The organism is Streptomyces sp. NPDC046925 (assembly GCF_040644915.1).
GTDB lineage: Bacteria > Actinomycetota > Actinomycetes > Streptomycetales > Streptomycetaceae > Streptomyces.
This window is the reverse complement of record NZ_JBEYWZ010000001.1, coordinates 798880-855821: the sequence shown is the minus strand read 5'-3', so window position 1 is coordinate 855821 and position 56942 is coordinate 798880. Positions and strand designations below refer to the sequence as shown.

Genomic DNA, 56942 nt, shown 5'->3' with positions numbered 1-56942 from the left:
CCCGCAAGGAGGCGGTCCTCAAGGGCACGGGCGAAGGCCTCGCCGGCGGCGGGATGGCGGCGCTGCTCGTGGGGACGGGGCCCACACCCCTCGGCGTCCGGGGCTGGACAGTGCGGGACGTGGCCGTCCCGGACGGTTACGCGGCGGCGGTCGCCACCGCGGACCGGTCGCCGAGCAGCCCGACGAGTCCGTCCGCGAGCTCGGTGCGCCAGCACAGGTAGTCGTGCCCGCCGTTGAACTCGCGGTACACGGCGTCGTCGTAGCCCTTCTCGCGCAGCGTGGCGCGCAACCTGCGCATGGCGGGCAGCGCGACCCACTCCTGCTCGCCGGCCGAGATCCAGAACCGCACGGGCAGCCTCTCGCTCGCGGCGATGTGCCCGGTCAGCCACTCGGAGCGTTCGAGGTCGGGCCCGTCGGGCCACCAGAAGGAACCCGACTGCGCGAGGACGCGGCCGAACCGGCCCGGCGCGATCACTCCGGCGTACGCGGCGGTGAGGCCGCCGAGGCTCTGGCCCGCGACGACCGTACGCGCCGGATCGCCGGTCAGGGAGAGCCGCTCGCCCGCCCAGGGCAGCAGTTCGGTCTCCAGGAATTGCACGAAGCGTTCGTTGCAGGCGAGTTCCTCCCAGCGCTGGTCGGCGCCGAGGGATTCGGGCAGCAGGGCGGCAAGGGGCGGGATACGGCCGTCGGCGATGAGGTTGTCGAGGAGAGCCGCGACATCCAGGCCCGGCTGCCACATCTCGCCGTCCATGAGCACCAGGACGGGCAGGTCGCGCCCGCCGCCCGCCGGCTCGTACAGATGCACCCGCCGTTCGTTGCCGAGCAGTTCGCTGCGGACGGTGTGCGTGCTGACCGTGCCGCGCGCGACTCCGTCACGGCGCCGCCAGTCGTCGCCGGCCGGCGCCTGCGGCAGCTCGACGTACGAGACCGGGTCGCCACCCCAACGTCGTGCCAGCGTGCGCGAGTTGAGAGGATCGGCGCGCTGTTGCTGCCGCAGCCAGGGCCAGTACGCGGCGTCGTCCGTCCGCGGCCCGTCCCCCTCGTCGACGCACAGGCCGTAGGTGGCACGCCAGTCGGCGCGCATCCGGACCGACCAGTGCCAGATGTCGGTGCCCGGCACCCGCTCCATCAGATTGCGGGCCAGATCACGCGGGTCGACGATCTTGTTGGGCATCACCAGGACGGCGCGCGTCGCATCCGTGCCGCGCCACAGGAAGGTGACCACCCGCTGCCCCTCGTCGCCCTGCGGGTCGGGCTCGACGACGGGCGCCCCGCCTGCCGCGCGCACGGCGTCCCAGAAGCCGCCGCGCTCCACGGCCCGCTTCACCCACGCGCTGTCCGCGCGCTCGACGGGCCGCGGCCGCGGGATGCGGGGCGGCCTGCGGGTCGCCCCGTCGGGAGGAGCGGTGTGCGGCATCGGGGAGCCTCCGGGAGTTCACTTCGTACGCAGAGCTAAGGGTGACCTTACTTGAGTCGGCCATCCCTGCGATGACCAGGGTTGGGCCGCCTCCTCACGCGCGGCGGCCACCGGTACATTGCCGCTTATGTCGATACCGAATCCCCAGCCCGGCCAGCCAGGCCAGCCCGGTGCGCCCAACCCGTACCAGCAGACCCCCAATCCCTATCAGCAGCCGCCGGGCACCCCGGCCCCACAGCCCTACGGCCAGCCGCCGGGCCCCTACGGCCAGCAGCCCGGGCCCTACGGCCAGCCGCCCGCCCCGCCCGCTCCCCCGGCGGGACCGCGCAAGCCCACGCCGGGCTGGGTGTGGGGCATCGGCGGTGCCGTCGTCGCCTCGGCCCTGTGGGCGGGCGGGCTCTTCGCCACCGGCAACCTCGGCGGGAGCGACGACGCGAAGGCGGACCTCGCCGGATACCAGTACAGGAAGAACCTCTGCGACGTCTCCCCGCTCGACGGCTTCAAGAAGAAGTACGAGATCGACTCGGACTCCACGTCGACCACGCACTACGGCTCGCGGCAGAAGGGGTTCGACATGAGCTACTGCAGCCGCAAGCTCAAGGACCCGGAGGCGGACACCGACTCCTACACGAGCATCTACGTCTACTCCACGGCCCGCTGGCACAAGGCGACCGACCCCGCGGGGGAGTTCGCCTCGGAGCAGAAGGCCTACGAGGACCAGTCCCAGAAGACGTACAGCTACAAGACCAAGGCCGTCAGCGGCATCGGCGACGAGGCGTACCTGGTCACCGATACGAGCGGCACGGACGAGAAGTCCCTGAACGGCATGACCCTCGCCGTGCGCGACGGCTGGTTCACGGTCGAGATGCGCTGGAGCTTCTACGGGGGCGGCCCGGACGACAAGGTCGAGCCGCCGACCGCGTCGGAGGTCGAGGAGATGCTCAAGACCGACGTGCGCGCGGAGATGGACGGCCTCAAGAAGGGCTGAGCCGGGGCCGGGGGCGCGGCGGGCGGTTCAGGGGCGCGGCAGACGGTTCAGGGGCGCGGCCACGGGCGCCCCTCCAGGATCTCGATGTCACCGTTGAAGCGCTGGAGGAAGCCGGCGAACGTCGCCACATCCTCCGCCGACCAGTTGTCCATGACCTTCTCCAGGCCCTGGACGTACTCGGAGCGGTCGGCGTCGAGCAGCCGCGCGCCCTCGGCGGAGATACGGAACTTGCGGGCCATGCCGCCGTCGGGGTCGGGGATGCGCTCGACGAGTCCGGAGCGCATCATCGCGGCGGTCTGCCGGTTGAGGGTGGAGGCGTCCAGGCCGAAGGCTTCGGTGAGCTGGCCGATGGACATCGGGCCGTCCATCTGGATGCGGCTGAGCAGGATGTACGCGCTGCGGTCGAGGCGCCCGCCGGAGGAACGCGTGCGGGGGTTGAAGAGATGCGAGTGCCGGTTGAGCAGCATCGTCTCGAATTCGACCTGGCCGACGGGCTTCTCCGTGCGGCCCATGGGCTTGTTATTGCGGCGACCGGGCTTGTCCATGACGCCATTCTACGCGGCATATGCATAATGCACTTAACGCGCATAGTGCACATCGTGGCCGGGTCTCTCACTCCCCGACGAGGTCGAGCGAGGCACTGTCCCGGACGAGGCGTGCGCCGAGGGCGCGGATGATCTCGGTGCCGAGCACGGCCTGGCCGCGGGCGTTGAGGTGCATGCCGTCGGTGCTCCAGATCGACTCCTCGCGGCCCGTCGGGTGGTGCTGCATGACGACGTGCACCGCGTCGAGGCGCCGGGCCACCGTCCGCATGCGCCGCCCCAGGACACCCAGGCGCTCACGGGCCACGTCCCGGTAGCGCGGGTCGAAGTGCGGGTTGCCGATGACGTCGAAGAATCCGGAGGTCACCAGCGTGCCGACCTCGCTCAACGGCGTGAAGAGCGCCTCGAATTCGCTCTGCGCGGCCTCGGGGTCGAAGGCCTTGCGCAGACCGTCGTTGGCCCCGCACAGCGCGATCACCAGGTCGGGCCGGAAGTCCAGCGCCGCCTCCAGCTGGCTCTCGCGCACCTGCGCGGTCATCAGATCGCGCCGCCCCAGGTTGAGGTGCACCAGGTCCGGCCGCACCTCGCGGAGGGCGTCGATGACCAGGCTCCACCAGGGCGCGTCGCGGTAGCCGGGGCGCGGCTCGCCGATGCCCTGCGCGACGCTGTCCCCCACGATCGCCAGCCGGGACCAGGGGGCGCCCCGGAGCAGCGCCGCCCCCTCGGCGGGTAACACCACGTAGGGGTCGTTCTGCTCCGTGTACGGGTCCTTGTACTCCGTCACGCCGGCCGTTTCCATGTCCGGGTCCTCTCGTGAGCCGCGGGTCGTGCCGACCGACACTGGCACCCGGCAGCCGGGCCGCGCTGGCGGGAAAACGACATCACCGCGAGGCCCCGTGCCGTGTGCCTGCCGGGGCCACTCGCGTCAGCCGCATCTCAGTGCCGTGCCAGCCGTGACGTGAACGATGAGCGCGAGTCAGTCCTCCCCTCGTCGAACCCTCATCGACCCCTCATCGAAGGAGCCCGGTGTGATCGTCCTCGGCTACAACGGCTTCACCCACGGCGCCGACACGTTCGGGCGGCTCTACGGAGCGACCGGGATCGACCGGCACAGCATCCTGGGCCATGACGCGGCCGCCGCCCTGCTGGTCGACGGGGAGTTGGTGGCCGCCGTCGAGGAGGAGCGGCTGAACCGCGAGAAGAAGACCTCCGCCTTCCCCGCCGGCTCCCTGCGGTGGTGCCTGGACACCGCGGGCGTACGCCTGGACGAGGTGGACGTCGTCGCGTTCCCCTGGTCGTTCTCGCCCGGCCTCGTGCACACGATGATCCAGGACATCGGCCGCAGCGAGCTGTCCGTCGAGGAGAAATTCGACCGGCTCAGGCGGTTCGGCGAGCTCTACGCGGGCCTGGTCGGCAAGGAGGCCATCCACGCCGACTTCAGGCGGCGTACCGGCCACGACCTGCCCGCAAAGAAGCTCGTCCCGGTGCCGCACCACATGGCCCATCTGATGTGCGGCTACCACCTGTCGGGCGAGCAGGACACGGCGTTCCTGGTGAGCGACGGCCGCGCCGAACGGCTCTCCTCCGTCATGGGCGAGGTGCGCGACGGGCGGGTACGGCTCTTCGAGAAGTCGGCGATCGGCGTCAACAACTCACTCGCCCTGCTCTTCGGGGAGATCACCCGCTACCTCGGCTTTATGCCCAACAACGACGAGTACAAGGTGATGGGCCTCGCGGCGTTCGCCCCGCCTCCGTCGGACAACCCCCTGCTGCGGCACGTGGTCGAGCTGCGCGAGGACGGCCGCTACCACCTCGCTCTCGCCAACGACCCGAGCGGCACGCGCGGTTACTATCCCCTCCTCGACCGGCTCTTCGGCGGCGACGAACGGCGCCGCGAGGAGACGGAGTTCCGTGCGACGGTCGCCGCGGCGGCACAGCAGATGGTCGAGGAGGTCACCGCGCACCAGCTGCGCGCCCTGGAGGCCGGCACCAACCTGACCCGGCTGGTCTACGAGGGCGGCCTCGCCCTCAACTGCGTCAACAACTCCAAGCTCCTGGAGAACTCCCGCTTCACCGACATCCACGTCAGCTTCGGCGCGAGCGACCCGGGCGTGGCCATCGGCGCCGCCGTCTACGCCGCCGGTCTCGCCCCGCGGCCCCGCCCGGTTCCCGCGACGCCCTATCTCGGCCCTTCGTACGACGACGGGCAGATGCTGCGGGCGCTGCACGCGCACGCCGACCGGGTGGAGTGGACCGAGCTCGACGAGGACGCGGTGGCAGGGCAGACGGCCAAGCTGCTCGGCGAGAAGACCGTCGTCGGCTGGTTCCAGGGGCGCGCCGAGTACGGCCCGCGCGCCCTGGGCAACCGCAGCATCCTGGCGAACCCCGGGTTCGCCGACATCAAGGACATCATCAACACACGGGTCAAGCACCGCGAGCCGTTCCGCCCCTTCGCGCCGGTCGTCCTGGAGTCCGAGGCGCACCGGGTCTTCGACATGGGCGAGAAGACGTCGTCCCCGTACATGACGTTCGTCTTTCCGGTGCGGCCCGAATTCCACGACGTCATCCCCGGCGCGATGCACGTCGACGGCACGTCCAGGGCGCAGACCGTCACCCCGGAATCGAACCCGAAGCTGGCCGAACTGCTCGTCCGCTTCACGGAGTTGACCGGTGTTCCGTGCCTGGTGAACACGTCGTTCAACATCGCCGGTGAGCCGATCGTCTGCTCGCCCGCCGACGCGCTCGCCTGCTTCCTGCACACCGAGATCGACGCCCTGGTCCTCGGGCGGTTCCTGGTCGTCAAGAAATGACGCACATCGACGTGGCAGACACGACAGACACGGCACAGCGGGAGCAGCGGGGCCGCCAGTCGGTGGGCGCGCTCCTCGAAGCGGCGCTGTCCTGTCTCACCCGTACGCCCGGCCGTGAGGCACCGCTGGCGGAGGCCTGCATCGCCTCCGTCGAGTGCGCGCTGCAACTCGCGGCGATCGCCGAGCGGGCGAGGCGGATGCCGGACGACGAGGCGCTGGGCCGCGGGGCGCGCGAGGCACTGGCCGCCGCCCGCGCCTCGGTCGTCGCCGCCACCTGCGCGGTCCGGTCCATCGAGGACAGGCGGCGCGGCCTGCCGGGGCGCGGGGCGTGAACGGGGCGGGCGCGGCGGACCACCGCCGGGACTGCGGCGTGTCCCTCACCCGGCGGCTCGCCGAGTGGGCCGCGGGTCTGCGATACCCGGACCTGCCCGAACGGATCGAGGCGTATGCGACCAGCGAGGTCATGTCGCATCTCGCGGTGCTGCGGGCGAGTCTGGGCCATCCCTTGGGGCGCAAGCTGGTCCGGGCGTTCGGCTCACCGCTCTCGCACGACCCCTGCCGGGCGGCGCAGGTGATGGCCGCGCTGTCCTCGTGCCTGTACTACGAGGACAGCATGTACGCGGGCCACGTCACGCACGCTTCCGTCGGGGTTCCGCTGGCCTTCAGGCGCTGTCAACGCCTGGACGGGCGGGCTCTGTTGACAGCGGTGGTCGCCGCGAACGAGTGCGCAGCCCGGGTCACCGCCGCGGGCGCGCTGGGTCCGCTGCGCGGGCAGGGCACCTCGTACACCCAGCTCATGGGCACCGTCGCGGCCCGCCTGCACGGTGCGGGGGCCCCGGCCGGGCTGTGGACGGACGCCTGGGGTCTCGCCCTGGCGATGCCTCCGTGGCCGCTGCGGCGGGCGCTGCTCGGCAGCGAGGCCAAGGTGCTGTCGGCGGCGGTCCCGGTGCGGACCGCGCTCGACGCCTGCGACGCGGCGGCCGCCGGGCTGCGGGGGGCCGAGGACATCCTGGAGCATCCCGGCGGGCTGCTCGCCAAGTTCTCCCACGTGCCGTCGCCCGAAACGGTCACGGCCGGGCTCGGCACCCGCTGGCACACCGAGACCCTGACCTTCAAGTTGCGCCCGGCAGGCGCGTACGTGGACGCGGCCGTCGACTGCGCGGCCCAACTGCACGCCCGGCTCTCCCGCGAGGACATCCGCGGCATCGCGGAGATCGTGGTCTCGGCGCCCCGGCTGACCATCGCCATGGACCAGGAGGGCGCCGCGTACGTCGACCGGGAGCGCTCGGCGATCATGGCGCTCAATGTCTGTGTCGCCTACAACGTGGCGACCGCCCTGATCTCCGGTTCCGTCGCTCCCCGCGACCTGGCCGAACCGGCGACCGCGGATCCCCTGCGCTGGTCCCTCGCCGACCGGGTCCGCCTCGAGTACGACGCCGGGCTCTCCCGCGAAGTGCTGCGTGCCACCGCCCCGTTGGGCGAGGCACTGCGGCAGGCCGGGGCGAGCGGCCGGCAGTGGCTCGCGGACTTCACGGGTGAGAGTACGGCCGCCGCCGGGGTCGCCGGACCGCCGAGCAGCACGTTCCGGGAGGCCGACAAGGCGGTGGGGGGGCGGCTCCGGGTCACCCTGCGCGACGGCCGGGCGGTCACCGCCTCGTGCGGGCGGCCGAAAGGGGCCGCCGGGCCCGGGACCCGGCGCACGCACCGCGAACTCGTCCGGGACAAGCTTGCCTCGTCCGGGACGTCGGCCGAGGTGATCGACGGCCTCGACCGTCTCGCCTCGCTGGACGCACGGCAGGTCGACGCCCTCGTGAACAGGGCGCTGTCCGAGCCGCTGCCCGCGACCGAACCGCCGCCCGGTTTCGGTCCCTTGCTCGAGTCCGGTCTGCCGCGCCCTTCCTGAGCGGCCCGGACGACACCCGATCCGACTGCCGCTGAGGACGCGGCAGCCGGCGGAAGGGGATACCTCACCATGTCCGATCACACGCCACGGTTCACCTATCCGGCCCGGCGGACCGACCCGCTCGTACCGCCCGACGAGTACGCGCGGGCGCTGCGCGAGGAACCGGTGTGTCCGATCACCCTCGCCACGGGCGATCCCGCCTGGTTCGTCGCCCGCCACGACGACGTACGGACCGCTCTCTCCGACCGGCGTTTCAGCAGGGAGGCGCTGTTCCGCCCCGGCGCCGCCCGCGCCCAGGTGGTCGAGCCCGACCCGGACAGCATGCTCACCATGGATCCGCCGCGCCACACCCGGCTGCGCAAACTCGCCAACCGGGCCTTCGGGCCGCAGCGCGTGGAGCGGCTGCGGCCCTGCATCGAGAAGGTCGCAGCGGAGTTGCTCGACGCCATGGAGGCCGGTCCGCCCGAGGGCGACCTCGCCGAGAGGTACGCGCGCCCGTTCGCGCTGCGCATCATCTGCCGCGCGCTCGGGGTGCCGTTCGAGGACTACGACAAGTTCGGCGCCTGGACGGACCGGTTCATGTCGCTCACCAAGTATCCGCCCGAGGAGATCAACCGGGCCAACGTGGACATGCGGGCCTACTTCGCCCGGCTGATCGGCCTGCGTCGCGAGGAACCCGGCGACGACCTGATGAGCGCTCTCGTCCGCATCCACGACGCGGAGGGCGAGCCGTCCGAGCCCGAAATCGTGGGCCTGGGGGCGCTGTTGCTGCTCGCGGGGCACGACACCACGGTGACGGTGCTCTGCGGCGGGACGGTGACCCTGCTCGGCCACCCCGACCAGCTCGCGCTCCTGCGCGAGGACCCGGGGCTCTACCCCGACGCCGTCGAGGAGGTGGTGCGTCTCGGCGGCCCCGGCGGCGGCACCTCCATCCGGATCACCACCAGCGACGTGGAGCTCGGCGGCACGGTCATTCCCGGGGGCTCGGCGGTGCTCGCCTCGGTGGGGACCGCGAGCCGTGACCCCGAGGTCTACCCCGATCCCGACCGCTTCGTGATACGGCGCGAGAACCGTACTCAGGTGGCCTTCGGGCAGGGCCCGCACTTCTGCATCGGCGCGAATCTCGCGCGGGCCGAACTGGCCATCGGGCTGCGTGCGTTGTTCGAGCGGTTCCCCCGGTTGCGGCTCGCGGTGCCTCCGCAGCAGCTGCGCTGGAAGGACTTCGCGGCTCTCGGGGGCTGGGAAGAACTGCCGGTCGCGTGGGGGTGAGTGCGCGTGACGCTCCCGCCACCGGACCCGTCACCGGGCCGGTCATCGGACCCGCTACCGGCGCCTCCCCCGCCCCCTCCCACGGATCCTTCCACGGCCCCTCCCCCGGTCGCGTTCTTCGACGTCGACGAGACGCTGATCTCGGTCAACAGCATGGCCCGGTTCCTGCGCCACCACCTGCGGGCCCGCGGCCGACCGCGCGCCGCCTTCGACGACGCGGTGCGCGGGCTGCGGGCGCTCGGGGCGGGCGGTGCGTCGCGGGCCGAGATGGCGCGCGCCTACTACCGCCTCTACGCGGGCTGCGACGAACGGGAGCTCGCCGCCGGGGGCCGGGACTGGTTCGCCGCCGAACTGCGCGCCGGGGGCCTGTTCCTGGCGGACAGCGTGGCGGCGCTGCGGGAGCACCGGCGCAGAGGCGAGGCGGTCGTTCTCGTCTCGGGGTCCTTCGCGCCCTGCCTGGACCCCGTCGCGAAACGGCTCGGCGTCAATGCCGACGCGGTGCTCTGCGCGCGGCCCGCGACGGTCGACGGCGTCCTGACCGGCATGGTCGACGGCACGATGACCGGCGAGGAGAAGGCCGTCGCGGTGCGCGCCCTGCTCCGGGAGCGCGGCATCTCCCCGGACCGCTGTCATGCGTACGGCGACCACGCTTCCGACCTGCCGATGCTGCGCGCCGTGGGCCACCCCGTGGTGGTGGGCGTGGACCCGGTACTGCTCCGGCATGCCGGGGCCGGAGGATGGCGGCGACTGCCCGGCGCGGTCGTCTCCGCGCGGCCTCGTCGCATTCCCGCCAGCACACGAACCCGGACCTCGCGAGAGTGAAGGGCGTCCCTCGCATGACGGCCGTCCATACGACAGCCGTCCCTCCTATGACAGCCGTCCCTGGGACGGCTGTCCCCGCAACGACCGTTTCTACGGCGAAGGATCGGTGGGCCGATGGTCCGGAACCCGGCGGATGGTGCCGAGCGGCCGAGCTATCCGGTGGTGGTGACGCTCGCCGCGGGCGCCATCTTCCTCTCGATCCTCGACGCCACGGTGGCGAACCTCGCGGTGACGGACATGCACGACAGCTTCCCCGGCGCCTCGGTGACCGATCTGACCTGGGTCATCTCGCTGTACGCCATCGTGTTCGCCTCGTTCCTCGCGCCCGCGGGACGCCTCGCGGACGTGGTGGGACGGCGCCGTCTCTACGCCGTCGGCATGGGCCTGTTCACCGCCGCCTCGCTGCTGTGTGCCGTGGCTCCCGGCCTCCCCGCTCTGCTGATCGCCCGTGGTGTGCAGGGGCTCGGTGCGGCGGCCATGATCCCGGCGTCGCTCGCCGTGCTCCTGGTCGATGTGACACCCCGGCGCAGAGGGGCGGCGATCGGGCTCTGGAGCGCCGCCGCGTCCGCCGCGGCGGCGGTCGGGCCGAGCCTCGGCGGCATCCTCATCGACGCGGTCGGTTGGCGTGCCGTGTTCTTCATCAACATCCCGCTCGGCGTCGCACTGCTCGTGGGGATCAGGGCGGTACGCGGCTCGGCCCGCGGCAACCAGGGCCTGCCCGATGTGCTCGGCACGCTCCTCCTCGCGGCGGGCACCGGGCTCGTCGTCCTCGGCATCACCCGGGGGCAGGAGTGGGGCTGGGGCGGCCCGCGGGTAGCGGGGTGTCTCGCCGCAGGCGCCGCCCTGCTCGCGTCGGCACTGGTACGGGCGGGCCGGCATCCGCGGCCCGCCCTGCGGACCGGGCTGTGGCGCAGCAGGGACTTCGCCCTGGCCAACCTCGTCTCGTTCTTCTTCGGCGCGGCGCTCTACGCCTGGCTCCTGGTCGGGGCGCTGTTCCTGGTGGAGGTCTGGCAGTACTCGCGGACGGCGGCCGGTGTGTCGATGATCCCCTCGGCGTTGCTCTCCGCGTCGGTCGCGGCGCTGGTCGGCAGGTCGCTGGGCAGGCGCAGGCCACACCTGGCGGTGTTCTGGGGTGCGACGGCCCTGGTGGTCGCCGAACTGTGGCTGGGTCTGACGCTCTCCTCGCAGCCCGCGCTGTGGAGCATGTGGATTCCGGTGGGGCTGCTCGGCGGTGCGGGGATCGGCGCGATCAGCACCGGGGTGAACAGCGCGGCGGCCCTGTCCGTGAAACCGGCGGACTTCGCCGGAGCCACGGGGCTCAACATGGCGGTACGGCAGATCGGCGGCGCCCTCGGTGTGGCGGCGCTGGCCGCGATCCTGCCCGCGCAGACCTCGCCCGAGCCGGGCCCCTACAGCCGCGTGGTGTTCTTCAGCTGCGCCGCGGCGGCCGTCGCCGGGCTGCTCGGGCTCGGCTTCTCGCAGCGCCGGCGCGGGAGGCGGGGCTCCTCGGGACCGCCGGGAACAGCCGCCCGCGGGGCTGCCGCGCCCGCGACCGCCGCCGACGCGTGCGGACCCGCCGCCGCACCTCTCGCCCCGCGCCGGTCGCCCTTGTTCCGGAGACCGTCGTGAGCGGCGCCGGCCCGCACGAACCGTACGAATGCCGTCGCGGCGCCGTGAACGACGACTGCCCCGCCCTGGTGCGCGTACCGTGGCGGCGGTTCGTCGTCCTGGGCGGCAGCGGCGCCAAGTGGTCGCAGCCGGGCGGCTGTTCGGGCTGCGGTACGCCGGGCGGCTGTCCCGGCTGCCGGCCCTGGGCGGATCACGTGGCCGATGTGCTGCGGGCCGTCCGCCCGGATCTCGCCTATCTCAACCTGGGCCGGCGTGATCACTCGACGGCGCAGGTCAGGGCCAGGCAGCTGGCCAAGGCGCTGGCCTTCAGAGGTGATCTGGCCGCGGTCGTCGCCGGGGGCCCAGAGGCTCTGCGCGAGCCCTTCGACGTCGACGCCACCGAGGCGGAGCTGAGCCGCATCGTGGGACCGCTGCGGGCTTCAGGCGCCGACGTGCTCGCCCTGGGCCCGTACGGCCCCGGCCTGCCGGCACCGGTGGCCGGGGAGCACCGGAGCGGACCGCGGCAGCGGCTGCGGCTCCTCTCCGAGCGCACCCGCGAACTGGCCGTGCGGCACGGCGCGTTGTACGTCGACGTGACGTCCCGGACCGTCGCCTCGGCCGTCATCCGCCGCCTCGCGGACCACCTCGCCGCGACGGAGTCCGCCGCGTAGCCGACCGTGTCCGGCCGCATCCGGTCCTATCCGGTCGTGTACGCCCGCTGAGAACCGCGTATCAGCGGGCCACCAGTGTGCCGTGGAAGGTTGCGGGCACTTGCTGCCGACGGCCGGACGGATTCACATGGCAATTCCAGACGTCCACGCGAAAGTGTCCGAGCTCCGGTGCGTGGTGGAGCGGTTGGAGTCGGGGCCCGGCGAGCGGGCGACCGGGGCGCAGCACGCCAAAGGGAAACTCACGGTGCGCGAGCGTATCGACGCGTTCCTCGACCCGGGGACGTTCACCGAGATCGAGGCGCTGCGGCGGCACCGCGCGACGGGTTTCGGAATGGAGGACAAACGGCCGCACACGGACGGCGTGGTCACCGGCTGGGGAAAGGTGTTCGGCCGGAAGGTCTTCGTGTACGCCCATGACTTCCGCATGTTCGGCGGCGCTCTCGGCGAGGCGCACGCCGAGAAGATCCACAAACTGATGGACCTGGCCGCGGCCACCGGAGCCCCGCTGGTGAGTCTCAACGACGGGGCCGGTGCGCGGATCCAGGAAGGCGTGTCGGCCCTTGCCGGGTACGGCGGGATCTTCCGGCGCATCACCCGCAACTCCGGTGTGATCCCGCAGATCAGCGTGGTGCTGGGCCCCTGCGCCGGTGGCGCCGCGTACTCCCCCGCGCTGACCGATTTCGTGCTGATGGTGCGCGGCACGTCGCAGATGTTCGTCACGGGCCCGGACGTCGTCCAGGCGGTCACCGGAGCCGAGGTCACGCACGACGCGCTCGGGGGCGCCGACGTGCACGCGACGGCCTCCGGGGTCGCGTCGCTCTCGTACGACGACGAGGAGACCTGTCTGGAGGATCTCCGCTTCCTCTTGACGCTGCTCCCCTCCAACAACCAGGAGCCGCCCCCGTGGGAGCCGCCGACCGACCGCGCCGATCGCGGGACGAACCGGCTCCTGGAACTGGTTCCGGCCCGTCCCGGCCGCTCGTACGACATGCGTGCCGTGCTCGGGGAAATCGTCGACGACGGCGAGTACTTCGAAATCCAGCCCTCATGGGCCGCCAATGTCGTCTGTGCGCTGAGCCGTCTCGACGGCCATGTCGTCGGCGTCGTCGGCAATCAGCCCGCGGTCATGGCGGGGGTGCTCGACATTCACGCGAGCGAGAAGGCAGGCCGCTTCGTGCAGTTCTGCGACGCCTTCAACATCCCTCTGGTCACCCTGGTCGATGTGCCGGGATTTCTGCCGGGCGTCGACCAGGAACACCGGGGAATCATCCGGCACGGCGCCAAACTCCTGTACGCCTATTGCAACGCCACTGTCCCCCGCGTCCAGGTGATTCTGCGCAAGGCTTACGGCGGCGCGTACATCGTGATGGACTCCCGCTCGATCGGCGCCGACGTGTCACTGGCCTGGCCGACCAATGAGATCGCGGTGATGGGCGCCGAGGGTGCCGCGAACGTGATCTATCGCCGGGAGATAGCCGCCGCGGCGGACCCCGAGGCTTTTCGCGCGCAGAAGATCAAGGAGTACGAGGGTGAACTGATGCACCCGTACTACGCCGCCGAGCGAGGTCTGGTCGACGAGGTGATCGACCCGGCGGACACGCGAGCGGCATTGATCCGCTCCCTGGAGATGCTCCGCACGAAGAACGCTTCGCTGCCTTCGCGCAAGCACGGAAACCCTCCGACCTGAACCGGGCTCGTGCGGACCAATCCGGATGGGTCCGGCTTACGAAGAACAGGCGGAAATCATCACGTCGGCTTCCGACACGTCGGAGAGACGGGGGACTCGCATGCAGATCAGGCTGCTCGGCCCGATTCAGCTGATCGAGGAGAATGTTCCCATCGTGCTGCCCGGGGAGAAACTCAGAACAATCATGGCGGCGCTGGCTCTCACGCCCGGCACTCCCGTACTCGCCGTCGACCTCCTCGACGAGCTCTGGGGCGACAAGCTCCCGAAGACCGCGGGGAACTCCCTGCAATCGCATGTCGCACGCCTTCGCCGCATCCTCGCCCAGCAGACCGGAAAGCCGAGCACCCGGGCTCTCGTGCGCACGTCGCATTCCGGGTACGTGCTGAACGTGGACCCGGCGGACGTCGACGCCCTCTGGTTCACCCGGGCCGTGGACCTGGCGAGCCGGCACATGGGCGTCGACCACGAACTGGCCGTCAAGCTGCTCGGCGACGCGTTTGCCGTCTGGCGCGGCCCCGCCCTGCTCGATGCCGGGGACGGCATGATCTGCCGTATCGCCTATGCGCGTCTCGAGGAAACCAGGCTCATCGGACGGGAGTTGTTCATCGAGGCGCATCTGCGCCTGGGCAGGCATCAGCAAGTCGTTCCCGAACTCGAACAGCTCCTCACTCAGCATCCCTTGCGCGAGCGTTTCTGCGAGCAATTGATGACCGCTCTGTACCGCTCGGGCCGGCAGGCGGACGCCATCAGCGCCTATCGCAGGGTGCAGCACAATCTCGCCACGGAACTGGGGATCGATCCGGGTCCCGGAATGCAGCGGAAGTTCCGGGAGGTACTGCAGCAGGAGGAGAATCTCCTGCGCGGTTCATCGGGCGGAGGAGCCGCCACCGCGGCCCCGAACACGGCAGCCCCGAAAACTCCGGTGCCGGACGCCTTGACGTCAAATGGATTTGGTCACCCGCAGGATATGCCACACAGCGCGTAGGCTGGCCGAACCCTCGAAGGCGAGATACTCGGGCAGCACCAGCTGCGGACCCCACTTCTCCTTGTACGCGAGCTGACCGGCGGCCGGATAGACGGATTCCCCCTTCTCCGCGAGGAACCGCAGGAGCTTTCCCGTCAGGGCACTTCTCGACGCCAGTTCATGGGAAGCGTCCAGGCCGGTGAACGGGGTGAATCCAAAGTGCAGCCACTCGGCCCGCTCCCGCGAAAAGGCCTGTATGGCAGAGGCGTTGACGGCCTCCATCACGCCGGGCCCGGCGTCCGGCACGCGCCTGCTGAGATCGTGCAGCCAGCCGGAGCGCGATCCGTACGCGGGAGAGTAGGAGATGTAGGCCACCGGCCGGCCGTGGAGCGTGCCCAGGAACAGGCGCCGATGCCGTTGGACGGGGCCGCCGACCTCTCCGACCAGGAACTCGATCTCCTTGACGTGCCTGCCCTTCGCGCGCAGCCAGGCCGCGTCGATCCCCTCGACGCCCGCCCGGTGATCGGCGAACGCGACCTCCCGGACGTCGAGTCCACTGCGTGTGGCCCGGGAGATCTTGTTGCGCAGCTTCATGAACCGTGAGCCGCGCAGGGTGAATTCGGGGAGGTGGACCGAGTAGGAGGAGCCCACCTGGTTGAGCACGAATCCCGCCGCCTCGTACAACTCGGCGTCGGCCCGCTGCAACTGGATTCCGGCGATCGTGCGCCTCCGGTCGCGCGCGTACTGCCGGAATTCGCGCAGAACCGCCTCCTGGCGGTTCGCGGGCCCGAAGACACCGCCGAACTGGATGAGGAAGCGGCCCGCTTCCCGGTAGGCGACCAGCTCACCGCCGCCTCCCAGAAACAGTTTGTTCCCGGCATTGAGGGCCAGAAAGGCACTGGGGTTTTCCGCGTACCTCTGCACGGCGGTCAGTGCGGCCTCCGCGTTCTTGTGCGACGTTTCCGGCACCCGGCTCATGCTGCGCACGCTCGCTCCCGTCGGCTGACCACAGTTTCGTGCAATGTGCCCCGAGCCCGCCGCATTCGGCTGAAGACGACATGTCAGTCGATTTTCAGTGGGCTTTCAGTCGGCGCTGTAACGATCGCCGACGTGAACCGCACCGGCCGTCCGGGTCCGGTCGCACTCTGAAGGAGTGAGCGTGGGAAGTACGCATGTGACCCGAGCGAATGCACGACGCCGGTTCCAGGACGGCACGCATCCGGATTCCCCGCGCCTACGTTCCTATCAGTCCTACGTCAACGCGCGACGGATACCCGGCGACGACTGGGTCTACGTCATCGACGCGGATTCCCTCCTTGACGACGTATTCGCGAACCTCACCCTGAAACGGAAACTGGAACAGGGCCGCACGCCGCCGGACGACCTGCCGGCGTGCGTCGTGGGCCGGGTCGTCAAGGCCGACCGCGCCACGGTCGAGCGGGCCGTCGAAGCCGCGGCCGCAGCGGCGCCCCTCTGGGGCGCCGTCCACCCGCGCACCCGCATCGACACCGTGGGGCGGCTCCTGCACGCGCGCCTCGCCGAACACGCCGAGGACATAGCCGCCATCCTCGTCGAGGAGGGCCACCCGCTGGCCCTGGCCCGCTGGCAGGTGTCCGGCATGCTGGAGTGCTTCGGCCCGGAGTCGATCAGCTTCTACCGCTCCCAGATGCTCCAGGAGTTCCACCGCGACGAGCGCCGCCTCCAGGTGCGCAGGCAGCCCGACGGCGTGGTCTGCCTCAACCCCCCGCAGAACGCGCCCCTCTCCAGCGCCCTTCTCGGCGTGACGGCCCTCATGGGCGGCAACGCCCTGGTGGTGCGGGCCCCGCGCAGCGCGCCGCTCGGCGTCATGTACGTCATGCAGGAGATCGTGGCGCCCGTCCTGGACCAGGTGGGCGCTCCGCCCGGCACCCTGAACGTCGTCTGCGGCGACCCCGCGCCGATACTGAACTGCTGGCTCGGGCATCCCGCGGTGGACGACATCATCTACTTCGGCGGCAGCGACAACGGCCGCAAGTTCGAGGCGCGCTGCATCGCCGCGGGCAAGAAACCGATCCTGGAACTCGCGGGGAACGACGTCGTCGTCGTGTGGAAGGACGCCGACATCGCCCTGGCGGCCGAAGCCCTCACGGAGAGCTTCTACGGCTCCGGGCAGCTGTGCATGATCCCCAACCAGGTGCTCGTGCACCCCGAAGCGGCGGACGCGCTGGTGGAGTCCCTGGTCCAGCAGATCGGCCACATCCGTCCGGGCCGCCCGTGGGAACCCGACGTGCTCCTGACGCCCGTACTGCGCAACGAGAAGTTCTTCGGCTGCCTCAAAGACGCCCGCGCCAAAGGCGCCGACGTGGTCTGCGGCGGACACGCCATGCGGCTCGACGAGACCCGCGACCCGAGCGGCATCTTCCTCGAACCGACCGTGATCAAGGTGCGCGGCGTCGAAGAGGCGCGCGAGCTGGAGGCCGTACGGCACGAGACGTTCTTCCCGCTGCTGCCCCTGATCGTCGCCGAACCCGGTACGGACGCCGCGCTGACGGCCCAGTTCATCGGGTTCGTGAATTCGAACCACTACGGCCTGCGCAACTCCCTGTGGGCCAAGGACCCGGAGGTCATCGACGCGTTCGTGGCCCGCGTCCGCACCGGCGGCCTGTTCAAGGTGAACGACTCGCACATCGGGTTCCTGCCCTATCTGCCCACGCACGGCGGGACCGGGCTCACCGGCGGCGTCTTCGGCGAGGCCAACTACCCCATCCTGCGGACCTCGCACCTCCAGGGCGTGAGCATCAGCCCCGGTTCGCGGCCCAGGGACGCGGTGTTCGGCGCCTGGCAGAACCTGAACGCGTACAAGGAGACGACGTCATGCGCTCGATGAACACGGCCCGGCGCACCTGCGAGGAGTTCCTGCCCGGATTGCTGGCCGAGCTGGAGAAGATCCCGCTGGCCGATCTGGAGAAGCCGGGCAGCCCGGCCGTCGGACTCTTCCGCGCGCACGGGGGCCCCGGCCTCGTCATCCCCGTGACCTACTCGGGCAGCGGCGCCACGCCCCTCCAGGCGGTGGCCGTCACCCGCGCCCTTGCCGCCGCCGCGCCGTCCCTCGCGGTGGCCACCACCATGCACCACTTCTCGGTGGCCACGCTGTTCTCGCTCGCCGACAGCCTGCAAAGCGGCGGAGTGGAGTGGGCGCTGCTCGAAGGGATCGTCGAACAGCGGCTCCTGGTGGCCTCCGGGTTCGCCGAAGGGCGCCCCGGCCGCGGCATCCTCAGCCCCACGGTCGAGGCCAGGCCGACGGAGAAGGGCTACCACGTCAGCGGCTCGAAGAAGCCGTGCAGCCTCGCGCGTTCCATGGACCTGCTCACCGCGAGCGCCGCCCTGCCCAACGCGGACGGCACGAGCGACATGGCGGTGCTCCTCGTGCCGCGCCAGGCGCAGGGCCTGACCGTGCGGCCGTTCTGGTCGAGCTGGGCGCTTGCGGGGGCCGAGAGCGACGAGGTGCGGCTCGACGACGTCTTCGTGGACGAGCAGCAGGTGATGCGCACGCAGCTCGGCGACGCGGGCGAACTGGACGAGCTCCAGACGGTCGGCCTGATCTGGTTCGAACTGCTCATCACCGCCTCCTACGTCGGCGTGGCGGGCGCCCTGGTCGAGCGTGTCCTGACCGCCGGTCGCGGCACGCGCACCGAACGGGCCGAACTGCTCGCCCGCTACGAGACCGCGACCCTCCTCACCGAGGGCACGGCCCGCATGATCATGGACGGGGCCGTGGGCAACGAAGGACTCGGGCGGGCCCTGGTCGCACGGTACGGGGCGCAGGACGCGATCCGTGACGCCGTGGGCCGGGCGGTGGAGCTGCTCGGCGGGATGGCGTTCATCGGCTCGGGCGACATCGCGTATCTCGCCGCCGCCTCGCACGCCCTGTCCTTCCATCCGCCGTCCCGCTCCAGCTTCGCCGAACCCTTCCTCGATCACGTCGACGGCCGTCCGCTGCGGCTGGCATGAGGAGCGTCATGACCACTGGTACGACCGCGCAGACCCCCGGCCGGAACGACATCGGCCGTGAACACATCGACCGCGAAAACATCGGACGGCTCTACCGCACGCGCCTGAGCAGGGGCCGCGCCACCCTCGGCGAACTGCTCGGCGGCGAGATCGAGACGGAGTCACAGGGCGCCTGGGTGACCACGGCGACCGGCCGGCGGCTGCTCAACTGCAGCGGCTACGGCGTCCTGCTCATGGGCGCCCGGCACCCCACCGTCGTACGCCATGTCGAGGAGCAGCTGCACCGCAACCCGGTGGCCACCCGCGTCCTGCTCGAACCCCTGACGGCCCTGGCCGCCGACGCCCTGGTGGCCAAAGCCCCGGCGGGACTCGACCGGGTGCACTTCGCCTGCTCGGGCGCGGAGGCCGTGGAGACCGCCATCAAGATCGCGCGCACCCGCGGCAAGGACCGGCTGATCGCGACGCGCGGCGGCTATCACGGCAAGACCATGGGCGCGCTCAGCCTCACCGGCAAGGACCTGTTCCAGGAGCCCTTCCGCCCGCTGCTCCCCGACACGGCCCATGTGCCCTACGGCGACGCCGGGGCGCTGGCCGAGCAGCTCGAGGCGGCAGCAGGGCGCGCCTGCGTGGTGATGGAGCCGGTCCAGGGCGAGGCGGGCGTGATCGTCCCGCCGGACGGCTATCTGCGGACGGTGCAGACGCTGTGCCGCGCCCACGACGCGCTCTTCGTGCTCGACGAGATCCAGACCGGACTCGGCCGCCTGGGCTCCTGGTGGGGCGCGGACGAGGAACGGCTGACCCCGGACATGCTCCTCACCGGCAAGGGCCTGGGCGGCGGCATCATGCCCGTCTCGGCGGTCATCGCGACCCCGGAGGCGTTCGGCGCCTTCGACCGGGACCCGTATCTGCACACCTCGACCTTCTCCGGCATGCCCCTGGCGATGGCCGCCGTGCGCGGCGCCCTCGAAGCCATCGCGGAGGAGGACCTGGTGACCCGGGCCCGCGACCTGGGCGCCGAACTGCTCGACGGCATCCGCCGGATCGCGAAGGAGCAGTTGGGCGCTCTCGTACGGGAGGTGCGGGGCCGGGGACTGCTCCTGGGCGTCGAGTTCGCCGAGCCGGGGGTGGCGGGTGACCTGCTCGTCGAACTGATCAGGGAGGGCGTCGTGGCGAACCACTCGCTCAATTCCCATCTGGTGCTGCGCTTCACCCCGCCCGCCGTCCTCAGCCCCTCGGAGGTGCGGTTCCTCCTTGCGGCGTTCGAACGTGCCTGCCGTGTGCAGGCAGCCCGCCATGTCCCGACCCAGGAAGGTGGCGCCGCCCATGCGCAGCGTTGACGTGACCATCGGTGTGCCCGGCATCGCCGCACAGGCGGTGTACGACCGGGTGAAGGAATTCGCCCGCTATCCCGAACTCGCCGATGTGGTCCGCTCGGTCACCGTGCACGCCATCGGCGAGACGGAGGAGACGAGTTCCTGGGAGGTGTACTTCCGCAACGGCATCCTGCGCTGGACCGAGTCCGACCGCTTCGACCGGCCCGCGCTCACCATCGCCTTCGTGCAACTCGACGGCGACTTCGAGGTGTTCCGAGGGACCTGGCAGATCGCCGACGCGGGGGACGAGGTACGGGTCGGCTTCCGCGCGGAGTTCGACTTCGGCATCCCCAGCCTCGCGGGCATCCTGGAGCCGGTCGCCGAGCGGGTCATCAAGGAGACGATCGCCCGCGTGGTGCTCGGCCTGTTCGCCTCGGGCCGGGTGGTGGGCGACGAGGCCCTGGCCCGCGCCGTCACAACCGTACCCGCCGGGCCTTCGGCACCCGTCTCCCCCGCTCAGGTCGCGTGATGGACACCAAGAACCTGTTCATGACACCGGTGACCGCGCGGCTCGTGCGGGCGGAGTACGGGCTGGGACTCGTCGTGGCCCTCGTCCTGTTCTTCGCGCACCTCGGGCAGGTGCGCTGGCAGGCCGCCCTCATCCTGTTCGTCTACATCGATCTGATCGGCTACCTTCCGGGCGCCGTTCAGTACCGCCGTCACAAGGGCCGCATCCACCAGGGCTATTACGTCGCCTACAACGTCATGCACTCCCTGGTCACCCAGGGTCTGCTGACCATCGGCTGGATCTGGCTGTGGGGCTTCGAGTGGGCGTTGCTCGCGCTGCCCATTCATCTCTTCGGCGACAGGGCGCTGTTCGGCAACTATCTCAAGCCGTTCGGTCTGCACTTCGAGCCCCGGACGCACCAGGCGTACCGCCGCTTCCGCAGCGAATTCGAGGCCGCGAGCACGGCGGGCGCCGCCGGACGCGATCCCGCGAGCCCGGGCCGGCTGCCATGGCCCTAGCCATCCGACGCGCACGTCCGGCGAGTGGCGCCGCGGGCGACACGGCGGTGGTCACCGCGATGCGTCACTTCGTCGCCGGGGTGACGGTACTCACCTGCGGGGTGGGCGACGAGGCGCAGGGCGTGACGGTCAGTACGTTCAGCACCGTGCCGGGCGACCCTCCGATGGCCTGTGTGGCGCTGCGTACCGGGAGTCGGGGGCTGCGGGCCCTGGCGAACTGCCCGGTCTTCGTCGCCAACGGCCTCGCGGCGGCGCAGGAGCCGCTGGCCAGGCACTTCGCCCGGCGCGGCAGGCCCCGTGGTCTGGCGCAGCTGCCGCCGGACGCCTGGCTCGGCGACCCGTGCGACGGCGTGCCGCGGCTGAGTGGGGCGGTGGCGTGGCTGGAGTGCAGGCCGGAGCTCACCGTGCCGCTCAGCGATCACGAGCTGGTGGTCGCCGAGGTCGTCTCGGCGTTCCACACGGGCGGCACGCCTCTGGTCACCTTCGCGTACGACCTGCGCTCCGGGCCTTCCGCTTCCGGCGCCTCCACGGAGAGGGATTCCTCATGACGACACCACCCACGCCACCGTCCACGACACCGCCCACGACCGCGCCGGCGGCCATTCCCTCCGAGGCGGACCCCGACAAGGCCCCCTCGCTCCTGGACGGCGCGGAGAGCCTGGAACTCACCCCGGCCGTCTGCGATCTGCGGTACTGGCTCAATGCCGTACCGCACGGCACCTTGCGCAGCGGCGGCATTCTCGGCCACGCGGCGCACGTACGGCCCCTGGACGTGGTCAGGGAGCCGGGGCCGCTCAACAGTGCCCTCACCCAAGAGCTCGCCTACCGCTCGGTGGCCGAGGAGAAGGCCACCCGGGCCATCGGCCATCTGACGGCGCTGGCGCCCGACAACGACTGCATGGAGTTCTACGCCACCCAGCTGATCGACGAGGCCCGCCACGCCATGGTGTTCCGCAGCCACCTGCTCGAACTCGGCGTCACGGAGCACGAGTTAGCCGACACAGTGGCCCGTCTCGCGGCCACGGACCAGGAGCAGATCCTCGTCCCCCTGGAGAACCTGGGGCTCCGGGTGCTGCGCGACGAGCGGGACTTCATCGGCGGCGTACTGGTCCTCACGGTGCTCGTCGAAGGCGTACTGGCGCCCGCCGCCGAACTCAGCGAGCGCAAGTGGCGGATCTTCGACCCGGCGGCCGCCGACATCGAGCGGGGCGCCGCCGTCGACGAGATCCGGCATCTGACGGTCGGCAGCGCCATCGTCCGCGATCACCTGCGCGCGAACCCGCACGACAAGGAACGCCTCCTGGAACTGATCCGCGAGGGGTACGCCCTGTGGGCCGAGCTGCCGACCACGGAGCAGCTGACGCACCGCGAAGAGCTCTTCCAGCAGGGCATCGAGCGGCACGGCGGCCTCCTGGGCGATCACGAGATCTGGCCCGGCCGCCGCCTGGCGGACACCACCACGCGGGAGCGCATCGACACCGGACAGGACTGGGCCGCACGCCTGCAGCGGACCCGGCTCGCCTACATGGGCCTGGAGGAAGCGATATGAGCGCCAATCTGCAGGAGCTCACCCAACTGGTGCGGCGCGAGGGCCTTTTGGACTCCCAGCCCGTCTACTACACGTTCAAGATCGCCACGAATCTGCTGCTCCTCGCCGCAGGATGGACGCTGTTCGCGCTCCTCGGCGACAGTTGGTGGCAGCTGGCCGTGGCGGCGTTCCTCGCGGTCTGCTTCGGCCAGACCGACCTCATCGGGCACGACGCCGGCCACCGCCAGATCTTCCGTACGCGACGGCCCGGCGACCTGATCGGCTACACCCACGGCAATCTGCTCACGGGCGTGAGCTTCGGCTGGTGGGTCGGCCACCACACCAAGCACCACAACTATCCCAATCATCTCTCGCTCGACCCGGACATCCTCCGCCGCCAGGTGATCTTCGACGCCAAGGACCGGTCGAAGCGCACCGGACCCGTCGGCCGGTTCATCGTGCGGCACCAGGCGTGGATGTTCTACGTGCTCATCCTGATGGAGGGTCTGCGCCTGCACATCTCCGGCTACGTGGCGGCCCGCAAGGGCGTGCTCAAGCGCCACGTGGCTCTCGACCTCGGTCTGCTGACGCTCCATCTGGCGGTTTATCTGACGGCGGTGTTCACCCTTCTCTCGCCGGGTGTCGCCGTGGCCTTCCTCGTCGTCCACCAGGGCCTGTTCGGCTTCTACATGGGAGTGATGTTCGCGCCCAACCACAAGGGGCTCCCCGTACGGGACGGGGAGGACGAGAAGCTGGACTGGCTCACGCGGCAGGTGATCACCTCCCGCAATCTGGCGCCGGGCCGCATCACGGACTTCTTCTTCGGCGGGCTCAACTACCAGATCGAGCACCACCTGTTCCCGTCCATGCCCCGCAGGAACCTGCGCCGCGCCCAGCCGCTGGTCAAGGAGTACCTGGTGCGGGGCGGCCTCCCGTACGCCGAGGAGCGGCTGCTGCGCTCCTACCTCAGCGTGGCCGGCCATCTCGGCGAGGTCAGCCGGGAGGTCGCCGTACTGGAGCGCGCCCCGGCGGTCCGGGGGACCCGGTGAGCGCCGCCGCCGCGGTGCTGTGCGGCCTGGGCACCTGGCTTCCGCCGCACGCGGTCACCAATGACGACCTGGCGCGGGAACTCGACACTTCCGACGAGTGGATCCGCAGCCGTACGGGCATCGGGACGCGCTTCATAGCCGCCCCGTCCACGGCCACGTCGGACCTGGCGGTGGAGGCGGGCAGGCGTGCGCTGAAGTCGGCGGAGAGCGATTCCGTGGACGCCGTCGTGCTTGCCACCACCACGCCGGACCATCCCTGCCCGGCCACCGCGCCCCTGGTGGCGGCCCAGCTCGGCCTCGGGACCGTGGCCGCCTTCGACGTGGGCGCGGTCTGCACCGGGTTCCTCTACGCGCTGGCCACCGGCGCGGGTCTTGTCGCCGCGGGCACGGCGGCCAGCGTCCTTGTCATCGGCGCGGACACCTACTCGCGCATCCTCGACCCGGCCGACCGCTCGACCCGCGCCATCTTCGGCGACGGCGCCGGTGCGGTGGTGCTGCGGTCCGGCGGCGCCGACGAGCCCGGTGCGCTCGGCACGCCCGTGCTCGGCAGCGACGGCACCGGCAGCGACCTCATCACCGTCCGCTCGGGCGGCTCGCGCGCACCGCTGCACGGGGTCGGCGCGGGGGCTGAAGGGGCTGTGGGGGCCGGGGACGCCGTGGGGCAGGCGGGGCACGCGGACCCGTACTTCCGGATGGCGGGCAAGGCGGTCTTCCGCAACGCCGTCGAGCGTATGGCCGATGCCTCGCTGACCGCGGCGCGGCGAGCCGGCTGGGAGGTGACCGACATCGACCGGCTCGTCGCGCACCAGGCGAACCTGCGCATCCTGCACGCGGTCGCGGACCGTATGCGGCTGCCGCGCCGGCGGTGTCCGGTCCACCTCGACCAGGTCGGCAACACCGCGGCGGCCTCCATCCCGCTGGCCCTCGCGCACGCGGCGGCGACGGGCCACCTCGCACCGGGACACCGCACCCTGCTCACGGCATTCGGCGGCGGTCTCACCTGGGGCGCCTGCGCCCTCCGCTGGCCCGCACTCACCCCCATGTGACCCCAACCACCGCTCTTCCAAGCTCATTTGGCCACCCGTACTCACTTACTGAGGAGCACGACATGAGCAGCACGTACGACCGTCTCGTAGGCCTGCTGACCAAGGGGTTCGGCGTCGAGGCCGACGAGGTCGCACCGGAGAACACCTTCGAGGACCTGGAACTGGACTCACTGGCGCTCGTGGAGCTGACCCTGGCGGCACAGGAGGAGTTCGGCATCACCCTCACCGACGACGACCTGCATGCCAAGAACACCATGACCGAGGCGGCCGGGGTGCTCGACGCCAAGCAGGTGACCGTCAAATGACGGCGGCCGATGGCCGGTTCGACGCGGCGGTCACCGGCATCGGCATGGTGACCCCCGCGGGCCTCGGCACCGCCGCGTCCTGGGACCGCATCAGAGCCGCGGACGGCACCGCCGCGCAGCGGGTGCCCGCGCTCTTTGGCATCCCCGCCGACATCGGCTGCCGGGTTCCCGGCTTCGACCCGGTGGCGGCGGTCGGCAAACGCAAGGCCTGGCGCCTGGACCGCAGCAGCCAGTTCGCCGTCGCGGCGGCGGCCGAAGCGCTCGCGGACGCGGGCCTCGACCCGGCGACCTGGGACGGCGCACGGGTGGGAGTGGTCCTCGGCAGCGGCATCGGCGGGGCTTCGACCTGGGAGAAGCAGCACCACGTCCTGCTCGAACAGGGCTCGGAGAAGGTGTCGGCCCTGCTGATCCCCATGCTCGCGGTCAACATGTCGGCCGGTTACGTCGCCATGGAGTTCGGAGCCCGCGGGCCCAACTTCGTCACGGCCACGGCCTGCGCGTCGGGCAGCACGGCCGTGGGCGCGGCACGTGAACTGCTGCGGGGCGGACACTGCGACGTCGTCATCACGGGCGGCACCGAAGCCTGTCTCATCCCCTCGATCATCTCCGGCTTCCAGCAGATGGGGGCGCTCTCGGGGCGCCGCGACCAACCCATTTCCGCCTCACGGCCGTTCGACGTCGACCGCGACGGGTTCGTGCCCGCAGAGGGCGCCGCCGTCCTGATCTTGGAACGCCCGCAGAGCGCACGGGCCCGCGGAGCACAGGTGCGGGCCCACATCAGCGGATACGGGGCTTCGGCCGACGCCCACAACGCCACCGCGCCGGAACCCTCGGGCGCCGGGGCGGAGTTGGCACTGCGGGCGGCACTCAAGGACGCGGGCGTCGATGCCCGAGCGGTGGACCACGTCAACGCGCACGGCACCTCGACTCCCCTCAACGACCTGACGGAAGCCCGCCTGATCCGCCGGGTGCTCGGCGGTCGGCCCGCCGTGACCTCGGTGAAGGGCGTGACGGGTCACTCCCTCGGAGCCTCGGGAGCCATCGAAGTGGCCGTCGCGGCCCTCACGGTGGAGCAGGGGATCATCCCGCCGACCGCCAATCTGGACAGCCAGGATCCGGAGATCGACCTGGATGTCGTCGCCAAGGAGGCTCGTCCCGCCGACGTGGAGGTCGCCGTCAGCCACTCCTTCGGGTTCGGCGGCCAGAACGCCGTGGTGCTGCTGACCCGCCCCTGAGTCGTGACGACAGCTGATGGTGCCGGAACCCGGGGTGGGTCCGGCACCATCCGCTGCCGTGCACTTCTCTCTACTGTCAGTGCCTTTGCTGTCCGCGCCTCTACTGTCCGCGCCTCAGTCCGTGCCTCTGTCCGTTCCTTGGCCCGGACTGCCCCTCGGCGATCGCCCGGTGGACTTCGTTCTGCCGCGCCTGGAGTTCACGACGCTCGGCGTCGAGCGCCTCGGCCTGCGCCTCGTCCGCTGCCATGAGCTTGAGCAGGTCACGGTCGGCCATGTCGAGGACGCCCATGTCGGCGTACGCCTGCTGGACCCGGGGCCCCCACAGTCCGATGTCCTTGACGCAGGGCACGATCCGCGTGAAGAGCCGCGACCGGAAGGCCCGCATACGAGGCCCCCGGTTCATGTACTCCATGCACTCCTTCATGTCGAAGCCGAGCGTCTCCCACACTTCCTGCATGCGCAGCCGGTCACGCATCAGATAGCAGCCCTCGACGATGAAGTCCTCGCGCTCCGCGATCTCCTGGCGGGTCAGCTCCTTGTAGTAGTCCCGCAGCGCGAGCCGCCCGAAAGCCACGTGCCGCGCCTCGTCCTGCATGATGTAGGAGAGGATCTGTTTGGGCAGCGGCTTGTCCGTCCGGTCGCGCAGGATGCCGAACGCCGCGAGTGCAAGACCCTCGATGAGCACCTGCATCCCCAGATACGGCATGTCCCAGCGGGAGTCGTTCAGGGCCTCCCCCAGCAGTGACTTCAGATGCGGGCTGATCGGATAGCTCATGCCGATCTTGTCGTGCACGAAGCGCGTGAACAGCTCCGCGTGCCGCGCCTCGTCCATGACCTGGGTCGCCGCGTAGAACTTGGAGTCGATGTCCGGCACCGACTCGACGATCCGGGCGGAGCAGATCATCGCACCCTGCTCCCCGTGCAGGAACTGGCTGAACTCCCAGGCGGCCATGTGCCGTCGCAACTCCTGCCGCTCCCGCCCGTTCAACCGGGAGTACTGCCGGGACCCGTACAGGGCGAGGGTGTTCTCCGGCGTGCCGAGGACGTCGTACGGATCCACCTCCAGGGACCAGTCGATCCGCTTCGTGCTGTCCCACTGCTTGTCCTTGCCCTTTTGGTAGAGGCTCAGCAATCGCTCCCGATCCGTGTCGTACTCCCAGGTGAACGTGTTCCGTCCCCGCATCGGGAACGACCAGGCGGCGCCGGTGTCCGTCTGCTGGTGGTCGCCGGTTGCGCTCATGAGCACTCCCCTTTACGCGGGACGAATGGTGGTCGGGCCGGATGCGTCGGTCGGGGACAGCACCGGCAGCACTGCCGGAAGGACGTCCAGTACGTAGCGGGTGCGTCCGCGCTGGACCTCGCCGTCCCGCTCGAAGGTCAGGGGGGCGCCGTCGGTGCGCTCGATCTCGATGCGGCGACCGCGCCGGTAGAGCACCTCGGGCCGTACGAGATGGCGGCCGTCGCGGGTGAGCGCGGGGAGCTCCCGGGGGTCGAGGTCGCCGGTCACCACACAGACGTCGAGCAGACCGTCGTCCAGGACCGAGCGGGGCAGCAGGAGGAAGCCGCCGCCCCGGTAGCGGCCCCCGCCGACGTTGGCGAGGATCACGCTTCCGTCGTGGATCACCTCACCGTCGACGACGACCCTGGCCGGGTGCGGTGCGAAGTCGCGCAGGGTGGCGGCCACGGCCTCCTGGTAGCGGGCACGGCCGGTGAGCCGGGTGAGGCCCGCCGCCGTATCCAGCGCCTCGGCGACGAGACCGGAGCAGGCGCCCAGCAGAACCGTGTCCCGCGTCTGTTCGACGCGCGCCATGTCCACCTGCCGGATGCGCGGTCGCGCCCCGCCGAGAGCGGTGCCGAGCGACGTGCGCCAGGGGCGGTCCTGCCAGATCTCCTTGTAGAAGGAGTTGCCCGTGCCTGCCGGGACGCAGAGGAGGGCCGGGCCGACAATGCGCGGGTCGGCCGCGACGGCCGCCACGATGCCGCCCGCCACCTCGCTCGCGGTGCCGTCGCCGCCGACGGCGAGCACGGCGTCCGCGCCGTCCCGCGCTGCCTTCACGGCGAGCATCCGGGCGTGCCCCCGATAGGCGGTCCGGACCACGCTCACCTCTGCGACGAGCCCCCGGCACGCCTCGGCGACGTCCGAGACCGGAATCGAGGCAGCGCCCCCTGCCCGGCCGTTCGCCACGATCACTGCGGTGCGCGCCCAGTGGCGCATGCCGTGCTCCCTTCGCCGGGAGTGTGCTGCCGTGGTGGGCGGAGAGAGCAGGATTTGAACCTGCGCGGAGCGTGAACCCCTGACCGGAGACGGGCCCCGGCCCCCATTGGGCCGCTATGGGTATCTCTCCTCGCCGGCCCGCACGGTCCGCGACCGACGTGAAGACGATGGCACCCCCGGCTTGCAGCCCACTGACACGACCGTCTCAGGCCGACCACCGCCGCTGCCGCGAAGTGTGTCCAGAAATGCAGAAAACCCCTGGTGAACAGGGGTTTCAGCTGATCAACTGGTGTCCGAGGGGGGACTTGAACCCCCACGCCCGATAAAGGGCACTAGCACCTCAAGCTAGCGCGTCTGCCATTCCGCCACCCGGACTAGGTGTCTGCCGTTCGCGGGGTGTTCCCCGCGGCGACATGGACAACAATACCAAGCTTTCGGAGTGCCTTTCACCTGCGTATCCGCACGTCGCCGGACCAGCACCCGGCGGCCCGCACAGAGGCCCCCGAAGACTGACCGCGAGTGACGGAACGACTACCGAGGGCCGTGTTTCCCGTGCTGGTGCCGGGGCATGCGGTGCGGTCGCCGCGTGGGAGCGACCGCACCGCACGGCGGGCTCACGCCATCAGGTGGTAGCTCGGGAAGTTGCCCGGCGGCCGTTCCGTCGCGGGGCCGTGCGTGACCGCCCGCACCAGCAGCTCACCCCCGACGAACGCGCCGCGCCAGGACGCGCCGAACCCGCCGAACAGCTCCTCCCTGTCCCCGCGCGAGCGAGGCTTCCCGTGGCCCGTCTTGAAGGCGCGGATCTGCGGCGCAAGACGTTCGTACGTCTCGCTGTCGTCGGTGGAGAGCGTGGCGACCAGCGCTCCGTTAGACGCGTTCATCGCAGCGAGCAGCTCCGCCTCCGTGTCGACCAGGACGATGGTGTCGACCGGGCCGAACGGCTCCGCGTGGTGCAGCGGAGAGGAAGGGGGCGGACCCAGGAGCGTGACGGGGTGGACGTACGCGTCCGTGTCCTGGCCCGGCAGGAAGCGGCCGGCCGACGGGGCGCCGCGGTACAGCGGCACGGCACCGCGGTCGATCGCCTCCGTCACCTGGTCGCCCAGCTCCTTGGCCTTGGCCGCGTTGATCAGCGGGCCGAAGTCCAGTTGCGGGAACGGATCCTCGGCGTGCTCCACCGCCAGGGGGTGGCCGACGCGGACGGTGCGCACGGCCGGGAGGTAGGCGGCGAGGAACTCGTCGAAGAGTCCGCGCTGGACGACGAATCGCGGATAGGCGGTGCAGCGCTGTTTGCCGTAGTCGAAGAGCTTGGGGATGACGGCGCCGAGCGCGTCCCAGTCGCTGTAGTTCCAGATGCCCCAGGTGTTGAGTCCTTCCTGTTCGAGGATGTGCCGCTTGCCGAGGTCGGCGACGGCCGTGGCGACGGCGGCGCCGGTGTCACGTCCGCCGACGAAGGAGACGCAGCCGATCTCGGGTGCCCGGACCAGCGCTTCGGACAGTTCGCCCCCGCTGCCGCTGACGAGGGTGACGGGAATCCCTTCGCGTGCGGCCAGGGCGCACGCGAGGGTCAGGCAGGCGACGCCGCCATCGGTCGGGGTCTTGGCGATGACCGCGTTTCCTGCGAGTGCCTGTACCAACACTGCGTGAACGAGCACACTCATCGGGTAGTTCCAGCTCGCGATGTTGGATACCGGTCCGTCCAGCGGGGTCCGGCCTTCGACCATCGGCTCGATGCCGTCGACGTACCAGCGCACGCCGTCGATGGCCCGGTCGACGTCGGCTCGGGCAAGCCGCCAGGGTTTGCCGATCTCCCAGACGAGGAGGAGTGCGAGCAGGTCGCGGTGTTCGGTGAGGGCGTCGAGGGTGGCGGCGACGCGGGCGCGCCGTTCGTCGAGCGGGATGTGCCGCCAGGCGCGGTGCTGGTCGAGCGAGGCCCGTACGGCTTGGTGGGCGGTGGCGGCGTCGAGGCGCGGCGGGCCCGCGATGGGGCTGCCGTCGACGGGGGACGTGGCGGGCAGGACCCGGCCGTCCGCCTGCCAGGTTCCGTTCCAGAGGTTCAGGACGTGGTCGTCGGGGAAGGCCTCGGGCGCGACGGCGAGGCAGCGTCGCCAGGCGTCGCTCCAGGCCGTACCGGCTTTGAGGACGAGGGGGTTGGTGAGGGTGGGTGCCATTCGTATGTCTCCGCTCACGGTGCACAAGTCGGGGCGGGAGGTGCATGGCTCGCGCGGGCGCCGCTCAGTTCGCGGCCCGCGTGGATGTGCTGGAGGACGGTAGTGCAGTCAGGCCGTGCCACCTATGAGTGACATCACGCCCCGAGCTGGTTGAGGACGAGTTGTGCTGTTTCCGTCGGCGTGGCGCCGACCCGTACCCCGGCGGCTTCCAGTGCCTCCTGTTTGGCGCGCGCGGTGCCGGAGGAGCCGGAGACGATGGCTCCCGCGTGTCCCATGGTCTTGCCCTCGGGCGCGGTGAAGCCGGCGATGTAGGCGACGACCGGTTTGGTGACGGCCCGTTGGATGTAGGCGGCGGCACGCTCTTCCGCGTCGCCGCCTATTTCGCCGATGAGGACGATCAGTTCGGTGTCGGGGTCGTCCTCGAAGGCGGCGAGGCAGTCGATGTGTGTGGTGCCGATGACGGGGTCGCCGCCGATTCCGACGCAGGTGGAGAAGCCGATGTCGCGCAGTTCGTACATGAGTTGGTAGGTGAGGGTGCCGGACTTCGAGACCAGGCCGATGCGGCCGGGTTTGGTGATGTCGGCGGGGATGATGCCCGCGTTGGCCTGCCCGGGCGTGATGAGTCCCGGGCAGTTGGGTCCGATGACGCGGGTGCCGCGCTCCTTGGCGTACGCGTGGAAGGCGACGGCGTCGTGCACGGGGATGCCTTCCGTGATGACCACGGCGAGGCCGATTCCGGCGTCGGCGGCCTCGGTGACCGCCGCCTTGGAGAAGGCGGGCGGCACGAAGACCACGGTGACGTCGGCGCCCGTGGCCTCGATGCCCTCGCGGACTGAGCCGAAGACGGGCACGGCGCGGTCGTCGAAGTCGGCGGTGCGTCCTGCCTTGCGGGGGTTGACGCCGCCGACGATGTCCGTGCCGGCCGCGAGCATGCGGCGGGTGTGCTTCATGCCCTCCGCTCCGGTCATGCCCTGGACGAGGACCTTGCTCTCTTTGGTGAGGTAGATCGCCATGTCCCGGCTCCTTAGGCAGCGTTGGTGTGTCCTGCGAGTTCGGCGGCGCGGCGTGCGGCGCCGTCCATGGTGGTGGCCTGCTGGACGAGGGGGTGGGAGAGGGCGTCGAGGATGGCGCGGCCGCGTACGGCGTTGTTGCCGTCGAGGCGGACGACGAGCGGCTTGGTCAGCCGGACGGATTCCAGGGCCTGGACGATGCCGTCGGCGACGGCGTCGCATGCGGTGATGCCGCCGAAGACGTTGACGAAGACGGACTTGACGGCGGGGTCGGAGAGGATGACGGAGAGTCCGTCGGCCATGATCCGGGCGGAGGCGCCGCCTCCGATGTCGAGGAAGTTCGCGGGGCGGGCTCCGCAGCCCGCGACCACGTCGAGGGTGGACATGACGAGGCCCGCGCCGTTGCCGATGATGCCGACCTCGCCGTCGAGCTTCACGTAGTTGAGGCCTTTGGAAGCGGCTGCGGACTCCAACGGGTCGTCGTGCGCCGTGTCGTCGGCGCCCCAGCGTGCCTGCCGGAAGCGGGCGTTGTCGTCCAGGGTGACCTTGCCGTCGAGGGCAAGGATCTCTCCCAGGTCGGTGCGGACGAGGGGGTTCACCTCGACGAGGAGTGCGTCCTCACGGATCAGTACCTGCCACAGCTTGACCAGGACGTCGGCCGTGGCTTCGGGAAGTCCCGCGGCGGCGGCGATCTCGGCCGCCTTCGCCCGGTCCACTCCGGCCGCGGGGTCGATCTCCACGCGCGCGACGGCCTCCGGCCTGCCGGCCGCCACCTCCTCTATCTCCATGCCGCCTTCGGCGGAGGCGATGGCGAGGAAGCGTCCTGCCGCGCGGTCCAGTACGTACGAGACGTAGAACTCGCTTTCGATCGCAACGGGTTGGGCCACCATCACCTTGTGCACGGTGTGGCCCTTGATGTCCATGCCGAGGATCTGGCGTGCCGTGATCTCGGCCGCAGCGGGGTCCGCGGCGACTTTCACGCCGCCCGCCTTGCCTCGCCCGCCGGTCTTCACCTGCGCCTTGACGACGACGCGGCCGCCCAGGCGTTCGGCGCCCGCGCGTGCCTCCTTCGCCGTGCCGGCGACTTCTGCTTGCGGCACCAAGATGCCGTGTTCCTCGAAGAGTTCCCTTGCCTGGTGCTCGAACAGGTCCATTCCGGCTCCTGACGCCGTGTCGTTGCGGGGAGCGAACCCCGCGCCTCCGAAAAGTGCCGCACGCCCCCTGGACACCACTGACCGGATGCGGGATAACAAGCTTCATACAGTATTCGTCGACTGTATGCAATCTACCGCGAGAGCACCTACGAGCAGCGTGTGAGCGCTCCAACTCCCCTACGAAGGGACAGGACTTCGCCATGCCCGACGGCAGCAGCGACACGACCCAAACCCACATCTCCGGTGGGCATCTGGTCGCCAAGGCACTCAAGGCAGAGGGTGTGGAAGTCATCTACACCCTGTGCGGCGGCCACATCATCGACATCTACGACGGCTGCGTCGACGAGGGGATCGATGTCGTCGACGTACGCCACGAGCAGGTCGCCGCCCACGCGGCGGACGGCTACGCGCGCCTCACCGGCAAACCGGGATGCGCCGTGGTGACCGCGGGACCGGGAACCACGGACGCCGTCACGGGCGTCGCCAACGCCTTCCGCGCGGAGTCCCCCATGCTGCTCATCGGCGGCCAGGGAGCGCACACCCAGCACAAGATGGGGTCGCTGCAGGACCTTCCGCACGTCGACATGATGACACCCATCACCAAGTTCGCCGCGACCGTGCCGGACACGGCACGCGCCGCGGACATGGTGTCGATGGCCTTCCGCGAGTGCTTCCACGGCGCTCCCGGGCCGTCCTTCCTGGAGATCCCACGCGATGTGCTCGACGCCAAGGTGCCGGTGGACAAGGCCCGGGTGCCGCAGGCCGGGCAGTATCGCGCCTCCACCCGCTCGGCCGGCGACCCCGAGGCGATCGAGAAACTCGCCGACCTGCTCGTGCACGCCGAGAAGCCCGCGATCCTGCTCGGCAGCCAGGTGTGGACGACGCGGGGCACCGCCTCCGCCATCGAACTCGTGCGGACCCTGAACGTGCCCGCCTACATGAACGGCGCGGGCCGCGGCACCCTGCCGCCCGGCGACCCGCACCACTTCCAGCTCTCGCGGCGGTACGCCTTCTCCAACGCCGACCTCATCGTCATCGTGGGCACGCCCTTCGACTTCCGTATGGGCTACGGGAAGCGGCTCTCCCCGGACGCCACCGTCGTACAGATCGACCTCGACTACCGCACCGTCGGCAAGAACAGGGACATCGACCTGGGCATCGTCGGTGACGCGGGGCTCATCCTGAAGTCCGTCACCGAGGCCGCGTCCGGTCGTCTCAACGGCGGCGCGTCCAAGCGCAAGGAGTGGCTCGACGAGCTCCGCGCCGCCGAGCAGACGGCGATCGAGAAGCGGCTGCCGAACCTGAAGTCCGACGCCTCGCCGATCCACCCCTACCGTCTCGTCAGCGAAATCAACGACTTCCTTACAGAAGACTCGATCTACATCGGTGACGGCGGCGACATCGTCACCTTCTCCGGCCAGGTCGTGCAGCCCAAGTCGCCCGGCCACTGGATGGACCCCGGTCCGCTCGGCACGCTCGGCGTCGGCATCCCCTTCGTGCTCGCCGCCAAGCAGGCGCGGCCCGACAAGGAGGTGGTGGCCCTCTTCGGAGACGGCGCCTTCTCGCTGACCGGCTGGGACTTCGAGACGCTCGTCCGCTACAACCTGCCCTTCGTGGGAATCGTGGGCAACAACTCCTCGATGAACCAGATCCGTTACGGCCAGAAGGCCAAGTACGGCCAGGAGCGCGAACGCGTCGGCAACACCCTCGGAGACGTCCACTACGACAAGTTCGCCCAGATGCTCGGCGGCTACGGCGAAGAGGTCCGCGACCCCGCCGACATCGGCCCCGCCCTGCTGCGGGCCCGCGAGTCGGGCAAGCCCTCGCTGATCAACGTATGGGTCGACCCGGACGCGTACGCCCCCGGAACCATGAACCAGACCATGTACAAGTGAGGAGCCCGCGCGATGACGACCAAGGCTCTTGAGGGCGTACGCGTCCTCGACATGACACACGTCCAGTCCGGGCCCTCCGCCACCCAGCTGCTCGCCTGGCTGGGCGCGGACGTGGTGAAGCTGGAGGCGCCCTCCGGAGACATCACCCGCAAACAGCTGCGTGACCTCCCGGACGTCGACTCGCTCTACTTCACGATGCTCAACTGCAACAAGCGCAGCATCACCCTCAACACCAAAACCGAGCGCGGCAAGGAGCTCCTGACCGAGCTGATCCGGCGCTCCGACGTGATGGTGGAGAACTTCGGGCCGGGCGCCGTGGACCGCATGGGCTTCACCTGGGACCGCATCCAGGAGATCAACCCGCGGATCGTCTACGCCTCCATCAAGGGCTTCGGAGAGGGCCCCTACACCAATTTCAAGGCCTACGAAGTGGTGGCACAGGCCATGGGCGGCTCCATGTCGACCACGGGCTTCGAGGACGGCCCGCCGCTCGCCACGGGCGCCCAGATCGGCGACTCCGGGACCGGCATCCACGCCGTCGCCGGGATTCTCGCCGCCCTCTTCCAGAGGGAGAACACCGGCCGCGGACAGCGCGTGAACGTGGCCATGCAGCACGCCGTGCTCAACCTGTGCCGGGTCAAGCTGCGCGACCAGCAGCGCCTGGCGCACGGGCCGCTCGCCGAGTACCCCAACGAGGACTTCGGGGACGAGGTGCCGCGCTCCGGCAACGCGAGCGGCGGCGGGCAGCCCGGCTGGGCGGTCAAGTGCGCGCCCGGCGGCCCGAACGACTACGTGTACGTCATCGTGCAGCCCGTGGGCTGGCAGCCGCTCACCGAGCTCATCGGGCGTCCCGAGCTGGCACAGGACCCCGAGTGGGCCTCTCCGGAGGCGCGCCTTCCCAAGCTCGGCAAGATGTTCCAGCTGATCGAGGAGTGGTCGTCGACGCTGCCCAAGTGGCAGGTCCTGGAGCGGCTCAACGCGCACAACATCCCGTGCGGCCCGATCCTCTCCACCAAGGAGATCATCGAGGACGCCTCGCTCGCCGCGAACGAGATGGTCGTCGAGGTCGCCCACCCCCAGCGCGGTTCCTTCACCACGGTCGGCTCCCCGCTGAAGCTGTCGGACTCCCCCGTCGACGTGGTCAGTTCACCGCTGCTCGGCGAGCACAACGCGGAGGTCTTCGTCGGTGAGCTCGGCCTCGGCGACGAGGAACTGCGCCTCCTCAAGTCGAACGGAGTGATCTGATTGATGGCCGAAGACCGCGCACTGACGGTGCGGGCGCTCCTCGACTCCGTGCGCGCCGGGGGACGGACGTCGCTGACGGCGCCCGAGGGCAAGATCCTCGCGGACGCGTACGGGATCGCCGTACCCGGCGAGGAACTGGCGACGGACGTGGACGAGGCGGTGGCGCACGCGGCCCGCTTCGAAGGGCCCGTCGTCATGAAGATCGTCTCCCCCGACATCCTGCACAAGACCGATGCGGGCGGCGTCATGGTCGGGGTGGAGGGCGCCGCCGGCGTACGGGCCGCCTTCTGCGAAATCGTCGACAACGCGCGCGCGTACGCGCCGGACGCGCGTATCGAGGGCGTGCAGGTGCAGGAGCTGCTGCCGTCCGGGCAGGAGGTCATCGTCGGGGCGGTGACCGATCCGACGTTCGGGAAGGTCGTCGCCTTCGGGCTCGGCGGCGTACTCGTCGAGGTCCTCAAGGACGTCACGTTCCGCCTCGCGCCGGTCGACGCGGACGAGGCCGCCTCGATGCTGGACTCGATACGCGCCGCCGAGGTCCTGCGCGGTGTGCGGGGTGCCCCTGCCGTGGACCGGTGGGCCGTGGCCGAGCAGATACGCCGGGTGTCGCAACTGGTGACCGACTTCCCGGAGATCGCCGAGGTGGACCTCAACCCGGTGATCGCCACTCCGGAGGGGGCCGTCGCCGCCGACATCCGGGTCATCCTCTCCGAAGGAGCCGTGCAGCAGCGCCGTACGTACACGCGCGAGGAGATGCTCGCGTCGATGCGGCGGCTGATGGAGCCCCGCTCGGTCGCCGTGATCGGCGCCTCCAACGAACAGGGCAAGATCGGCAACTCGGTGATGCGCAACCTCATCGACGGCGGCTTCTCCGGCGAGATCCATCCGGTGAACCCCAAGGCCGATGACATCTTGGGCCGCAAGGCGTACAAGAGTGTCACGGACGTTCCCGGTGAGGTGGATGTGGCGGTCTTCGCGATCCCCGCCAAGTTCGTGGCGTCGGCCTTGGAGGAGGTGGGTCGCAAAGGCATCCCCAATGCCGTCCTGATCCCCTCCGGGTTCGCCGAGACCGGCGAACAGGCGCTCCAGGACGAGATCGTGCGGATCGGCGAGCGGCACCGAGTGCGGCTGCTCGGCCCGAACATCTACGGCTACTACTCGACGTGGCAGGACCTGTGCGCCACGTTCTGCACGCCGTACGACGTCAAGGGCGGGGTCGCCCTGACGAGTCAGTCCGGTGGCATCGGGATGGCCATCCTCGGCTTCGCGCGCACTACGAAGACGGGCGTTTCGGCGATCGTCGGGCTCGGCAACAAGTCCGACCTGGACGAGGACGACCTCCTCACGTGGTTCGGCGAGGACCCCAACACCCGGTGCATCGCGATGCACCTGGAGGACCTCAAGGACGGCCGCGCCTTCGTGGAGGCCGCGCGGGCGACCGTTCCGAAGAAGCCCGTCGTGGTCCTGAAGGCCGGACGGACGGCCGCCGGGGCGAAGGCCGCCGGATCGCACACGGGCGCGCTCGCGGGCGACGACGCCGTGTACGACGACATCCTGCGGCAGGCGGGTGTCATCAGGGCGCCGGGGCTCAACGAGATGCTGGAGTACGCGCGCGCGTTGCCGGTGCTCCCCACCCCGCAGGGCGACAACATCGTGATCATCACGGGGGCGGGCGGCTCCGGCGTGCTGCTCTCCGACGCGGTGACCGACAACGGGCTGCGGCTCATGGAGATCCCCGACGACCTGGACGCGTCCTTCCGGGCGTTCATCCCGCCCTTCGGGGCGGCGGGAAACCCCGTCGACATCACCGGGGGCGAGCCCCCGTCGACGTACGAGGCGACGATCCGGCTCGGCCTGGAGGACCCGCGCATCCACGCGCTCGTCCTGGGCTACTGGCACACCATCGTCACCCCTCCCATGGTCTTCGCCGAACTGACGGCGCGCGTGATCGCGGAGTTCCGCGAGCGCGGCATCGAGAAGCCCGTCGTGGCATCCCTGGCGGGCGACGTCGAGGTGGAGGAGGCCTGCCAGTACCTCTTCGAGCGCGGGGTCGTGGCGTATCCGTACACGACGGAGAAGCCGGTGGCCGCGCTCGGCGCGAAGTACCGGTGGGCCCGGGCGGCCGGTCTGTTGGGGGGCGGTCGATGAGGTGACCGGTGTTGGGGCCGGACGGCGGTGCGCGTCGGCCGGCCCCGGGACCCGTGCGCACACGAAAGGAATTGGACAGGGGGCGCTGGCCAGGATCTTTTCGACGCAAGGGGTGCTGAACCAACATGACGACAACCGACATACACACGTCCGTCCCCTTCCGGGAGGTGACGGACGCGAACGGCCGGATGTACCGGGTCGGCGAGACCGACGTGGACATCATGGGCCGCAAGCGCAAGTGGATGGTCATCCTGCCGTGGGTCGGCATGATGGGCATCAGTTCGGCCGAGTACGCGTTCGCGTCGGCCGAGGACACCCTGCGCCACGCGCATGCGTGGGGCGACACCGCCATCTTCTGGATGCTGGGCGTCTGGGTCTTCTTCCAGGCCGCGGTGGCCTTCCCGGCGGGCAAGCTCCGTGAGAGCGGCAAACTTCCGGCGCGCTGGGCCATGATGTGCGGCGCTCTCGGCACGCTCCTGGGATATCTGTCACTGGCGTTCGCGCCGCATGTCGTCGTCGCCTTCCTCGGCTTCGGCATGTTCAGCGGTATGGGCGCCGGCATGGTGTACGCGACGTGCGTGAACATGGTCGGCAAGTGGTATCCCGAGCGAAAGGGCGGAAAGACCGGATTCGTCAACGGCGGATTCGCCTACGGCTCGGTGCCGTTCGTGTTCATCTTCACCGGCTACATGGACCTGACGAACTTCCGCTGGGTGCTTGTCTCCGTCGGCCTCTTCCTGGCGGCGATGGTCGCCGTGGCCGGTTACTTCTTCCAGGACCCGCCGAAGAACTGGTGGCCGGCCGACGTGGACCCGCTGCGGCCTCCGACCGACCCGCGGGCCAGGCGCGCGCTTGCGATGAACCCGCCCGCCGTGCGGCAGTACACGCCCAAGGAGGCGTGGCAGACCGGCCGGGTCGCACTGATGTGGTTCTGTCTGCTGTGCACGTCGGGCGTGAACATCTTCGGCATCGCGTTCCAGGTGGACATCGGCAAGGAAGCCGGATTCGCCGGTGGAATCGTCGCCACAGCGATGTCGCTGAAAGCCATCGTCAACGGCACGGGCCGAGGTGTCATCGGCTGGCTCTCGGACCGCTATGGACGCAAGCGGTGCCTGATCTTCGTCTGTATCGTGCTCGGTCTCTCGCAGTACGGAATTCTGTGGGCGGCGAACATCGAAAACCTTCCGCTGTTCCTGATCTTCTCCAGCATTTCCGGATTCGGCGGCGGCGCCATCTTCCCGATGTTCGCGGCGATGACCGCGGACTACTTCGGCGAGAACAACAACGCCTCCAACTACGGCCTGGTCTACAGCTCCAAGCTGGTCTCCGGGCTCCTCGGCTCCGGCATGGGCGCCATCGTGGTGAGCAACTGGGGCCACACCGGGGCCTTCACGCTGGCCGGTTCCATTTCCCTGTTCGCGGGATTCGTCGCGCTCTTCCTCTCGCAGCCCGGAAGGCCGAAGGACAAAGGCATCACACCCAATCCGCAACCCCTCGGCGAGGAGATGGCCTGACCCTCTCGTACGTCCAGCGGCCGCCCCGTGCACTCAGGTGCACGGGGCGGCCGCTTCTGTGTCCGTCGCCGCAGGACCGGCGAGCCGGGGTCAGTCCCCGCAGCGCTCGTTGAGCGAGTGCAGGTGCTCGCTGGACTTGCGGGCGAAGGCGAGGGACTCGACCGGGTTGTCGTGCTCGGTCTGCCAGTGGTGGTAGCGGCGGCCGTCGTGGGTCCGCGCGGTCACCTTGGAGAGGAACTTCTTGTAGTCGATGTCGCCGTCACCGACGTCCGTCATGCGGTAGCCGTCGCGGGTCGTCTCGTCGCGTATGCCGTCCTTGACGTGGAACAGCGGGTAGCGGTGCGGCTGCTTGAGGACGTAGCTGAGCGGCTCGAAGGGCGCCGGTGTGCCGTCCGCACGCTTGCCGAAGCGGAACTGGGCCGAGAACGCCCAGAAGATGTCCATCTCCAGAAAGACGAAGTCGGGGTCGGTCTCCGCGAGCAGCACGTCGTAGAGGCGGACCTTCGGCTTGTCGGTGGCGAAGGAGAACTCTTCGGCGTGGTTGTGCTGGTAGAACTTCATGCCGCGCTTGCGTGCGGCCTCTCCGTAGGTGTTGAAGTCCTCGGCGGCCCGCTTCCAACCGTCGACGGTCGAGCCGTAGCGGAACGGTCCCGACGCGGTGCCGATGTGCTTGAGGCCGAGTGCCTCGGCGTCGTCGAGGACCTTCGTGAGGTTCTGCGCGAAGGTGTACGCGTTCGGGTTGTTGTCGTCGTAGTAGCCGACGTGGCTGCCGATCGGGTTCAGCCCGTGGTCGCGGGCGAGCCGCTTGAGCTGGGCGAGGGTGATGGCGCCCGCCGAGCCCTGGGTGTATCCGGCGAACTCGATCTCGTCGTATCCGTACTTCTCCAGCTCCGCGAAGACCGGCGCGAATCCGAGGGTGGAGACCTTGTCGCGCAGGCTGTAGAGCTGGATGCCGAGGCGGCCCGGGGGCAGGACGGCACGGCTGCGCCCCTTCTTCTGCGCGGCGGTGGCGGGGGACGCGACGGCGGGGGCTGCGGCGGCCGCCGTGCCGATCAGGGCGGCGGCGGTGGCGCCCGCGGCGACACCGAGCACACCGCGTCTGCTGAGTCTCTGGGCCAGCTCGGGGTCGGCGGACGTGTGGTTGCGGCTCATGCGGTTCTCTCCCGGGATCGAGTCAGGGATGGGTTCGAATAACGGATCAGGGGTGGATCAGGGACGGACCCTGATGGCACGGTCCGAGCCCTCTGGTTCAGTGGAGATCAAGCCGAACCAGCAGATCCAGCAGATCCAGCGATGCCGGCTTGCCGGTGCGGGCCGCCAGGACTCAGTCCAGGCCCGCGAGGTGGAGCAACAGCGATTTCACATCGGTGGCCGCGACGTGGTCACCGACAGCGCGGGGGGTGGAGCACAGAATGAGCGGTCCGGAATCGGGGTCCTCGCTCGCGGGGAGGCGGCCATGGCTGCCGCGAATAGGTGACGGGTCCAGGGGCACGACCGCCATGCGGTAGCGCATGCCGAGCTTCTTGCGGGCCAGCGCCTTCGCCGCTTTGACCTTCACGTACGGGTCGAGCGGGTCCATGAAGAGCTCGACGGGGTCGTAGCCGGGTTTGCGGTGGATCTCGACGAGCTGCGCGAAGTCGGGCGCGCGGGCGTCGTCGAGCCAGTAGTAGTACGTGAACCAGGCATCGGGCTCGGCGACGGCGACGAGTTCGCCCGAGCGCGGGTGATCCAGGTGGTTGGCCTTCTTGCCCTCGTCGTCCAGGAGTTGCTCGATGCCGGGCAGGTCGGCCAGGGCCTGGCGGGTGACCTCCAGATCCTCGGGCCTGCGCACGTAGATGTGGGCGATCTGGTGGTCCGCGACGGCGAAGGCACGCGAAGCCATCGTGTCGAGGTACTCCATGCCGTCCTGGGTGTGCACTTCGAGCAGTCCGGCGCGGCGCAGGGCGCGGTTGATGTCGACGGGCCGGTCCACGCGGGTGATGCCGTACTCGGACAGGGCGACGACGGTGCGGCCCTCCGCCTTCGCCTCGTCGAGGAGGGGAGCGATGGTCGCGTCGAGTTCGGCGGCGGCCCGGTGGGAGCGCGGGTCGTCGGGGCCGAAGCGCTGCAGGTCGTAGTCGAGGTGAGGGAGGTAGCACAGGGCCAGGTCGGGGTGGCGGGTGCTGATGATGTGGCGGGTGGCGTCCGCGATCCAGCGGCTGGAGACGATGTCGGCGCCGGGGCCCCAGAAGTGGAACAGGGGGAACGTGCCGAGCTTTTCGGTGAGTTCGTCGTGCAGGGCCGGGGGCCGGGTGTAGCAGTCGGGTTCCTTGCGGCCGTCGGCGTAGTAGACGGGACGGGGGGTGATGGTGATGTCGGTGTCGGCGCCCATGGCGTACCACCAGCAGATATTGGCGACGGTGTAGCCGGGGTGGGCGCGGCGGGCGGCGTCCCACAGCTTGTCGCCGGTGACGAGGCCGTTGTGCTGACGCCACAGGAGTACGTCGCCGAGCTCACGGAAGTACCAGCCGTTGCCGACGATGCCGTGCTCGGCGGGGGTGGTGCCGGTGAGGAAGGTGGACTGCGCGGCGCAGGTGACGGCGGGCAGGACCGTGCCGAGCGTGGCCCGGGAGCCGGACTGGCCCAGGGACTTGAGGTGCGGCATGTGGTCGAGGAGACGGGGGGTGAGGCCGACGACGTCCAGGACGAGGAGGGGTGTGGGGCTCATGGCAGTTCCTTCAGGCCGAGGTCCGTCAGGAGATCGCGGGCGAGGGTGAGTTCGGCGGCGATTCCGTCGGCGAGCTGGGGGCGGGAGCGGGGGCGCAGTTCGGGCGGCAGCGCCTGCCAGGTGTAGGTCTCGACCTCGAGGTGACGGGTGCGGGGGGCGGGCCCGCCGACCAGCTGGGCGAGGGTGTCCTTGAGCACGGGAAGCGTGGAGGTGAGGGGCGGCGCGGGAGCCGCGTGCAGGGGGACGTGGAAGTGGGCGCGCCAGGGTGCGCTCTCGGGCAGGGCGTCGCCGGCGAGGGATTCGCCGAGGTCGTCGGTGCCGTGCAGGCCGGCGGCGGTCCGGGTGCGGGTCTGGTGCAGGAAGCGGGGTTCGTCGAAGGCGGCGAGTGCCTCGCGTACTTCGGGCAGATGGGGGTGTTCGGCGTGCAGGGCTGCGGAGAGCTGGGACTTGACGACGGGGATGCCCGCGGCGGCGAGGGCGTCGAGCGCGGTCTGCGGGTCCTCGAAGGAGGTGGCGAGGTGGCAGGTGTCGACGCAGACACCGATGCGGTCGTGGCCGATGGCGGTGAGCGGGGCGATCGCGTCGCCGGTGGTCTCCACGGTGCAGCCCGGTTCGGGTTCGAGGCCGATGCGGATCGACTTGCCGGTCAGCTCGGCCAGCGCGTCCAGGCGTTGGGCGAGTGCGGTCAGCGCGGAACGGGCGGCCTCGGCGCGGGTGGCGTCGAAGGGGGTGCGCCAGGCGAGAGGAAGGGTGGAGATGGTGCCTTCCGCGACATCGTCCGGGAGCAGCGCGGCCAGCAGGCGGGCCAGGTCGGTCGTGTGGGAGAGACGCTCGGGGTCGGTCCAGTCCGGCTTGTAGACGCGGTACTTGACCTCTTCGGCGCCGAACCCTTCATACGGGAATCCGTTGAGGGTGACGACTTCCAGGCCGCGCCGGTCGAGTTCCGTGCGCAGACCGCGCAGCGCGGCCGGATCGGTGACCAGGGCGTGGGCGGCGTCCTTGGCGAGCCACAGGCCGATGCCCAGGCGGTCCCTGCCGAGCCGTTTGCGTACGGGTTCGCAGTGGTCGCGGAGTTGCGCGAGGACGCCGTCGAGGGTCTCGGCCGGGTGGACGTTGGTGCAGTACGCGAGGTGGACGACGCTGCCGTCGGGGTGCCGGAAGCGCATGGCTCACGCCCCGCCGCGGAGGATGGAATTGCCCTCGTGAGTGGCTTCGGTGTCCGTGACGTCGAGCGCGAGGCGGCCGCTGAGTCCGTAGAAGGCGACCGGGTTGCGCCACAGGACCAGGTCGACGTCGTCCTCGCTGAACCCGGATTCGAGCATGGCGTCGGCGACCTTGCGGGTCTTGAGCGGGTCGCTCTTGCCCCAGTCGGCGGCCGAGTTCACCAGGACCCGCTCGGGCCCGTGGTCGCGCAGGATGGCGACCATCCGCTCCTCGTCCATCTTGGTGTCGGGATAGACGGAGAACCCGAGCCAGCAGCCGCTGTCCTTGGCCTCCTTGACCGTGGTCTCGTTGAGATGGTCGATGAGGACCCGCTCCAGGGGCAGCGCGGACTCCCGGACGACGTCGATGGTGCGGCGCAGTCCTGCGAGCTTGTCGCGGTGCGGGGTGTGGACGAGCGCGGGCAGCTCGTGGTCGGCGGCGAGCTGGAGCTGGGCGGTGAGCGCGGCGTCCTCGGCGGGGGTCATGGAGTCGTAGCCGATCTCGCCTACGGCGACGACGTTGTCCTTGACCAGATACCGGGGCAGTTCGTCCAGGACCGGGGTGCAGCGCGGGTCGTTCGCCTCTTTGGGGTTGAGGGCGATGGTGCAGTGGTGGGCGATGCCGTACTGCGCCGCGCGGAAGGGCTCCCAGCCGAGGAGGGAGTCGAAATAGTCGAAGAAGGAGGCGGGTGAGGTGCGGGGCTGGCCCAGCCAGAACGCGGGCTCGACGACGGCGCGGACGCCCGCGGCGTACATGGCCTGGTAGTCGTCGGTGGTCCGGGACGTCATGTGGATGTGGGGGTCGAAGATGCGCATCAGGACTCCTGCTCCTCGCCGGTGGAAGGGGTCGCGGGGGCCGCGGACGCCGCTGTGGCCGCGGGGGCCGTAGCGGCGGCCAGGGCCAGGACGCGGTGCAGATCGCTGGGGACGGTGCGACCGGCGGCGGTGCGTTCGCCGGCGTAGTCGTCGAGCATGCGGGCGAGCTCGGCGTCGGCGTGGGCCCGGCGGTCCAGTTCATCGACGGCGTCCAGGGGGACGCCCGTGAACAGGCACTTGAGAACCGCGTGGCGCCAGTCGTGCGGGGCGAGGTGCCGGGCGGCGTACGGGCCGACGGCGGCGGCGACGAGCCGGGTGTCGTTCGTACGCAGGGCGTCCTCGACCAGGGGCAGTGCCTCCGGGCCCCGGACCAGATGGGGCAGGGCGTGCAGGACGGCGCGGCGTTCGGCGGCGGTGCCCTGTCCGTAGACGCGGGTGAGGGTGGCCGGGTCCGCGTCGGCCGCGTGCAGGAGCAGCACGCGGGCGGCGTCGGCGTGGTCCTGGCCGCAGCGTCGCCCGGCTTCGGCGAAGCGCAGTTCCCAGGTGGGGGTGGTGCTCTGCGCCGGTCGGCCGGGGTGGGCGGCGGCCTCGGCGGTGGCCTGGTCCAGCCAGGCGCGGGCGGCACCGGGGAGGGCGGCTTCCAGGTGGGTGCGGAGGTCGTCGATGACGGGGGCTTCGGTCACGTGGTGCCTCCTCCGGCCGGGGTGGGGAGCGGGGCGGTGCGGGACGGGGTGCGGACGGTTTCGGTCACTGCTTCGGCCGCCGCTTTGTGCAGGAACTCGATGGATCGGGAGGCGAGTTGGGGGCCCGCGTGGGAGTGGCGGGGCAGTTCGACGACGGTGAGGCCTTGGTAGCCGGTGGAGGCCAGGGCTTCGAGTACGGGCGGGAAGTCGATCTCTCCGTCCCCGAACGGGAGGTGTTCGTGGACGCCGCGGCGCATGTCCTCGATCTGGACGTGGCGCAGCCAGGGGGCGGCGGCGCGTACGCAGTCGGCGGGTGACTGCGGTTCGAGGCACTGGCAGTGGCCGATGTCGAGGGTGAGGCCCAGGGCCTCGGGGCTGCCGAGGTCGTGACGGAGCCGGTGGAAGTCGGCGAGGGTGGAGAGGAGGTGGCCGGGTTCGGGTTCGATGGCCAGCGGTACGCCGCTGCCGTGGGCGGCGTCCACCACCGGGCCGATGGCCTCGGCGAGCCGGTGCCAGGCGGTGTCCTCGGGGGTGCCTTCGGGGGTGATGCCGCTGAAGCAGTGCACGGCGTGGGCGCCCAGGTCGGCGGCGACCTGGACGGCGCGGATCAGCAGGCGGACGCGGGCGGCGCGCGCGTCCGGGTCGGGGTCGAGGAGAGAGGGGCCGTGTTTGCGGCGGGGGTCGAGGACGTAGCGGGCGCCGGTTTCGATCGTCGCCGTCAGACCCAGCCGTTCCAGGGTGCGGGCCACGTGGCGGGTGCGGGCGGCGAGGTCGGGGGCGAGCGGGTCGAGGTGCATGTGGTCGAGGGTGAGACCGACGCCCGCGTAGCCGAGGTCGGCGAGAAGACCGAGGGCGTCGTCGAGCCTCAGGTCGGTCAGCCCGTTGGTGCCGTAGCCGAAGCGGAAGGGGCCGCTTGCCCGGTTGTTCGTACCCGTCATGTGACGCTCACCTTCCGGCCGAACTTGCGGGCCGCCGGGGCGAGGGCGGCGGTCAGCAGTGCGATGCCCGGGGCGCCCGTGCGGGCGGAGAGGGCCGCCTGGAGCGGGATCATCGCCCGGATGCCGCCGCCCACGGCTCGCTGGGTGAGCTGGGGGGACGGGTTGAGTGCGGCGTGGAAGAGGGGGCGGGCGGCGGTGGCGGCGTACGTGGCGGCGAGCGCGGCCTGCACGACACCGCTTACGCCGATCCGCCGGGGGCTGCCGGTCCGCTTCAGGGCAGCGCCGCGCGTGGAGCCCGGCAGGCCGCCGGCGGCTGCAGTCCGGCGGCCTGTCGGGAGTTGAGGGGGTCCGGCGGTGGGGACGCCGTCGGTGCTGGTTCCGGTGCCGGTGCCGGTTCCGGTGCCGGTGCCGGTGCCGGTGCTGGTTCCCGTGCCGGTGCCGGTGCCGGTGCTGGTTCCCGTGCCGGTGCCGGTGCCGGTGCTGGTTCCCGTGCCGGTGCCGGTGCCGGTGCCAATTCCGGCGGGAGCGTGAGCGCCGGCACTGGTGCCCACGCCCTTGTCTGCCGGGCGGCTGCCGCCAGCCCCGCGGGTCTCGCCGCCGACCCTGGCCAGCAGTTGGGTCAGGGCCGCTGTGGCGGCGAGCGCGCACAGGGGGGCCGCCGTGGAGCCGCCCTGGGCCTCGCGGCGGGAGACCGCGGTCACCGCGAGGGTGTGGGCGCCCAGGACGAGGGCGGTGGGGACCGCGGCGCGGATGCCGGGGTCGCGGGAGACGACCCGGTCCCCCGCCGGGTGGCGCCGCGTCGCGGCTCTGGCTGCCCCCGCTGACGTGGCCGCCGCTCCCAGCAGCAAGTCAAGGGCGCGGGCCGCCGCCATGGCTGCCGGGCCGGCCGGGGTGTGTTTCAGGCCCAGGTCGTACGCCCATACCGTCGCCGCCAGGCCACCGGCCACCGTCAGGGCGGGGCGGCCTGCGGCGGCGGCCAGGGTCAGGCCTCCTGCCGTCAGTGCCGCTGCCGCGCCCAGCGCGACGGACGGGGTGATGCGGCCGGAGGGCAACGGGCGGTGAGGGCGTTCGATCGCGTCCTCCGCGCGGTCGGCCCAGTCGTTGAGGGCCATGCCCGCCTCGTAGAGGGAGAGGGACGCGGCGATGGCGAGGAGGGTGCGGCGGTTGGGCTGCAGTCCCGTTGCCGCCGCGCCGGCGAGGGCGTCGCCGGGCACGGTGAACAGGGCCGAGACACGCAGCAGTTCGGCCCAGTCGCGCCCAGTACCCAGACGCAGGCCCCCACCAGCACCGGCCCCGACACCCACGCCAACCTCAGCCCCGCGCCCGACCTCGGCCCCAGCTCCGGCCCGAGCGTCAGCGCCAGCCCCGATCCCGACCCCAGCCCCCCTCAAGCCGACACCCCCCGCAGCCGTGAGGCAAAGCCCGTCAGTGCTTCGTACTGTTCGGCGAGAGCTGATGAAGAGCCGTCGTCCGGGTCCTTGAAGTAGAAGCCCAGTTCGCCCAGCGGGCCGGAAAGGCCCCTCTCGTGGGCGCGGGCCGCCAAGCGGGCCAGGTCCAGGATCAGAGGTGCCGCCAGGGCCGAGTCGCAGCCCTGCCAGGTCGTCTGGAGGACCATCCGCGCGCCGAGGAAGCCGTCGAAGGCGATGTGGTCCCAGGCGGTCTTCCAGTCGCCGAGTGAGGGGACGTCGTCGATGTGGACCTCGCCCTCCGGGGCGGAGCCCAGCGTGTCGGCGAGGACCCGCTCCTTGCCCGCGTTCTTCGCCGCGGCCGCGGCCGGGTCGGCGAGGGCCGCGCCGTCGCCGCCGCCCAGGAGGTTCGTGCCGGACCAGGCCCGTACGGCGAGCGCACGCTGGGCGAACATCGGGCCCAGGACCGAGCGCAGGAGCGTCTGTCCCGTCTTGCCGTCACGGCCCGCGTAGGGAAGCCCGGACGAGGCGGCCAGGGAAGCGAGCGCCGGGTGGTGCAGCCCCGAGGACGGGGTGAAGTTCACGTACGGGCAGCCCGCCCGCAGGGCCGCCGCCGCGTAGAGAGAGCTAGCGGGCAGCCGCCCCTCGCCATCCGCAGGCACCGGTTCCGTAGAAGCCACGTTCACCACCACCGCACGGGCGAGCCCCCGGCGGCGTACGAAATCGCGGAGGTCGGCGGCGAAGGACTCGATCAGTTCCTCGTCCGTCCTGGTGTCGGAGTCCCCTCGGCGCGGCCCGCCGGGGCGTATCTCCGCGTCCGCCGCGGCCAGTTCCGCGCCCACCGCCGACGGGAGCCCGTACGGGAGCACACCCCCCGCGGCCAGCTCCTCCGCGCGCTTGGGCAGCGGGCACTCCACCGTGTCGTGGCCGCCGAAGACGAGCGACGACAACGTTGGCAGACCGCAGTCCGCGAACGGCGGGGTCTCCGTGACCATGCCGGTCGGCGGATGGAGTCCGGCCGTGACGGCCGCGCAGCCCGCGACAGCCGTCGTGGCGACCGAACCGCGCGCCCCGATCAGCCACACCCCCGTGAGACCGCCGAGATCGCCACCCGAAGCGTCGGAAGAACCAGTAGAAGGAGAGATGGGCACGGCTGCCTCCTGTCGTACACGCGCAGAACGCGCGGGGGAGATAAGACGGCGGACGCCAGAGAGAAGGGTCGGGGATAAGACGGCGGGCGGAGGTCCGGCGTCCTCCGCCCGCCGCCGTCTAGCGGCCCACCCCGCTCGCGGTGCGGGCCGGCAGGTCCTTCACCCGGATGTCGCGGAAGGAGACCTGGTCATCGGCACCGTGGTTCTGGATGCCGATGTGACCGTCCGTCAGGCTCCTCGCCGGATCCGTGTTGGTGAAGTCGTTGATCTTCACTCCGTTGAGATAGATCCGAAGGCGTTCGCCCTCGACCCGGAGTTCGTACGTGTTCCACTCCCCCGGCTGGTTCAGCGCCTGGTCGCGCTTCTTCAGGTCGGCGGACTTGAAGCCGTAGACGGAGCCGGTGGTCTTCTCCGGGACGTCGGTGGCGTCGATCTGGATCTCATAGCCGTTGTTCACGGCCGACCAGGGGTCGTCGGAGGGCGGGAAGCCCACGAAGATCCCCGAGTTGTCGTCGCCGTCCATGCGCCAGTCCAGCTTGAGGGAGTAGGAGCCGAGCTCCTTCGCCCCGTCGTACCAGAGCATGCCCATGCCGCCGACGGTCGTGAGGGTCCCGTCCTTCTCGTTCAGCTCGAACGAGCCGGGACCCGCCTGCTTCCAGGCCTCCAGAGACCCCGCCGTGCCGTCGAAGATCGGCGTGTAGCCCTTCTCCGGGCGGCAGTCGGCCTGCGAGGCGCCCGTCGCCCAGCGGATGCCGCCGAGCAAGTGGGTGCGGTAGGCCGGGTCGGCGAACGACTCCTTGGTGTGACCGCTGCCCGTGTAGAAGGAGCGACCGCCCTGGTAGTTCTGGCACCAGGCGATGGGATGGTCGCCGGACATCGAACCGCCCGTGTAGGACGACTCGTCCAGCGAGGCCAGGACGTGGGCGCGGTCCCTCGGATTGGTGCGGTAGTTGTACCACTCGTCGGTCCGGTCCCAGATCCCCGGCAGATGTGCCGTGGACGGATGCCCGTGGTCCTCGACCTGCACCTTCGCGGGCTGGATCGCGGGGTGCGACTGGAAGTACGCGCCCGCGAGCCCACCGTAGAAGGGCCAGTCGTACTCGGTGTCGGCGGCGGCGTGCACGCCCACGTACCCGCCGCCCTTCTTGATGTAGCCCTCGAAGGCGCTCTGCTGCTTGCCGTCGAGGACGTCACCGGTCGTGGAGAGCCAGATCACGGCGTCGTACTTCGCGAGGTTCTTGGCCGTGAAGGCCTTGGCGTCCTCGGTCGCGTCGACGGTGAAGCCGTTCGCCGCGCCGAGTTCCTTGATCGCCGCGATGCCTTCGGGGATCGAGTCGTGCCGGAAGCCCGCGGTCTTGGAGAAGACCAGGACCCTCTCGCCCGCCTTCGAGCCCGCCTTCGAGCCCGAGGGCTCCGGCTTCGAGGCCGCCGGACCCGACACACAGCCGATGAGCAGGGCGGCCGTAGCGGTGGCGATGGTGATACGTGCGGATGCCCGCATGGTGGGGTGGCCCCTTTCTCAGCTCGTGGTGATGGTGAAGTCGTCGAGGTCGAACAGCGCTCCGGTGCCCTTGCCCTTGAAGACCAGGAAGAGCGTGGTCGTCGACTTGGGCGCCTTGGAGATGGCGGTGCTCACGTCCGCGTACGTCTCCCACCCGCCGGTCGGCTTGACCGTGGCCCTGCCGAGCACCTTGCCGGTGGCCGATCCGCTGCGGACCTCGAGGGTGCCGCCCGCGCCGGCCGACGCGACGCGCGCGGTCAGCTTGGTGGCGTTGCCGAGGATGTAGGGGTTGAAGGAGACCCAGTCGCCGTTGTTGATGTCGCCGACCGTCTTACCGCCGTGCGCCGGGGTGTGGTTCACCACGGAGACGCCCTTGGACTCGTTGAAGTGCTCGCCCTGGCGGTGCTTGGGCTGGACGACGTTCTGGTCGTGGGTGGTCAGCGCGGGCTGGCCATTGGCACCCTTGTCGGTGTACTCGGCGTCGAAGACCCCGAAGATGTTGGCGTTCGGGTCGTGCTCGCCGTCCGCCGACGTCTGGATGGTGCCTTCGCAGCCGTTGGCCGAGGTGACCGGGTGGCCGTGGCTGTCGTGGCCGAGGATGTGCGTGACCTTGACCTTGGTGCAGTCGATCGGGCCGTCTTCCTTGTCGGTCACCTTCACCTTGAAGGGCACCTTGTCGCCGAAGGTGAACAGCTGTCCGTCACCGGGGAGTTCCAGGGTCACCTTGGGCGCGGTGTTGCCGACGGTGATGTGCGCGCTGGACGAACCGGTTCGCCCGGTGGAGTCCTTGACGGTCACGGTCGCGGTGTAGACGCCGTTCTTCTTGTACGTGTACGAGGGGTTCTGCTGAGTCGACTTGCCGCCGTCGCCGAAGTCCCACGCGTAGGTCAGCGTGCCGCCCTCGGCGTCCGTGGCCTTCGCGGTGAACTTCGTCGTGAGCGGGGCCTGGCCGCTGGTCACGGACGCGCTCGCCTCGACGACCGGGGAGTGGCCCTCGGTGGCGTTCTCGATGCGGAAGAGACCGGAGTTCTCGTCGCCGCCGAACCAGGCCGTGCCGTAGTCGAGGACGTACAGGGCGCCGTCGGGGCCGAACTCCATGTCCATGATCTGGGTGCCGGTCCACGGGAACGGGTTGATCTTCGAGACCGTACCGTCCGCGTTCTGCTCGATGCGCTTGATCCAGCGGCGGCCGAACTCGCCCGCGAAGAAGTCGCCGTCGTAGGCCTCGGGGAACTTCACCGGGGAGGTGTTCGCCGCGTCGTAGCGGTAGACGGGTCCGCCCATCGGGGACTCGGAGCCGGAGCCGAGCTCGGGCACGGAGTCGCCGTCGTAGGGGATCCAGGCTTCCTGTGCGGGCGGCAGGTCGGTGAGGCCGGTGTTGTGCCGCGAGTCGTTCTTCGGCGCGGCGCAGTCGAAGGCGGCGCCGGAGGTCTTCGTCTCGAAGTCGTAGTCGACGTAGGCGTCGTTCTTGCCGGTGCAGAACGGCCAGCCGAAGTTGCCCGCCTTGGTCACGCGGGCGAACTCGACCTGTCCGGCCGGGCCGCGCTTGGGGTCGGCGGCGCCCGCGTCGGGCCCGTAGTCACCGACGTACACGATGCCGGTGGGCTTGTCGACGCTCATGCGGAAGGGGTTGCGGAAGCCCATCGCGTAGATCTCGGGGCGGGTCTTCTCGGTGCCCGGGGCGAAGAGGTTGCCGTCCGGGACCGTGTACGAGCCGTCGTCGGCGACCTTGACGCGCAGGATCTTGCCGCGCAGGTCGTTGGTGTTGCCCGCACTGCGCCGCGCGTCGAAGGCGGGGTTGCGGTCCGCGCGCTCGTCGATGGGCGTGAAGCCGTCGGAGGCGAAGGGGTTGGAGTCGTCGCCGGTCGAGAGGTAGAGGTTGCCGTCCTTGTCGAAGTCGATGTCTCCGCCCACGTGGCAGCAGGTGCCGCGGCTCGCGGGGACGTCGAGGACCTTCTTCTCGCTGGCGTTGTCCAGGGTGCCGTCGGCCTTCAGGACGAAGCGGGAGAGGCGGTTGACGCCGTCGAACTTCTTGAATTCCTCGGCCGTGCCGTTCTCCGGGGCGTCGCCGGCCGGGGTGTCGAGCGGGGGCGCGTAGTAGAGGAAGATCGCGCGGTTCTCGCTGAACTTCGGGTCGAGGCCGACGCCCTGGAGTCCCTCCTCGTCGTGGCTGTAGACCGGTATCTTGCCCGCGACCTTGGTGTTGCCCGCGGCGTCCGTCAGGCGCAGTGTGCCGTCACGGGAGGTGTGCAGGACGGAGCGGTCGGGCAGCACGGCGAGCGTCATGGGCTCGCCCGTCTCGGGTTCGCCCTTGGCCAGGGTGACTTGCTGGAAGTCCTCGGCCGCGGCGGCCTTGCCGGTGGACTTTCCGGTGGACTTTCCGGCGGCCGCCTTGTCCGCCTGCTCCTGTGCGGCGCGGACGGCCTCAGGGTCGGCGGCGTTCGCCGCGGGGGCGACGAGGGTGAGGCTGGCGCCGGCCAGCAGGGTGCCGGTGAAGAGGGCGAGGGTCTTGCGGAGTCTGAGGCGTTTCCTGTGCACGGTGTTCCTCCGGAAGGGGGACGGTCGTACGCGGGTGTGTGCGGGGGGGCGCTGGGCGCCGGGGTGCGCCGTCACCCCGGGAGGTTCATGTCCTGTACACATCAGGGACGGTAGCCACGTTTGTCTTGGACGGAAAGCCCTTGCACAGCAATTGAGTTCAGCTTTTTCCTTGGGCAGGACAAAGTGACTCGGCGTCAGAGCAAGGGCTCTCCGCCCCGCTGCCTGGCGGCAGGGAGCACGACCACCTGGCGGGCGGGGAGCCCGACCGTCCGGCGGCGGGGAGCCCGACCACCCGGCGGCAGAAGTCAGTTGCCGCCGAACGCCGCGTCGAACGAAGCCGTCGGCGGCTCGAAGTCGAACGCCTTCAGGCGCTTCAGCGCCTCCGGCGCCCCCTGGAGGCGGTCCATCCCCGCGTCCTCCCACTCCACGGAGATCGGCCCCTCGTAGGCGATCGAGCGCAGCATCCGGAACACGTCCTCCCAGGGGACGTCCCCGTGGCCCGCCGAGACGAAGTCCCAGCCGCGGCGCGGGTCGCCCCACGGCAGGTGCGAGCCCAGACGGCCGTTGCGGCCGTCGAGCCGGCGCCGGGCCTCCTTGCAGTCGACGTGGTAGATCCGGTCCCGGAAGTCGTAGAGGAAGCCGACCGGGTCCAGGTCCTGCCACACGAAGTGCGAGGGGTCGAAGTTCAGGCCGAAGGCCGTCCGGTGGTCGACGGCCTCCAGGGCGCGGTGCGTCGTCCAGTAGTCGTAGGCGATCTCGGAGGGGTGCACCTCATGGGCGAAGCGCACGCCCTGTACGTCGAAGACGTCGAGGATCGGGTTCCAGCGCTCGGCGAAGTCCTCGTAACCACGCTCGATCATCGCGTCCGGCACCGGCGGGAACATCGCCACCAGGTGCCAGATCGACGAGCCGGTGAAGCCGACGACCGTGTCGACGCCGAAGGCGGCCGCCGCGCGCGCCGTGTCCTCGATCTCGCGGGCGGCCCGCTGCCGGACGCCCTCCCCCTCGCCGTCGCCCCAGATGCGGGCGGGCAGGATCGCCTGGTGCCGCTCGTCGATGATGGCGTCACAGACGGCCTGTCCGACCAGGTGGTTGGAGATGGCCCGGCACTTGAGGCCGTACTTGTCCAGGAGCTGGCGGCGCGAGTCCAGGTAGGAGCGGTCACTCAGCGCCTTGTCGACCTCGAAGTGGTCGCCCCAGCAGGCGAGTTCGAGACCGTCGTAGCCGAAGTCGCGGGCGAGGCGGCAGACCTCCTCAAGGGGCAGGTCGGCCCACTGGCCGGTGAAGAGCGTGAAGTCGCGGGGCATGAACAGGCCTCCTCAGACCGTGGCGGGAGTGGAAGCGACGGGGGTGTAGACCGAGTTCTTCTCCGCGCTCTCCTCCACCGCGGCGAGCACCCGCTGGACGGAGAGACCCGCGGCGAAGGACGGCTCGGGCTGCGTGCCCGTGGCGATGGCGTGCAGCAGGTCGCGGGCCTGGTGCACGAACGTGTGCTCGTAGCCGAGGCCGTGGCCCGGCGGCCACCAGGCCTCCAGGTACGGATGGCCGGGCTCGGTCACCAGGATGCGGCGGAAGCCCGATGACGTGGCGGGCTCGGTGTGGTCGTGGAAGGACAGTTCGTTCAGGCGCTCCAGGTCGAAGGCCAGCGAGCCGTCCGAGCCGTTGAGTTCGAGCCGCAGCGCGTTCTTGCGGCCTGCGGCGAACCGGGTCGCCTCGAAGGAGGCCAGGGCGCCCGACGGGAAGCGCCCGGTGAAGACCGCCGCGTCGTCCACGGTGACCTGACCGACCGCGGTGCCTCCCTCCGCCGTGAGCCCGCTGGACGCGCCGTCGAGCAGCGGCCGCTCCCGTACGAAGGTCTCGGTGAGCGCCGAGACGCCCGCCACCGGCTCCCCCACCAGGTATTGCGCGAGGTCCACGATGTGCGCGCCCAGGTCGCCGAGGGCGCCCGAACCCGCACGGTCCTTGCGCAGCCGCCACGTCAGCGGGAACGCGGGGTCGACCAGCCAGTCCTGGAGGTAGGTGAGGCGCACGTGCCGCAGTGTGCCCAGCCGCCCCTCGGCGACCATCTGCCGGGCGAGCGCGAGAGCGGGAACGCGGCGGTAGTTGAAGCCGACCATCGCCACCTGCCCCCGCGCCCGGGCCCGCTCGGCGGCCTCGACCATCGCCTCGGCCTCCTCGACGGTGTTGGCGAGGGGCTTCTCGCACAGCACGTGCTTGCCCGCGTCGAGCGCCGCGATCGCGATCTCCGCGTGGCTGTCGCCGGGCGTGCAGATGTCGATCAGATCGATGTCGTCACGGGCCACGAGGGCGCGCCAGTCGGTCTCCGCCGACGCCCACCCGAGCCGGTCCGCGGCGGCGCGCACGGCGCCGCCGTCGCGTCCGCAGACCGCCGAGAGGACCGGTTGCAGGGGCAGGTCGAAGACGCGTCCGACGGTGCGCCAGCCCTGGGAGTGGGCGGCGCCCATGAAGGCGTATCCGACCATGCCCACCCCCAGTGGCCGCTTACCGGTCCCAGCCTCGTGTTCCGTCTCACGCATGCGGTACTCCTCCTCGTAAATGCTCGGTGGGGGGTGCGGCTGCGCGCATCACTTGAAGCCGGTGGACATGTACTTGCCGACGTTTTCCTTGTCGACGACGGCGGAGTAGCAGGTGACGAAGGACGGGATCTCGAACTCCGCCATCCCGCTGATGCCCTTGCCCTGGCCCAGGGCGCGCGCCAGGTCGATCGCGGAGGCGGCCATGGTCGGCGGGTAGAGCACGGTGGCCTTGAGCACGCTGTCGTCGGACTCGATGGCCTGGAAGGCGGAGAGCGCGCCCGCGCCGCCGACCATCAGGAAGTCGTCGCGGCCCGCCTGCTTGATGGCGCGCAGGGCGCCCACACCCTGGTCGTCGTCGTGGTTCCACAGGGCGTCGAAGTTCTTCTGCGCCTGGAGGAGCTGCGACATCTTGGACTGGCCCGATTCGACGGTGAAGTCGGCGGCCTGCCGGGCGACCTTCTCGATGTTCGAGTAGTTCTTCAGGGCGTCGTCGAAGCCCTTGCTGCGCTGCTTGGTGAGCTCCAGGTTGTCGAGTCCCGCCAGCTCGACGACCTTGGCGTTCTTCTTGCCCTTGAGCTTCTCGCCGATGTAGTGGCCCGCGCTGAGACCCATGCCGTAGTTGTCGCCGCCGATCCAGCAGCGGTAGGCCTGCGGGGTGGCGAAGACGCGGTCGAGGTTGACGACGGGGATGCCCGCCTTCATGGCCTTCAGGCCGACCTGCGTGAGCGCCTTGCCGTCGGCCGGCAGGATCACCAGGACGTCGACCTTCTTGTTGATCAGCGTCTCGACCTGGCCGATCTGGGCGGCGGTGTCGTTCGAGCCCTCGGTGGACTCAAGGGTGACGTCGGAGTACTTCTTCGCCCGCTCCTTGGCGTTGTCGTTGATCGCGTTGAGCCAGCCGTGGTCGGCCTGCGGGCCCGCGAAGCCGATGGTGACCTTCTTGCCGGGCTTGTCGTCGGCGACCGGCTGGTCCTTGCTGTCCGACCCCTCGTCCTTGGGTTCGTTGCTGGTGCAGCCCGTTATGAGAGCACCGGTGGACAGGGCGGCCGCTCCGAAGAGCAGTCCTCTGCGGCTCGTGATTTCTGGCATGGCGGTGAACCCTTCGGGTCTGCGGATCAGTGGGTTGAGGACGTACGTCGCTGGACGAGCACCGCGGCGACGATGATCGCCCCCTTGGCGATCTGCTGGACGGCGGTCTCCAGGTTGTTGAGCGCGAAGATGTTCTGGATCGTCGTGAAGATCAGCACGCCAAGGACGGAACCGGTGATGGTGCCGCGGCCGCCGCTGAGCAGGGTGCCGCCGATGATCACGGCGGCGATGGCGTCGAGTTCGTAGAGGTTGCCGTTGGTGTTCTGGCCCGACCCGGCGAGGATGATCAGCAGGAAGGCCGCGATCCCGCAGCAGAGGCCGGAGAGCAGGTAGAGGTAGAGGCGCTGCCTGCGTACGTCGATACCGGCGAGGCGGGCCGCTTCCGCGTTGCCGCCGACCGCGACCGAGCGGCGTCCGAAGGTGGTGCGGTTCAGGATCAGCCAGCCGATGACGGTGACGGCCGCGAAGACCAGGACGAGCGGCGGGATGCCGAGGATGTAGGAGTCGCGCTCGCCGAGCTTGAGCACGCTGTCCACGGTGACCATCTGCGTCTTGCCGTCGGTGATCTGCAGGGCGAGGCCCCGGCCCGACGCGAGCATCGCGAGCGTCGCGATGAACGGCACCACCGCGCCGTACGCGATGAGCATGCCGTTGACGAGGCCGCAGGCCATGCCGACGATCACCGCGGTGAAGAGGATGCCGACGAAGCCGTACTCCTGGGTGGCGACCGTCGTCGCCCATACCGAGGCGAGCGCGACGATCGCGCCGACCGACAGGTCGATGCCGCCGGAGATGATCACGAAGGTCATGCCGACCGTGACGACGCCGATGACGGACGCCTGGGTGAGGATC

49 protein-coding genes and 2 tRNA genes (2 of these 51 only partly in view) are annotated in these 56942 nt (G+C 70.6%); 26 read left to right on the top strand and 25 right to left on the bottom strand.

The window, feature by feature from the left end:
* Positions 1 to 221, top strand: partial view of a 4'-phosphopantetheinyl transferase superfamily protein gene (locus ABZ906_RS03610; RefSeq protein ID WP_361376857.1) — the 3' end only. 445 nt of this gene lie to the left of the window's left edge; 221 of the gene's 666 nt are visible here — the last part of the coding sequence; its start codon lies beyond the left edge, outside the window; the stop codon is at positions 219 to 221.
* Here ABZ906_RS03610 and fes read toward each other — a convergent pair.
* Entirely contained in the window at positions 137 to 1417 is a 1281-nt protein-coding gene (fes, locus tag ABZ906_RS03605) for an enterochelin esterase (protein WP_361376854.1), read from the bottom strand. The two genes, ABZ906_RS03610 and fes, sit on opposite strands and share 85 nt — an antisense overlap.
* Before the next feature lie 127 nt (positions 1418 to 1544).
* Between fes and ABZ906_RS03600 the strand changes: the two genes are divergently transcribed.
* Entirely contained in the window at positions 1545 to 2405 is an 861-nt protein-coding gene (locus ABZ906_RS03600; RefSeq protein WP_361376851.1) for a hypothetical protein, read from the top strand.
* A gap of 47 nt (positions 2406 to 2452) precedes the next feature.
* Here ABZ906_RS03600 and ABZ906_RS03595 read toward each other — a convergent pair whose 3' ends face one another.
* Together ABZ906_RS03595 and ABZ906_RS03590 are read right to left on the bottom strand one after the other, a co-directional pair.
* Positions 2453 to 2917, bottom strand: a complete 465-nt coding sequence (locus ABZ906_RS03595) for a MarR family transcriptional regulator (protein ID WP_361186045.1) — start codon at positions 2915 to 2917, stop codon at positions 2453 to 2455.
* Positions 2918 to 3017: 100 nt separating this feature from the next.
* Positions 3018 to 3746: an SGNH/GDSL hydrolase family protein gene (locus ABZ906_RS03590; protein ID WP_361376848.1), complete on the bottom strand. Its 729-nt coding sequence runs from the start codon at positions 3744 to 3746 to the stop codon at positions 3018 to 3020.
* Positions 3747 to 3975: 229 nt separating this feature from the next.
* On the opposite strand from ABZ906_RS03590, the gene ABZ906_RS03585 reads away from it, so the two are divergent.
* The 9 genes from ABZ906_RS03585 (at position 3976) to ABZ906_RS03545 (ending at position 14702) form a co-directional block, all read left to right on the top strand.
* Positions 3976 to 5757, top strand: a complete 1782-nt coding sequence (locus ABZ906_RS03585) for a carbamoyltransferase C-terminal domain-containing protein (protein WP_361376845.1) — start codon at positions 3976 to 3978, stop codon at positions 5755 to 5757.
* 11 nt (positions 5758 to 5768) lie between these two features.
* Entirely contained in the window at positions 5769 to 6089 is a 321-nt protein-coding gene (locus ABZ906_RS03580) for a hypothetical protein (protein ID WP_361376842.1), read from the top strand.
* Positions 6090 to 6127: 38 nt separating this feature from the next.
* Complete coding sequence (locus ABZ906_RS03575; protein ID WP_361376839.1) at positions 6128 to 7660, top strand: MmgE/PrpD family protein; 1533 nt, start codon at positions 6128 to 6130, stop codon at positions 7658 to 7660.
* A 69-nt stretch (positions 7661 to 7729) separates the two neighbouring features.
* Positions 7730 to 8929, top strand: coding sequence for a cytochrome P450 (locus tag ABZ906_RS03570; RefSeq protein WP_361376836.1), 1200 nt, complete (start codon positions 7730 to 7732; stop codon positions 8927 to 8929).
* Positions 8930 to 8935: 6 nt separating this feature from the next.
* Complete coding sequence (locus ABZ906_RS03565) at positions 8936 to 9751, top strand: HAD family hydrolase (RefSeq protein ID WP_361376833.1); 816 nt, start codon at positions 8936 to 8938, stop codon at positions 9749 to 9751.
* Between the two features lie 114 nt (positions 9752 to 9865).
* Positions 9866 to 11380 (top strand): MFS transporter, encoded by a 1515-nt coding sequence (locus ABZ906_RS03560; protein ID WP_361376830.1) that lies wholly within the window; start codon positions 9866 to 9868, stop codon positions 11378 to 11380.
* Complete coding sequence (locus ABZ906_RS03555) at positions 11377 to 12030, top strand: GDSL-type esterase/lipase family protein (RefSeq protein ID WP_361376827.1); 654 nt, start codon at positions 11377 to 11379, stop codon at positions 12028 to 12030. The genes ABZ906_RS03560 and ABZ906_RS03555 overlap by 4 nt, the downstream gene beginning before the upstream one ends.
* 127 nt (positions 12031 to 12157) lie before the next feature.
* Entirely contained in the window at positions 12158 to 13717 is a 1560-nt protein-coding gene (locus ABZ906_RS03550; protein ID WP_361376824.1) for an acyl-CoA carboxylase subunit beta, read from the top strand.
* A gap of 100 nt (positions 13718 to 13817) precedes the next feature.
* Complete coding sequence (locus ABZ906_RS03545; protein WP_361376821.1) at positions 13818 to 14702, top strand: AfsR/SARP family transcriptional regulator; 885 nt, start codon at positions 13818 to 13820, stop codon at positions 14700 to 14702.
* Here the strand turns inward: ABZ906_RS03545 and ABZ906_RS03540 are convergent.
* Positions 14658 to 15659 carry a DUF2156 domain-containing protein gene (locus tag ABZ906_RS03540; protein ID WP_361378049.1) on the bottom strand — a complete coding sequence of 334 codons (1002 nt, stop codon included), beginning with the start codon at positions 15657 to 15659 and terminating at the stop codon, positions 14658 to 14660. The genes ABZ906_RS03545 and ABZ906_RS03540 overlap by 45 nt on opposite strands.
* Positions 15660 to 15855: 196 nt before the next feature.
* Between ABZ906_RS03540 and ABZ906_RS03535 the strand changes: the two genes are divergently transcribed.
* From ABZ906_RS03535 to ABZ906_RS03485, 11 genes are all read left to right on the top strand, one after another.
* A complete protein-coding gene (locus tag ABZ906_RS03535; protein ID WP_361378046.1) occupies positions 15856 to 17547 on the top strand; it encodes an aldehyde dehydrogenase in 1692 nt (563 codons plus the stop codon).
* Positions 17535 to 18671 carry an acyl-CoA dehydrogenase family protein gene (locus tag ABZ906_RS03530; protein ID WP_361376818.1) on the top strand — a complete coding sequence of 379 codons (1137 nt, stop codon included), beginning with the start codon at positions 17535 to 17537 and terminating at the stop codon, positions 18669 to 18671. Before ABZ906_RS03535 ends, ABZ906_RS03530 begins: the two co-directional genes overlap by 13 nt.
* 8 nt (positions 18672 to 18679) lie before the next feature.
* On the top strand, positions 18680 to 20008 hold the full coding sequence (locus tag ABZ906_RS03525) for an aminotransferase class III-fold pyridoxal phosphate-dependent enzyme (RefSeq protein WP_361376815.1): 1329 nt from the start codon (positions 18680 to 18682) through the stop codon (positions 20006 to 20008).
* Positions 19995 to 20513 carry an SRPBCC family protein gene (locus ABZ906_RS03520; protein ID WP_361376812.1) on the top strand — a complete coding sequence of 173 codons (519 nt, stop codon included), beginning with the start codon at positions 19995 to 19997 and terminating at the stop codon, positions 20511 to 20513. Before ABZ906_RS03525 ends, ABZ906_RS03520 begins: the two co-directional genes overlap by 14 nt.
* On the top strand, positions 20513 to 21010 hold the full coding sequence (locus ABZ906_RS03515; RefSeq protein WP_361376809.1) for a hypothetical protein: 498 nt from the start codon (positions 20513 to 20515) through the stop codon (positions 21008 to 21010). Before ABZ906_RS03520 ends, ABZ906_RS03515 begins: the two co-directional genes overlap by 1 nt.
* Complete coding sequence (locus ABZ906_RS03510) at positions 21001 to 21558, top strand: flavin reductase family protein (protein WP_361376806.1); 558 nt, start codon at positions 21001 to 21003, stop codon at positions 21556 to 21558. The genes ABZ906_RS03515 and ABZ906_RS03510 overlap by 10 nt, the downstream gene beginning before the upstream one ends.
* Complete coding sequence (locus ABZ906_RS03505) at positions 21555 to 22559, top strand: VlmB-like protein (protein WP_361376803.1); 1005 nt, start codon at positions 21555 to 21557, stop codon at positions 22557 to 22559. Before ABZ906_RS03510 ends, ABZ906_RS03505 begins: the two co-directional genes overlap by 4 nt.
* Positions 22556 to 23587 (top strand): acyl-CoA desaturase, encoded by a 1032-nt coding sequence (locus ABZ906_RS03500; RefSeq protein WP_361376800.1) that lies wholly within the window; start codon positions 22556 to 22558, stop codon positions 23585 to 23587. The genes ABZ906_RS03505 and ABZ906_RS03500 overlap by 4 nt, the downstream gene beginning before the upstream one ends.
* Positions 23584 to 24633 (top strand): beta-ketoacyl-ACP synthase III, encoded by a 1050-nt coding sequence (locus ABZ906_RS03495; protein WP_361376797.1) that lies wholly within the window; start codon positions 23584 to 23586, stop codon positions 24631 to 24633. Before ABZ906_RS03500 ends, ABZ906_RS03495 begins: the two co-directional genes overlap by 4 nt.
* Positions 24634 to 24695: 62 nt before the next feature.
* Positions 24696 to 24938: a phosphopantetheine-binding protein gene (locus ABZ906_RS03490; protein ID WP_361376794.1), complete on the top strand. Its 243-nt coding sequence runs from the start codon at positions 24696 to 24698 to the stop codon at positions 24936 to 24938.
* Positions 24935 to 26173 carry a beta-ketoacyl-[acyl-carrier-protein] synthase family protein gene (locus tag ABZ906_RS03485; protein ID WP_361376791.1) on the top strand — a complete coding sequence of 413 codons (1239 nt, stop codon included), beginning with the start codon at positions 24935 to 24937 and terminating at the stop codon, positions 26171 to 26173. The genes ABZ906_RS03490 and ABZ906_RS03485 overlap by 4 nt, the downstream gene beginning before the upstream one ends.
* Positions 26174 to 26273: 100 nt before the next feature.
* On the opposite strand, the gene ABZ906_RS03480 is transcribed toward ABZ906_RS03485, so the two are convergent.
* The 7 genes from ABZ906_RS03480 to sucC form a co-directional block, all read right to left on the bottom strand.
* A complete protein-coding gene (locus ABZ906_RS03480; RefSeq protein ID WP_361378043.1) occupies positions 26274 to 27356 on the bottom strand; it encodes a ferritin-like domain-containing protein in 1083 nt (360 codons plus the stop codon).
* A gap of 69 nt (positions 27357 to 27425) precedes the next feature.
* The gene (locus ABZ906_RS03475; protein ID WP_361376788.1) at positions 27426 to 28388 is read right to left on the bottom strand and encodes a diacylglycerol kinase family protein; all 963 of its coding nucleotides are present in this window, start codon (positions 28386 to 28388) and stop codon (positions 27426 to 27428) included.
* Positions 28389 to 28427: 39 nt separating this feature from the next.
* A tRNA-OTHER gene (locus ABZ906_RS03470) sits at positions 28428 to 28518 on the bottom strand.
* Between the two features lie 157 nt (positions 28519 to 28675).
* Positions 28676 to 28763, bottom strand: a tRNA-Leu gene (locus ABZ906_RS03465).
* Between the two features lie 239 nt (positions 28764 to 29002).
* Positions 29003 to 30556, bottom strand: a complete 1554-nt coding sequence (locus ABZ906_RS03460) for an aldehyde dehydrogenase family protein (protein WP_361376785.1) — start codon at positions 30554 to 30556, stop codon at positions 29003 to 29005.
* Between the two features lie 134 nt (positions 30557 to 30690).
* Positions 30691 to 31569, bottom strand: coding sequence for a succinate--CoA ligase subunit alpha (gene sucD / locus ABZ906_RS03455; protein ID WP_361376782.1), 879 nt, complete (start codon positions 31567 to 31569; stop codon positions 30691 to 30693).
* An 11-nt stretch (positions 31570 to 31580) separates the two neighbouring features.
* Positions 31581 to 32720 carry an ADP-forming succinate--CoA ligase subunit beta gene (sucC, locus tag ABZ906_RS03450; RefSeq protein WP_361376779.1) on the bottom strand — a complete coding sequence of 380 codons (1140 nt, stop codon included), beginning with the start codon at positions 32718 to 32720 and terminating at the stop codon, positions 31581 to 31583.
* Between the two features lie 200 nt (positions 32721 to 32920).
* On the opposite strand from sucC, the gene ABZ906_RS03445 reads away from it, so the two are divergent.
* The 4 genes from ABZ906_RS03445 to ABZ906_RS03430 all read left to right on the top strand — a co-directional run bounded on the left by ABZ906_RS03445 (position 32921) and on the right by ABZ906_RS03430 (position 39522).
* Complete coding sequence (locus ABZ906_RS03445; protein WP_361185125.1) at positions 32921 to 34615, top strand: thiamine pyrophosphate-binding protein; 1695 nt, start codon at positions 32921 to 32923, stop codon at positions 34613 to 34615.
* Between the two features lie 12 nt (positions 34616 to 34627).
* Positions 34628 to 35860, top strand: a complete 1233-nt coding sequence (gene frc / locus ABZ906_RS03440; protein ID WP_361376776.1) for a formyl-CoA transferase — start codon at positions 34628 to 34630, stop codon at positions 35858 to 35860.
* A gap of 3 nt (positions 35861 to 35863) precedes the next feature.
* Entirely contained in the window at positions 35864 to 38008 is a 2145-nt protein-coding gene (locus ABZ906_RS03435; protein ID WP_361376773.1) for an acetate--CoA ligase family protein, read from the top strand.
* 125 nt (positions 38009 to 38133) lie between these two features.
* Positions 38134 to 39522, top strand: coding sequence for an OFA family MFS transporter (locus tag ABZ906_RS03430; RefSeq protein ID WP_361376770.1), 1389 nt, complete (start codon positions 38134 to 38136; stop codon positions 39520 to 39522).
* A gap of 90 nt (positions 39523 to 39612) precedes the next feature.
* Here the strand turns inward: ABZ906_RS03430 and ABZ906_RS03425 are convergent, their stop codons facing one another.
* The 14 genes from ABZ906_RS03425 to ABZ906_RS03360 form a co-directional block, all read right to left on the bottom strand.
* Positions 39613 to 40674: a sugar phosphate isomerase/epimerase gene (locus tag ABZ906_RS03425; RefSeq protein ID WP_361376767.1), complete on the bottom strand. Its 1062-nt coding sequence runs from the start codon at positions 40672 to 40674 to the stop codon at positions 39613 to 39615.
* 172 nt (positions 40675 to 40846) lie between these two features.
* Positions 40847 to 42229 (bottom strand): nucleotide pyrophosphatase/phosphodiesterase family protein, encoded by a 1383-nt coding sequence (locus ABZ906_RS03420; protein ID WP_361376764.1) that lies wholly within the window; start codon positions 42227 to 42229, stop codon positions 40847 to 40849.
* Positions 42226 to 43395 (bottom strand): metabolite traffic protein EboE, encoded by a 1170-nt coding sequence (gene eboE / locus ABZ906_RS03415; protein ID WP_361198298.1) that lies wholly within the window; start codon positions 43393 to 43395, stop codon positions 42226 to 42228. The genes ABZ906_RS03420 and eboE overlap by 4 nt, the downstream gene beginning before the upstream one ends.
* 3 nt (positions 43396 to 43398) lie before the next feature.
* The gene (locus ABZ906_RS03410) at positions 43399 to 44247 is read right to left on the bottom strand and encodes a TatD family hydrolase (protein WP_361198295.1); all 849 of its coding nucleotides are present in this window, start codon (positions 44245 to 44247) and stop codon (positions 43399 to 43401) included.
* Positions 44247 to 44930: an EboA domain-containing protein gene (locus tag ABZ906_RS03405; protein ID WP_361198292.1), complete on the bottom strand. Its 684-nt coding sequence runs from the start codon at positions 44928 to 44930 to the stop codon at positions 44247 to 44249. Before ABZ906_RS03405 ends, ABZ906_RS03410 begins: the two co-directional genes overlap by 1 nt.
* Positions 44927 to 45868 (bottom strand): sugar phosphate isomerase/epimerase family protein, encoded by a 942-nt coding sequence (locus ABZ906_RS03400; RefSeq protein WP_361376761.1) that lies wholly within the window; start codon positions 45866 to 45868, stop codon positions 44927 to 44929. The genes ABZ906_RS03405 and ABZ906_RS03400 overlap by 4 nt, the downstream gene beginning before the upstream one ends.
* On the bottom strand, positions 45865 to 47172 hold the full coding sequence (locus tag ABZ906_RS03395; RefSeq protein ID WP_361376758.1) for an SCO3242 family prenyltransferase: 1308 nt from the start codon (positions 47170 to 47172) through the stop codon (positions 45865 to 45867). Before ABZ906_RS03395 ends, ABZ906_RS03400 begins: the two co-directional genes overlap by 4 nt.
* Positions 47173 to 47255: 83 nt before the next feature.
* Positions 47256 to 48419, bottom strand: a complete 1164-nt coding sequence (locus ABZ906_RS03390; RefSeq protein ID WP_361378040.1) for an inositol-3-phosphate synthase — start codon at positions 48417 to 48419, stop codon at positions 47256 to 47258.
* A 124-nt stretch (positions 48420 to 48543) separates the two neighbouring features.
* The gene (locus ABZ906_RS03385) at positions 48544 to 49926 is read right to left on the bottom strand and encodes a ThuA domain-containing protein (RefSeq protein WP_361376755.1); all 1383 of its coding nucleotides are present in this window, start codon (positions 49924 to 49926) and stop codon (positions 48544 to 48546) included.
* An 18-nt stretch (positions 49927 to 49944) separates the two neighbouring features.
* The gene (locus ABZ906_RS03380; RefSeq protein WP_361376752.1) at positions 49945 to 52464 is read right to left on the bottom strand and encodes a PQQ-dependent sugar dehydrogenase; all 2520 of its coding nucleotides are present in this window, start codon (positions 52462 to 52464) and stop codon (positions 49945 to 49947) included.
* Positions 52465 to 52769: 305 nt separating this feature from the next.
* Positions 52770 to 53771: a sugar phosphate isomerase/epimerase family protein gene (locus tag ABZ906_RS03375; RefSeq protein WP_361198280.1), complete on the bottom strand. Its 1002-nt coding sequence runs from the start codon at positions 53769 to 53771 to the stop codon at positions 52770 to 52772.
* A 12-nt stretch (positions 53772 to 53783) separates the two neighbouring features.
* A complete protein-coding gene (locus ABZ906_RS03370) occupies positions 53784 to 55001 on the bottom strand; it encodes a Gfo/Idh/MocA family oxidoreductase (protein WP_361376749.1) in 1218 nt (405 codons plus the stop codon).
* 48 nt (positions 55002 to 55049) lie between these two features.
* A complete protein-coding gene (locus ABZ906_RS03365) occupies positions 55050 to 56090 on the bottom strand; it encodes a substrate-binding domain-containing protein (RefSeq protein ID WP_361198274.1) in 1041 nt (346 codons plus the stop codon).
* A gap of 26 nt (positions 56091 to 56116) precedes the next feature.
* Positions 56117 to 56942 carry the 3' portion of an ABC transporter permease gene (locus ABZ906_RS03360; protein WP_361198271.1) on the bottom strand. Its footprint extends 194 nt past the window's final position, so only the last 826 of its 1020 coding nucleotides appear in the window; the start codon falls outside the window, past its right edge; its stop codon occupies positions 56117 to 56119.

Excerpts from the sequence above, each read along its gene's own strand:
- ABZ906_RS03595 (WP_361186045.1), bottom strand. The coding sequence starts at position 2,917 with ATGGGCCGCACGGAGAAGCCCGTCGGCCAGGTCGAATTCGAGACGATG.
- ABZ906_RS03590 (WP_361376848.1), bottom strand. The coding sequence starts at position 3,746 with ATGGAAACGGCCGGCGTGACGGAGTACAAGGACCCGTACACGGAGCAG.
- ABZ906_RS03540 (WP_361378049.1), bottom strand. The coding sequence starts at position 15,659 with ATGAGCCGGGTGCCGGAAACGTCGCACAAGAACGCGGAGGCCGCACTG.
- ABZ906_RS03505 (WP_361376803.1), top strand. The coding sequence starts at position 21,555 with ATGACGACACCACCCACGCCACCGTCCACGACACCGCCCACGACCGCG.
- ABZ906_RS03460 (WP_361376785.1), bottom strand. The coding sequence starts at position 30,556 with ATGGCACCCACCCTCACCAACCCCCTCGTCCTCAAAGCCGGTACGGCC.
- ABZ906_RS03560 (WP_361376830.1), top strand. The coding sequence starts at position 9,866 with ATGGTCCGGAACCCGGCGGATGGTGCCGAGCGGCCGAGCTATCCGGTG.
- ABZ906_RS03570 (WP_361376836.1), top strand. The coding sequence starts at position 7,730 with ATGTCCGATCACACGCCACGGTTCACCTATCCGGCCCGGCGGACCGAC.
- ABZ906_RS03520 (WP_361376812.1), top strand. The coding sequence starts at position 19,995 with ATGCGCAGCGTTGACGTGACCATCGGTGTGCCCGGCATCGCCGCACAG.
- ABZ906_RS03510 (WP_361376806.1), top strand. The coding sequence starts at position 21,001 with ATGGCCCTAGCCATCCGACGCGCACGTCCGGCGAGTGGCGCCGCGGGC.
- ABZ906_RS03475 (WP_361376788.1), bottom strand. The coding sequence starts at position 28,388 with ATGCGCCACTGGGCGCGCACCGCAGTGATCGTGGCGAACGGCCGGGCA.
- sucD (WP_361376782.1), bottom strand. The coding sequence starts at position 31,569 with ATGGCGATCTACCTCACCAAAGAGAGCAAGGTCCTCGTCCAGGGCATG.
- ABZ906_RS03445 (WP_361185125.1), top strand. The coding sequence starts at position 32,921 with ATGCCCGACGGCAGCAGCGACACGACCCAAACCCACATCTCCGGTGGG.
- ABZ906_RS03400 (WP_361376761.1), bottom strand. The coding sequence starts at position 45,868 with ATGACGGGTACGAACAACCGGGCAAGCGGCCCCTTCCGCTTCGGCTAC.
- ABZ906_RS03490 (WP_361376794.1), top strand. The coding sequence starts at position 24,696 with ATGAGCAGCACGTACGACCGTCTCGTAGGCCTGCTGACCAAGGGGTTC.
- ABZ906_RS03435 (WP_361376773.1), top strand. The coding sequence starts at position 35,864 with ATGGCCGAAGACCGCGCACTGACGGTGCGGGCGCTCCTCGACTCCGTG.
- ABZ906_RS03525 (WP_361376815.1), top strand. The coding sequence starts at position 18,680 with ATGACCACTGGTACGACCGCGCAGACCCCCGGCCGGAACGACATCGGC.
- ABZ906_RS03600 (WP_361376851.1), top strand. The coding sequence starts at position 1,545 with ATGTCGATACCGAATCCCCAGCCCGGCCAGCCAGGCCAGCCCGGTGCG.
- eboE (WP_361198298.1), bottom strand. The coding sequence starts at position 43,395 with ATGCGCTTCCGGCACCCCGACGGCAGCGTCGTCCACCTCGCGTACTGC.
- ABZ906_RS03375 (WP_361198280.1), bottom strand. The coding sequence starts at position 53,771 with ATGCCCCGCGACTTCACGCTCTTCACCGGCCAGTGGGCCGACCTGCCC.
- ABZ906_RS03500 (WP_361376800.1), top strand. The coding sequence starts at position 22,556 with ATGAGCGCCAATCTGCAGGAGCTCACCCAACTGGTGCGGCGCGAGGGC.
- ABZ906_RS03420 (WP_361376764.1), bottom strand. The coding sequence starts at position 42,229 with ATGAGCCCCACACCCCTCCTCGTCCTGGACGTCGTCGGCCTCACCCCC.
- ABZ906_RS03485 (WP_361376791.1), top strand. The coding sequence starts at position 24,935 with ATGACGGCGGCCGATGGCCGGTTCGACGCGGCGGTCACCGGCATCGGC.
- ABZ906_RS03430 (WP_361376770.1), top strand. The coding sequence starts at position 38,134 with ATGACGACAACCGACATACACACGTCCGTCCCCTTCCGGGAGGTGACG.
- ABZ906_RS03365 (WP_361198274.1), bottom strand. The coding sequence starts at position 56,090 with ATGCCAGAAATCACGAGCCGCAGAGGACTGCTCTTCGGAGCGGCCGCC.
- fes (WP_361376854.1), bottom strand. The coding sequence starts at position 1,417 with ATGCCGCACACCGCTCCTCCCGACGGGGCGACCCGCAGGCCGCCCCGC.
- ABZ906_RS03480 (WP_361378043.1), bottom strand. The coding sequence starts at position 27,356 with ATGCGGGGACGGAACACGTTCACCTGGGAGTACGACACGGATCGGGAG.
- ABZ906_RS03550 (WP_361376824.1), top strand. The coding sequence starts at position 12,158 with ATGGCAATTCCAGACGTCCACGCGAAAGTGTCCGAGCTCCGGTGCGTG.
- sucC (WP_361376779.1), bottom strand. The coding sequence starts at position 32,720 with ATGGACCTGTTCGAGCACCAGGCAAGGGAACTCTTCGAGGAACACGGC.
- ABZ906_RS03385 (WP_361376755.1), bottom strand. The coding sequence starts at position 49,926 with ATGCGGGCATCCGCACGTATCACCATCGCCACCGCTACGGCCGCCCTG.
- frc (WP_361376776.1), top strand. The coding sequence starts at position 34,628 with ATGACGACCAAGGCTCTTGAGGGCGTACGCGTCCTCGACATGACACAC.
- ABZ906_RS03545 (WP_361376821.1), top strand. The coding sequence starts at position 13,818 with ATGCAGATCAGGCTGCTCGGCCCGATTCAGCTGATCGAGGAGAATGTT.
- ABZ906_RS03515 (WP_361376809.1), top strand. The coding sequence starts at position 20,513 with ATGGACACCAAGAACCTGTTCATGACACCGGTGACCGCGCGGCTCGTG.
- ABZ906_RS03370 (WP_361376749.1), bottom strand. The coding sequence starts at position 55,001 with ATGCGTGAGACGGAACACGAGGCTGGGACCGGTAAGCGGCCACTGGGG.
- ABZ906_RS03425 (WP_361376767.1), bottom strand. The coding sequence starts at position 40,674 with ATGAGCCGCAACCACACGTCCGCCGACCCCGAGCTGGCCCAGAGACTC.
- ABZ906_RS03530 (WP_361376818.1), top strand. The coding sequence starts at position 17,535 with ATGCGCTCGATGAACACGGCCCGGCGCACCTGCGAGGAGTTCCTGCCC.
- ABZ906_RS03410 (WP_361198295.1), bottom strand. The coding sequence starts at position 44,247 with ATGCGCATCTTCGACCCCCACATCCACATGACGTCCCGGACCACCGAC.